Source organism: Amycolatopsis mongoliensis, from assembly GCF_030285665.1.
GTDB lineage: Bacteria > Actinomycetota > Actinomycetes > Mycobacteriales > Pseudonocardiaceae > Amycolatopsis > Amycolatopsis mongoliensis.
Window position 1 is genome coordinate 846,538 of record NZ_CP127295.1, and the last position, 57,671, is coordinate 904,208.

The 57,671-nt window shown below is 72.0% G+C and carries 36 protein-coding genes and 2 pseudogenes (2 of these 38 only partly in view); 14 read left to right on the forward strand and 24 right to left on the reverse strand.

Annotated elements, in window-relative coordinates:
- Together QRX60_RS03935 and QRX60_RS03940 are read left to right on the forward strand one after the other, a co-directional pair.
- A protein-coding gene (locus QRX60_RS03935; protein ID WP_332845823.1) for a thioesterase II family protein crosses the window boundary here: on the forward strand, positions 1-408 show its 3' portion. 360 nt of this gene lie to the left of the window's left edge; only the last 408 of its 768 coding nucleotides appear in the window; its start codon lies beyond the left edge, outside the window; it ends in the stop codon at positions 406-408.
- A 113-nt stretch (positions 409-521) separates the two neighbouring features.
- Positions 522-791 carry a hypothetical protein gene (locus QRX60_RS03940; RefSeq protein ID WP_285999433.1) on the forward strand — a complete coding sequence of 90 codons (270 nt, stop codon included), beginning with the start codon at positions 522-524 and terminating at the stop codon, positions 789-791.
- A gap of 326 nt (positions 792-1,117) precedes the next feature.
- Here the strand turns inward: QRX60_RS03940 and QRX60_RS03945 are convergent, their stop codons facing one another.
- The 8 genes from QRX60_RS03945 to QRX60_RS03980 all read right to left on the reverse strand — a co-directional run bounded on the left by QRX60_RS03945 (position 1,118) and on the right by QRX60_RS03980 (position 29,717).
- Entirely contained in the window at positions 1,118-6,415 is a 5,298-nt protein-coding gene (locus QRX60_RS03945) for a type I polyketide synthase (RefSeq protein ID WP_285999434.1), read from the reverse strand.
- Positions 6,412-22,236, reverse strand: coding sequence for a type I polyketide synthase (locus tag QRX60_RS03950; RefSeq protein WP_285999435.1), 15,825 nt, complete (start codon positions 22,234-22,236; stop codon positions 6,412-6,414). Before QRX60_RS03950 ends, QRX60_RS03945 begins: the two co-directional genes overlap by 4 nt.
- 174 nt (positions 22,237-22,410) lie before the next feature.
- Positions 22,411-23,568 carry a cytochrome P450 gene (locus QRX60_RS03955; protein ID WP_285999436.1) on the reverse strand — a complete coding sequence of 386 codons (1,158 nt, stop codon included), beginning with the start codon at positions 23,566-23,568 and terminating at the stop codon, positions 22,411-22,413.
- A 38-nt stretch (positions 23,569-23,606) separates the two neighbouring features.
- Positions 23,607-24,878, reverse strand: coding sequence for a methylaspartate mutase (locus QRX60_RS03960; RefSeq protein ID WP_285999437.1), 1,272 nt, complete (start codon positions 24,876-24,878; stop codon positions 23,607-23,609).
- Between the two features lie 34 nt (positions 24,879-24,912).
- Positions 24,913-25,389 (reverse strand): cobalamin B12-binding domain-containing protein, encoded by a 477-nt coding sequence (locus QRX60_RS03965; RefSeq protein ID WP_285999438.1) that lies wholly within the window; start codon positions 25,387-25,389, stop codon positions 24,913-24,915.
- On the reverse strand, positions 25,386-26,594 hold the full coding sequence (locus QRX60_RS03970) for a type III PLP-dependent enzyme domain-containing protein (protein WP_285999439.1): 1,209 nt from the start codon (positions 26,592-26,594) through the stop codon (positions 25,386-25,388). The genes QRX60_RS03965 and QRX60_RS03970 overlap by 4 nt, the downstream gene beginning before the upstream one ends.
- Positions 26,591-28,039 (reverse strand): AMP-binding protein, encoded by a 1,449-nt coding sequence (locus tag QRX60_RS03975; protein WP_285999440.1) that lies wholly within the window; start codon positions 28,037-28,039, stop codon positions 26,591-26,593. Before QRX60_RS03975 ends, QRX60_RS03970 begins: the two co-directional genes overlap by 4 nt.
- A 202-nt stretch (positions 28,040-28,241) precedes the next feature.
- Entirely contained in the window at positions 28,242-29,717 is a 1,476-nt protein-coding gene (locus tag QRX60_RS03980; RefSeq protein ID WP_285999441.1) for an AMP-binding protein, read from the reverse strand.
- 129 nt (positions 29,718-29,846) lie between these two features.
- On the opposite strand from QRX60_RS03980, the gene QRX60_RS03985 reads away from it, so the two are divergent.
- On the forward strand, positions 29,847-30,092 hold the full coding sequence (locus QRX60_RS03985; RefSeq protein WP_285999442.1) for a phosphopantetheine-binding protein: 246 nt from the start codon (positions 29,847-29,849) through the stop codon (positions 30,090-30,092).
- Here the strand turns inward: QRX60_RS03985 and QRX60_RS03990 are convergent.
- On the reverse strand, positions 30,085-31,044 hold the full coding sequence (locus QRX60_RS03990; protein WP_285999443.1) for an ACP S-malonyltransferase: 960 nt from the start codon (positions 31,042-31,044) through the stop codon (positions 30,085-30,087). The two genes, QRX60_RS03985 and QRX60_RS03990, sit on opposite strands and share 8 nt — an antisense overlap.
- Positions 31,037-31,987, reverse strand: coding sequence for a proline iminopeptidase-family hydrolase (locus tag QRX60_RS03995; protein ID WP_285999444.1), 951 nt, complete (start codon positions 31,985-31,987; stop codon positions 31,037-31,039). Before QRX60_RS03995 ends, QRX60_RS03990 begins: the two co-directional genes overlap by 8 nt.
- Positions 31,988-32,272: 285 nt before the next feature.
- Between QRX60_RS03995 and QRX60_RS04000 the strand changes: the two genes are divergently transcribed.
- Genes QRX60_RS04000 through QRX60_RS04010 form a run of 3 tightly spaced genes read left to right on the forward strand, consistent with a single transcriptional unit; the run spans position 32,273 to position 35,384 of the window.
- On the forward strand, positions 32,273-33,535 hold the full coding sequence (locus QRX60_RS04000; RefSeq protein WP_285999445.1) for a nucleotide disphospho-sugar-binding domain-containing protein: 1,263 nt from the start codon (positions 32,273-32,275) through the stop codon (positions 33,533-33,535).
- Positions 33,536-33,588: 53 nt separating this feature from the next.
- Positions 33,589-34,713, forward strand: a complete 1,125-nt coding sequence (locus QRX60_RS04005) for a sensor histidine kinase (RefSeq protein WP_285999446.1) — start codon at positions 33,589-33,591, stop codon at positions 34,711-34,713.
- A 17-nt stretch (positions 34,714-34,730) separates the two neighbouring features.
- The gene (locus QRX60_RS04010) at positions 34,731-35,384 is read left to right on the forward strand and encodes a response regulator transcription factor (protein ID WP_285999447.1); all 654 of its coding nucleotides are present in this window, start codon (positions 34,731-34,733) and stop codon (positions 35,382-35,384) included.
- Between the two features lie 56 nt (positions 35,385-35,440).
- Here the strand turns inward: QRX60_RS04010 and QRX60_RS04015 are convergent, their stop codons facing one another.
- The 3 genes from QRX60_RS04015 to QRX60_RS04025 are packed head-to-tail and all read right to left on the reverse strand — an operon-like array spanning position 35,441 to position 37,939.
- Positions 35,441-35,620: an acyl-CoA carboxylase epsilon subunit gene (locus QRX60_RS04015; protein ID WP_285999448.1), complete on the reverse strand. Its 180-nt coding sequence runs from the start codon at positions 35,618-35,620 to the stop codon at positions 35,441-35,443.
- Positions 35,620-37,185, reverse strand: a complete 1,566-nt coding sequence (locus QRX60_RS04020) for an acyl-CoA carboxylase subunit beta (RefSeq protein ID WP_408630203.1) — start codon at positions 37,183-37,185, stop codon at positions 35,620-35,622. The genes QRX60_RS04015 and QRX60_RS04020 overlap by 1 nt, the downstream gene beginning before the upstream one ends.
- Positions 37,178-37,939, reverse strand: coding sequence for a thioesterase II family protein (locus QRX60_RS04025; protein WP_286003495.1), 762 nt, complete (start codon positions 37,937-37,939; stop codon positions 37,178-37,180). The genes QRX60_RS04020 and QRX60_RS04025 overlap by 8 nt, the downstream gene beginning before the upstream one ends.
- A 182-nt stretch (positions 37,940-38,121) precedes the next feature.
- Between QRX60_RS04025 and QRX60_RS04030 the strand changes: the two genes are divergently transcribed.
- Positions 38,122-38,523, forward strand: coding sequence for an ATP-binding protein (locus QRX60_RS04030; protein WP_285999449.1), 402 nt, complete (start codon positions 38,122-38,124; stop codon positions 38,521-38,523).
- A gap of 44 nt (positions 38,524-38,567) precedes the next feature.
- Here QRX60_RS04030 and QRX60_RS04035 read toward each other — a convergent pair whose 3' ends face one another.
- Together QRX60_RS04035 and QRX60_RS04040 are read right to left on the reverse strand one after the other, a co-directional pair.
- Positions 38,568-39,773, reverse strand: a complete 1,206-nt coding sequence (locus QRX60_RS04035) for an IS110 family RNA-guided transposase (protein WP_286003496.1) — start codon at positions 39,771-39,773, stop codon at positions 38,568-38,570.
- A 935-nt stretch (positions 39,774-40,708) separates the two neighbouring features.
- Positions 40,709-40,897 (reverse strand): annotated as a pseudogene (locus tag QRX60_RS04040) (HNH endonuclease); the annotation flags it as partial.
- Positions 40,898-41,124: 227 nt separating this feature from the next.
- Here QRX60_RS04040 and QRX60_RS04045 point away from each other — a divergent pair.
- The gene (locus tag QRX60_RS04045) at positions 41,125-41,880 is read left to right on the forward strand and encodes a class I SAM-dependent methyltransferase (protein ID WP_285995162.1); all 756 of its coding nucleotides are present in this window, start codon (positions 41,125-41,127) and stop codon (positions 41,878-41,880) included.
- A 105-nt stretch (positions 41,881-41,985) separates the two neighbouring features.
- Here the strand turns inward: QRX60_RS04045 and QRX60_RS04050 are convergent, their stop codons facing one another.
- The 3 genes and pseudogenes from QRX60_RS04050 to QRX60_RS04060 all read right to left on the reverse strand — a co-directional run bounded on the left by QRX60_RS04050 (position 41,986) and on the right by QRX60_RS04060 (position 44,752).
- Positions 41,986-43,134, reverse strand: a complete 1,149-nt coding sequence (locus QRX60_RS04050) for an HNH endonuclease signature motif containing protein (protein ID WP_285999450.1) — start codon at positions 43,132-43,134, stop codon at positions 41,986-41,988.
- Between the two features lie 92 nt (positions 43,135-43,226).
- A pseudogene (locus QRX60_RS04055) lies at positions 43,227-44,103 on the reverse strand (IS5 family transposase).
- 319 nt (positions 44,104-44,422) lie between these two features.
- On the reverse strand, positions 44,423-44,752 hold the full coding sequence (locus QRX60_RS04060) for an STAS domain-containing protein (RefSeq protein ID WP_285999451.1): 330 nt from the start codon (positions 44,750-44,752) through the stop codon (positions 44,423-44,425).
- 338 nt (positions 44,753-45,090) lie between these two features.
- Between QRX60_RS04060 and QRX60_RS04065 the strand changes: the two genes are divergently transcribed.
- The 4 genes from QRX60_RS04065 to QRX60_RS04080 all read left to right on the forward strand — a co-directional run bounded on the left by QRX60_RS04065 (position 45,091) and on the right by QRX60_RS04080 (position 49,754).
- Positions 45,091-46,473 carry an FAD-binding oxidoreductase gene (locus QRX60_RS04065; RefSeq protein ID WP_286003497.1) on the forward strand — a complete coding sequence of 461 codons (1,383 nt, stop codon included), beginning with the start codon at positions 45,091-45,093 and terminating at the stop codon, positions 46,471-46,473.
- Complete coding sequence (locus tag QRX60_RS04070) at positions 46,470-47,855, forward strand: carboxylesterase/lipase family protein (protein WP_285999452.1); 1,386 nt, start codon at positions 46,470-46,472, stop codon at positions 47,853-47,855. The genes QRX60_RS04065 and QRX60_RS04070 overlap by 4 nt, the downstream gene beginning before the upstream one ends.
- Positions 47,855-49,423 (forward strand): helix-turn-helix domain-containing protein, encoded by a 1,569-nt coding sequence (locus QRX60_RS04075; protein WP_285999453.1) that lies wholly within the window; start codon positions 47,855-47,857, stop codon positions 49,421-49,423. The genes QRX60_RS04070 and QRX60_RS04075 overlap by 1 nt, the downstream gene beginning before the upstream one ends.
- Before the next feature lie 118 nt (positions 49,424-49,541).
- The gene (locus tag QRX60_RS04080; RefSeq protein ID WP_285999454.1) at positions 49,542-49,754 is read left to right on the forward strand and encodes a DUF5988 family protein; all 213 of its coding nucleotides are present in this window, start codon (positions 49,542-49,544) and stop codon (positions 49,752-49,754) included.
- 61 nt (positions 49,755-49,815) lie between these two features.
- Here QRX60_RS04080 and QRX60_RS04085 read toward each other — a convergent pair whose 3' ends face one another.
- Genes QRX60_RS04085 through QRX60_RS04095 form a run of 3 tightly spaced genes read right to left on the reverse strand, consistent with a single transcriptional unit; the run spans position 49,816 to position 54,823 of the window.
- On the reverse strand, positions 49,816-52,560 hold the full coding sequence (locus QRX60_RS04085; protein WP_285999455.1) for an alkaline phosphatase family protein: 2,745 nt from the start codon (positions 52,558-52,560) through the stop codon (positions 49,816-49,818).
- Between the two features lie 5 nt (positions 52,561-52,565).
- Positions 52,566-53,909: an ABC transporter permease gene (locus QRX60_RS04090; protein WP_285999456.1), complete on the reverse strand. Its 1,344-nt coding sequence runs from the start codon at positions 53,907-53,909 to the stop codon at positions 52,566-52,568.
- Positions 53,906-54,823 (reverse strand): ABC transporter ATP-binding protein, encoded by a 918-nt coding sequence (locus QRX60_RS04095; protein ID WP_285999457.1) that lies wholly within the window; start codon positions 54,821-54,823, stop codon positions 53,906-53,908. The genes QRX60_RS04090 and QRX60_RS04095 overlap by 4 nt, the downstream gene beginning before the upstream one ends.
- Positions 54,824-55,121: 298 nt before the next feature.
- On the opposite strand from QRX60_RS04095, the gene QRX60_RS04100 reads away from it, so the two are divergent.
- Positions 55,122-55,307 carry a hypothetical protein gene (locus QRX60_RS04100; protein WP_285999458.1) on the forward strand — a complete coding sequence of 62 codons (186 nt, stop codon included), beginning with the start codon at positions 55,122-55,124 and terminating at the stop codon, positions 55,305-55,307.
- Positions 55,308-55,342: 35 nt separating this feature from the next.
- Here the strand turns inward: QRX60_RS04100 and QRX60_RS04105 are convergent, their stop codons facing one another.
- Positions 55,343-56,008, reverse strand: coding sequence for a response regulator (locus tag QRX60_RS04105; RefSeq protein ID WP_285999459.1), 666 nt, complete (start codon positions 56,006-56,008; stop codon positions 55,343-55,345).
- 44 nt (positions 56,009-56,052) lie between these two features.
- Here QRX60_RS04105 and QRX60_RS04110 point away from each other — a divergent pair, with 44 nt between their 5' ends.
- The gene (locus QRX60_RS04110; RefSeq protein ID WP_285999460.1) at positions 56,053-56,733 is read left to right on the forward strand and encodes a hypothetical protein; all 681 of its coding nucleotides are present in this window, start codon (positions 56,053-56,055) and stop codon (positions 56,731-56,733) included.
- A gap of 46 nt (positions 56,734-56,779) precedes the next feature.
- Here QRX60_RS04110 and QRX60_RS04115 read toward each other — a convergent pair whose 3' ends face one another.
- Positions 56,780-57,433 (reverse strand): polysaccharide deacetylase family protein, encoded by a 654-nt coding sequence (locus QRX60_RS04115; RefSeq protein ID WP_285999461.1) that lies wholly within the window; start codon positions 57,431-57,433, stop codon positions 56,780-56,782.
- A 3-nt stretch (positions 57,434-57,436) separates the two neighbouring features.
- Positions 57,437-57,671, reverse strand: the final stretch of a protein-coding gene (locus tag QRX60_RS04120) for a glycoside hydrolase family 11 protein (RefSeq protein WP_285999462.1). Its footprint extends 425 nt past the window's final position; only the last 235 of its 660 coding nucleotides appear in the window; the start codon falls outside the window, past its right edge; its stop codon occupies positions 57,437-57,439.

Genomic DNA, 57,671 nt, shown 5'->3' on the forward strand with positions numbered 1-57,671 from the left:
GGCCTGTTCGCGTCCGCCTGCCGGGCGCCGTCCGCCCAGCGGATCGAGTACGTCCACCAGCGCGACGACGACGGCCTGATCGCGGCGATCAGGGAGCTCAGCGGCACCGACAAGGCTGTGCTGGGCGACGACGAGCTGCTGCGCATGGTGCTGCCCGCGATCCGCGGCGACTACACCGCGGTCGAGACGTACCGCCACCGCGCGGGACGCGAGCTGGAGTGCCCGATCCACGTGCTGGTGGGCGACGACGACCCGGTGACGGAGATCGCCGAGGCGGACGCCTGGCGCGCCCACACGACGGGAGAGTGCGTCGTGGAGGTGTTCCCCGGTGGCCACTTCTACCTGAACGCCCAGCTGGAGGGCGTGTTGGCCAGTGTCAAGGCCCGGCTGGGTGACTGGAGCCCTTAGGGGTGGGGTGGGGAAACCCCAGGCGGAGTTCAGGTGCGGACCCCATGGTTCGGCGGGCCCCGGTCCGTGAAACTGGGTACATCGAAGAAAACGACCTGCCCCCGGAGGTAGTCATGATGGCGATCCAGACCGTTCCCGGTGTCACCCAGCGGATGCTCCCCAACGGCCACCTCCGGCTGAGCTGCCGCACCACGAGCCGCCAGATCGAGTGCGAGCCGGTGGCGGCGGCGATGTGGATCGCGCTGAAGCAGCACAACGGCGACATCGACCGTGCGAGCGCGGTTCTGGCGGCGCTGTGGGAGACCGACGTCGAGGACACCCGCTACGACATGATGCTGCTGGCGGGCTCGCTGTGCTCCCTGGGGCTGCTGGCCGAGGTGTGACGGCCCCGCGGCGGACGCCTGGGGGCGTTCGTCCGGGTGTGTTCCCGGCTCGCGTCGAGCGCCCTTGTCCGAGGTGGCGATCCGCGAGCCTGACCCGCGCGGCCGTACTCCATGCCGTGCATTCCTGACTTGCGTCGAGCGCGCCCCGCGCGGCGCTCCGCGAACCCGCACCGCTCCCGGCCTCCCCAGGACCCCGAAAGCCGTGAAGGACTCCTTACCGGCCATAAGAGCCGGTAAGGAGTCCTTCACGGCACACGAAAGGGACCGCCTCCGACGTCGTTGGCGGAAGCGGTCCCTGGCCCGGCCGGGGGAGGTGGCCGGGAGTTTCAGCCCTGTGACTCCAGTTCCTCGTCCAGCATCGCGAACAGCTCGTCCGCGCCCGCCTCTGCCAGCTCCTGGTCGGCCGGGGAGAACGTCGCCACCAGCTCACGCAGGCGGCCCACGACCGATGCCCGCTCGGCTGCGTCCAACGCGCGCAGCTCGGTCTCCAGGTCCGCCAGCCGGACCTCCACCGCGGACGGCGGTTCGGTCAGCCCGGCACCGAGGAACGAAGCCAGCGCGCCCGCCGACGGGTGGTCGAAGATCAGCGTCGCCGGCAGCCGTTGCCCCGTCAGGGATTCCAGGCGGTTGCGCAGCTCGATCGCCGTCAGCGAGTCGAAGCCCAGCTCGATGAAGCCCTTGCGCGGGTCGATCGCGTCACGCCGTTCGTGGCCGAGGACCACTGCCGCCGTGCCGCAGACCACGTCCAGCAGCGCGCGGTCCCGCTCCGCCGCCGGCAGGGCCACCACCCGGGCCCACGAGTCGTCCACGACCTCCGCCCGGCGCCGGGCACCACCGCGGACCAGGCCCCGGAGCATCGCCGGGACACTGTGCGCGTCGGCCCGCACCCCGGACATGTCCAGCCGGACCGGCACCAGCGACGGCTGCGCGGTCCCGAACGTCGCGTCGAACAACGAAAGCCCGTCCGCGAACGACAGGCCCAGCACGCCCGAGCGGGCCATCCGGATCAGGTCGGTGTCCGCCAGCTCGTTCGACATGCCGCCCTCGGACCACAGGCCCCACGCCAGCGACACCGCGTGCCGCCCGGAGGCCGCCCGGTGGTGCGCCAGCGCGTCCAGGAAGACGTTCGCCGCCGAGTAGTTCGCCTGGCCCGCCGCGCCGAGCGTGCCGCCCGCCGACGAATACACCACGAAAGCGATGTCCAGCGAAGCGGTCAGCGAGTGCAGGTTCCACGCCGCGTCGACCTTGGGCCGCAACACCGCGTCCATCCGCTCCGGCGTCAGCGCGAGCAGCACGCCGTCGTCCACGACGCCGGCCGTGTGCACCACCGCCGTCAGCGGGACCCCGTCGAGCAGAGTCGCCACCGCGTCGCGATCGGCGAGGTCACACGCTTCCAACGAGACCGTGGCCCCCAAGGAAGTCAACGACGAAACCAGCTCGGCCGCCCCCGGCGCCGAAGCACCACGACGGCTCGTGAGCAGCAGGTGCTTGACGCCGTGGTCGGTCACCAGGTGCCGCGCGATCAGCTGTCCCAGCACGCCGGTACCGCCGGTGACCAGCACCGTTCCGTCGGGATCCAAGTCGGTCACCGCAGGCGTGGGCACGAACTTCGCCAGCCGGTGCACCAGCACCGCGCCGTCGCGCACCGCGACACCCGGCTCGTCGGCGTACATCGCCCCGAGCACCGCGTCCAGCGGCAACTCGCCACCGTCGACGTCCACGACCATGAACCGGTCGGGATACTCCAGCTGCGCCGTCCGGATCACGCCCCACAGCGCGGCGTGGGTCAGATCGTCGACGCCCTCGTCGGGACGCGTCCCGATCGCGCGCGAAGCGACGACGACCAGCCGGGAGGACGCCAGCGTCTCCTCGGCGACCCACGCCTGGGCCAGCGCCAGCAACCGATGCGTGGCCTCACGGGCCGCGACCGGCGAAGCCGAAGCAGGCGCCACGAACGGCGCGAACACCACATCCGGCGTCACCCCGGCGGAAACCAGCGCCGGAAGGTCCACATAGGACTCCCCCGGCAACCCGAAGCCGGTACCGAGCACCGCCGACGAGACACCCGAAACGGCCCCACCCGTGAACGGCTGCCACTCGACGCGGAAGAGCGAGTCGTCGACCGCCGAGCGCGTGGCGCGGAACGCGTCGGCCGCGATCGGCCGCAGCGAAAGCGATTCGACGCCGAGCACCGGCGCACCGGTGGCGTCCGTCGCGCTCAGCGAGACGGTGTTCTCGACGTCCGACGAGATCAGCACCCGCAGCTCCGACGCCCCGGCCGCGTGCAGCGACACCCCCGACCACGCGAAGGGCAGCACCGGCTTGTCCTCCGTCGGCCCGGCCAGGCCGATCGTGTGCAGGGCGGCGTCGAGCAGAGCCGGGTGCAGGCCGAACGCCGAGGCGTCCGCGTCCTCCGGCAGCGCCACCTCGGCGGCGAGCGTGTCGCCGTCCTGCCACACGCGGCGCAGCCCGGCGAACACCGGCCCGTAGACGAAGCCCTGGGCGGCGAGGTCGTCGTAGCGCGAGGTCACGTCGATCTCGATCGCCCCCGCGGGCGGCCACTCCGGCACCGGCGCCGGGCTCGCCACCGAGGAAGACAACCGGCCGGTGCCGTGCTGCACCCACTCGGAAGAATCCTCGGCCTGTGAATAAATCGACAGAGAGCGCTGCTCCGATTCGAGAGCGCCGACGACGACCTGCAGCCGGACCGCCCCGTCCGGGGGCAGGATCAGCGGCGCGGCCAGGGTCAGCTCGTCGAGCCGCCCGCAGCCGACCTCGTCGCCCGCGCGGATCGCCAGCTCCACGAACGCCGTCCCGGGGAACACCAGCGATCCCTGGACGACGTGGTCGGCGAGCCACGGCTGCGTCTTCGCCGACAGCCGGCCGGTCAGCACCGCACCCCCGGAGTCGGCCGCGACGACGACGGCACCCAGCAGCGGGTGCTCCGCGTCGCGCTGCCCGACCTCGGCGACGCCGCGGACGCGGGCACCGGTCGGGTTCTCCAGCCAGTACCGCTTGCGCTGGAAAGCGTAGGTCGGCAGTTCCACCACCGTGCCCCCGGCGTAGAACGCCGAGAAGTCCACAGTGGACCCGCTGACGAAGAGCGCGGCGACCGCGGCGGCCGCCGACTCGGCTTCGGGCCGGTCCTTGCGCAGCACCGGGACGAACGTGGCGTGGTCGTCCGGGCCCAGGCACGTCTGCCCCATCGCGGTCAGCACCGCGGACGGACCGACCTCGACGAACGTCGTGACGCCCGCGTCGAGCAGCGTGCGGATCCCGTCGGCGAACCGGACGGCGTCGCGGACCTGGCTCACCCAGTACTCCGGCGAGGTCAGGTCGGCAGCCGGCGAAACCGTCGAGACGATCGGGATCTCCGGCGTGCGGTAGGTCAGGTTCCGGGCGATGAAGGCGAAGTCCGCCAGCATCGGTTCCATCAGCGCCGAGTGGAACGCGTGCGAGACCTTCAGCCGCGAAGTCTTTTCGAACTTCGACGCCACGGCGAGCACCGCGTCCTCGTCACCGGAGAGCACCACGGACGCCGGCCCGTTGACGGCCGCGATCGACACGCCGTCGGTCAGCAGCGGCACGACGTCGGCTTCGGCCGCCGCCACGGCGACCATCGCGCCCCCTGCGGGCAGCGCCTGCATCAAGCGCGCCCGGGCCGTCACCAGCGTGCAGGCGTCCTCGAGCGAGAGCACGCCGGCGACGTGCGCCGCGGCCAGCTCGCCGATCGAATGCCCCAGCAGGTAGTCCGGCTGGACGCCCCAGGACTCGAGCAGCCGGAACACCGCGACCTCGACGGCGAACAACGCGGGCTGCGTGTACCCGGTCTCGTCGGAGCCGAGCACGGACTTCAGGGGGACGTCCAGGTGCTTGTCCAGTTCGGCGGCCACCACGTCGAAGACCTCGGAGAACGCCGGGAACGCCGCGGCCAGCTCCAGTCCCATCCCGGCGCGCTGCGCGCCCTGGCCGGTGAACAGGAACGCCGTGCGTCCGTTCCGGGCGACCCCGTCGACGACGCCCGCCGGCCGGCCCGCCGCGTATTCGGTGAGCGCCCGGATCGCGGCCGCGCGGTCGGCGGCCACGACGCCGGCGCGGTGCTCGGCGAGGGTGCGGGTGGTCACCAGCGAGTATCCGACGTCCACAGTGGACGCGTCGCCGGCGGACGTGGCGAGCTTGCCCGCCTGGGCGCGCAGGGCCTCCGGGTCGTTGGCGGACAGCAGCCAGGTCACCGGGCCCTCTTCCGGAGAAGGGGAAACGGCCACCGGGTCGCCCTGCTCGACGATCACGTGCGCGTTGGTGCCGCTGATGCCGAACGACGACACCCCGGCCCGCCGCGGCCGCCCGGTCTCCGGCCACGGCCGTTCCGCGCTGAGCAGCGAGACCGTGTCCGTCCACTCGACGTGCGGCGACGGCTCGTCGGCGTGCAGCGTCTTCGGGAGGACGCCGCGCCGCAGCGCCTCCACCATCTTGATCACGCCGCCGACCCCGGCGGCCGCCTGCGTGTGGCCGACGTTCGACTTGAACGACCCGACGTGCAGCGGCCGCTCCGGCGTCGCCGCCTTGCCGTAGGTCGAGATCAGCGCCTGCGCCTCGATCGGGTCGCCCAGCTTGGTGCCGGTGCCGTGCGCCTCGACGGCGTCCACATCGTACAGTTCGAGGCCGGCGTCGGCCAGCGCCGCGCGGATCACCCGCTGCTGCGCGGGCCCGTTCGGCACGGTGATGCCGCTGGACGCGCCGTCGGAGTTCACCGCGCTGCCGCGCAGCACCGCCAGCACGTGGTGGCCGTTGCGGCGCGCGTCGGAAAGCTTCTCCAGCAGCAGCATGCCGGCACCCTCGGAGCAGCCGACGCCGTCGGCGCCGCTGCCGAACGCCTTGCACCGGCCGTCCGGGGACAGCCCCTGCTGCTCGCTGAAGTAGACGAACATGTCCGGCGTCACCATCACGGTCACGCCGCCGGCCAGCGCGAGCGAACACTCGCCGCGGCGCAGCGCCTGCGCCGCCCAGTGCAGGGCGACCAGCGACGACGAGCACGCGGTGTCCACCGACACCGACGGGCCTTCCAGCCCGAGGGTGTAGGAGATGCGGCCGGAGATCAGGCTGCCGTCGCTGCTGCCGGCACCGTAGTCGTGGTACATCACGCCCGCGAAGACGCCGGTCTTGCTGCCCCGCAACGTCGAGGGCACGATGCCGGCGCGTTCCACGGCCTCCCACGCCGTCTCCAGCACGATCCGCTGCTGCGGGTCGAGCGTGCGGGCCTCGCGCGGGGAGATCCCGAAGAACTCCGGCTCGAAGTCGGCGGCGTCGTAGAGGAAGCCGCCCTCCTTCGAGTACGTCGTCCCGGGCCGGCCGGCGGGGTCGAAGAGCGACGCGGTGTCCCAGCCGCGGTCCTCGGGGAACTCGCCGACGGCGTCGGTGCCGCTCGCGACGAGGTCCCAGAGCTGCACGGGCGTGGTGACCCCGCCGGGGTAGCGGCAGCCCATGCCGATGATCGCGATCGGCTCGCTCATCGCCGCGGTGAGCTTCTGGTTGTCCGCCTTGAGCCGTTCGTTGTCCATCATGGACTGGCGCAGCGCGGCGACGATCTGCTCGGTGGACGGCGCGCTGTTCGATGGGCCGGTCACTGGGAGTCCCCTCGTTCGTCGGTCTGGGTGCCGGCCATCGCGGACCGGACCAGGTCGGCCAGGTCCATCCCGGCGATCGCCGCCACCTCGTCGGTTCCGTTGGCCTCGGCCGCCTCTTCGACCGGCTCGCCGAGCTCGGGCAGCAGCTCCCCGAGCAGGAACCGGGTCAGCGGCAGCGGGCTCGGGTAGTCGAAGATCAGCGTCGCCGGCAGGCGCAGCCCGCAGGCCGCCCCGAGCCGGTTGCGCAGTTCCAGCGCGGCCAGCGAGTCGATGCCCAGGTCGGTGAAGCCCTTCTCGACGCCGACCGCCGAAGCGTCGTCGTAGCCGAGGACGGCCGCCGCGTGCTCGCAGACCAGCTGCAGCAACGCGGTTTCCCGCTCGTCGGCCGACATCCCGGCCAGCTTCTCGGCGAACCCGGCTTCGGGTGCCGCCGTCGCCGGACCGGCCGCCGCGGCGGCCCGCCGCGGGGTGGCCGTGACCAGGCCCCGCAGGAGCGGTGCGAGCCGGTCGGCGTCCCGCAGGTCGGCGAGCTTCACCGGCACCAGCCCCGGTTCGCCGGCCGCCAGCGCGGCGTCGAAGAGCGCGAGCCCGTCGGTGACGGTCAGCTCCGCGACCCCGGACCGGGCGATGTGCGTCAGGTCGACCGCGTCGCCGCTGCCCTCCCACGGACCCCAGGCCAGCGAGGTCGCCGGGAGGCCCAGCGCCGCGCGGTGGGCGGCCAGCGCGTCGAGGAAGACGTTGCCCGCGGCGTAGTTCGCCTGCCCGGCGGCGAGCAGCAGGCCGCCCGCCGAGGAGTAGAGCACGAACGCCTTCAGGTCCAGCGAAGCGGTCAGCTCGTGCAGGTGCCAGGCGGCGTCCACCTTCGGCCGCAGGACGTTCTCGACCTGCGCCGGCGTGAGCGCGCTCAGCACCGCGCTGTCCATCTGCCCGGCGGCGTGCACCACGGCGGTGAGGTCCGGCAGCGACTCGATCAGCGCGGCCAGCTCGTTCCGGTCGGTGACGTCGCAGGCCGCGACGGTCACCTCGGCGTCCAGCGACTCGACCAGTTCACGGGCACCCGGGGCGTCGAGACCGCGACGGCTGGTCAGGACCAGCTTCCGGGCGCCGCGGGCGACCAGGTGCCGGGCCAGGTGGCCGCCGAGCAGGCCGGCGCCGCCGGTGATGAGCACCGTGCCGCCCGTGTCCCACTCGACCGGGTCGCCGAGCGTGGTGACCTTGGCCAGCCGGGGCACGCGGACCTCGCCGACGCGGACGATCGCTTCCGGTTCGCCGGAGGCGACCACCGCGGGCAGGGCTCGCCTGGACTGGGGCAGGTCGTCGACGTCGACGACCTGGATCCGCCCGGGGTTCTCCGCCTGCGCGGCCCGGACGAGGCCCCAGACCGGCGCCTGCGCGAGGTCCGGGTCGTCCGCCACGGCGGTGCGCGTGACGACCAGGAGCTTGCCGTCGGACGGCCCGTCGAGCCAGGTTTGCAGCTGCTTCAGGGTTTCCTGGACGGTCGCGTGGACCCGGGCCGGCACTTCGCCGTCGGCCGAGCCCACCGGCAGGACCAGGACGTCGGCCGCCACCGGCTCTTCGTGCATGGGGACACCCAGGCCGAGGTCGTCGGTGCCGAGCACGGCCCAGCCCTCGAGGGACTTGACCAGGCGGACCCCGGCCGCGGGCTGCCAGTCGATCCGGTAGAGCGAGTCGGGCACCTTCGCGCCCAGCTGGCCCTCCGACACCGGCCGCGTCACCAGCGACTCGATCCAGGCGACCGGGGAACCGGTCGCGTCGGCCAGTGCGAGCGAGGCGTCCTTGCCCTCCTTGCGGACGTGCACCCGCAGGGTGGTGGCGCCGGCGGCGTGCAGCGAGACCTGGTTCCAGGCGAACGGGATCGTCGTCTCGGTCAGCGCCTTCGGGCCGCCGGGCACGAGGAAGTCCGTGGCGCCCAGCGCCGAGTCGAGCAGCCCCGGGTGGAGCCCGAACTCGCCCGCCGCGGCGCCCTCCGGCAGCGCGACCTCGGCGAACACTTCACCATCGCGCAGCCACACCGCGCGCAGGTTCCGGAACACCGGTCCGTAGCCGAAGCCGAGCCCGGCCAGGTCGTCGTAGAGCCCGGTGAGGTCGACGCTTTCGGCGCCCTCCGGGGGCCACACCGAGAGGTCGAACTCCGGCGTCCGGGCCCCGGCGGCCAAGGTGCCGGCCGCGTGCTGGGTCCAGGTGTCTTCGACGCGGGAGTGCACCGACAGCTCCCGGCGTCCACCGGAGGGTGCGCCGACGACGACGCGGATGTCGACGCCGCCCTCGTCCGGCAGCAGCAGCGGGGCCTGCTGGGTCAGCTCCTCCAGGACGTCGCAGCCGACCTGGTCACCGGCGTGCAGGGCCAGCTCGACGTACGCGGTGCCCGGCAGCATCGTCCGGCCCAGCACCACGTGGTCGGCCAGCCAGGTCTGCTTGTCGACCGCGAGCCGGCCGGTGAGCACCGCGCCGCCGTCGGGCAGCTCCACCAGTGCACCCAGCAGCGGGTGCCCGGCGGCCTTGGCGCCCAGCGAGCCGACGTCGCCGGCCCGCTTCGTCGCGTCGAGCCAGTACTCCTTGTTCTGGAAGGCGTACGTCGGCAGGTCCACAGTGGACGCCCCACGGCCGGCGAACACGGCGCTCCAGTCCGGCTTCGCGCCCCGCGAGTAGAGCGTGGCGAGCGCGGTGAACAGCGTCTGCACCTCGTCGCGGCCCCGGCGCAGCGCGGGCACGCCCACGACGCGGTCGGGCCGGTCGGCGAGCGACGTGTCGCACTCACGGGCCATGCCGGTCAGCACCGCGTCCGGGCCCAGCTCGACGAACCGGGTGACCCCGGCCGAGAGCAGCGCGCCGACGCCGTCGGCGAACCGGACGGCTTCCCGCACGTGGTTCACCCAGTACTCCGGCGAGCAGAGCTGCTCGGCGGTGGCGATCCGGCCGGTCACGTTGGAGACGACCGGGATGCCCGGGGCCGAGTACGCCAGCTTCTCCGCCACCACGGCGAACTCGGCCAGCATCGGCTCCATCAGCGAGGAGTGGAAGGCGTGCGAGACGACCAGCTGCTTCACGCGCCGTCCGGCTTCCTTGAAGGCCACCATCGCGGCCTGCACCGCGGCCTCGGGCCCGGAGACGACCACCGAGCGCGGGCCGTTGACCGCGGCGATGTCGACCTCGGCCGGGAGCGCGGCGCGCACCTCGTCCTCGGTGGCCGCGATCGCGGCCATGGCTCCCCCGGCGGGCAGGGCCTGCATGAGGCGGCCACGGGCCGCGACCAGCGCACAGGCGTCGGCCAGGGAAAGCACACCGGCGACGTGCGCCGCGGCCAGCTCGCCGATCGAGTGCCCGGCGACGTAGTCGGGCGTTATCCCCCACGACTCGACCAGGCGGTAGAGCGCCACCTCGATCGCGAACAGCGCGCACTGCGTGTACGCGGTCTTGTTCAGCAGCTCACCGTCGGCGGAACCCTTCTCCGCCCAGATGACCTGCTTCAGCGGGACGTCGGTGTCGAACAGGCCGCACGCTTCGTCGAGGACTCCGGCGAAGACCGGGAAGGCCTCGTAGAGTTCGCGGCCCATGCCCGGCTGCTGCGCGCCCTGGCCGGTGAAGAGGAACGCGGTCAGGTCGGCCGCGCTGGTCGCGCCGGTGACGGTGCCCGCCGGGGTCCCGCCGGTGGCGAGACCGTCGAGGGCCTTCAACGCGGCGTCGCGGCCGGCCGCCAGGACCACCGCGCGGTGGTCGAGCGCGGCCCGCCCGGTGGCGAGCGAGTAACCGACGTCGGTCAGGTCGAGCTCCGGGTTCGCCCGCAGGTGTGCGGCGACCCGGGCCGCCTGGTCGGCGAGCGCGGCGGCCGTGGTGCCGGCGATCGGCAGCGGGACCGATGCCAGCGGCGGGGCCGTCCGACGTGGACGCTCCACAGTGGACGGAGGTGCCTCCTCGATGATGATGTGCGCGTTGGTGCCGCTGATGCCGAAGGACGAGACGCCGGCGCGGCGCGGACGGCCGTTGGGCAGCCAGGGCCGGGCCTCGCTCAGCAGCTCGATGTCGCCGGTGGTCCAGTCGACGACCGGGGACGGCGCGTCGATGTGCAGCGACTTCGGCAGCATGTTGTGCCGCAGGGCCTGGACGACCTTGATCACGCCCGCCGCGCCGCCGGAAGCCTGCGCGTGGCCGATGTTGGACTTCACCGAGCCCAGGTACAGCGGCTGCCCGTCCGGCCGGTCCTGGCCGTAGGTGGCCAGCAGTGCCTGCGCCTCGATCGGGTCACCCAGCTTGGTGCCCGAACCGTGCGCTTCGACGGCGTCCACTTCGGACGGCGTCAGACCTCCCGCGGCCAATGCCGCGTGGATCACGCGTTCCTGCGACGGTCCGTTCGGCGCGGTGAGGCCGTTGGACGCGCCGTCCTGGTTGACGGCGCTGGAGCGGACCACCGCGAGCACTTCGTGGCCGTTGCGCTGCGCGTCGGACAGCCGCTCCAGCAGGAGCAGGCCCGCGCCTTCGGCCCAGCCGACGCCGTCGGACGCCGCGGAGAAGGACTTCGACCGGCCGTTGGGCGAAAGCACGCCCTGCCGGCTCGAGTCGACGAACAGGTCCGGCTGCGAGAGCAGCGTGACACCGCCGGCGAGCGCCAGCCCGCACTCCCCCGCCCGCAGCGCCTGCACCGCGAGGTGCAGCGTGACCAGCGAGGACGAGCACGCGGTGTCGACCGTCATGCACGGGCCTTCCAGCCCCAGCAGGTAGGAGATGCGGCCGGAGACGACCGCGCCCGAGCTGCCGTTGGGGATGTAGGCGGCGACGTCGGCGGGCGCGCCGGGGACGCGGCTGCCGTAGTCGTCGTACATCGCGCCGGTGAAGACGCCGGTCATGCTGCCGCGCAGCGCGGTCGGGTCGATGCCGGCCCGCTCGATGGCCTCCCACGCGGTCTCCAGCAGGAGCCGCTGCTGCGGGTCCATGGCCAGCGCCTCGCGCGGGCCGATGCCGAAGAACGCCGGGTCGAACAAGGTGCCTTCGTGGAGGAAGCCGCCTTCGCGGGCGTAGGTCTTGCCCCGCTTGCCGCGCTCGGGGTCGTAGATGCTGTCGATGTCCCAGCCGCGGTTGGTGGGGAACTCCGACACCGCGTCGACCTCGTCGACGAGCAGTTGCCAGAGGTCTTCCGGCGACCGGACGCCGCCGGGGTACCGGCAGGCCATGCCGACGATCGCGATCGGCTCCTGCATCGACGCGTTCGTCCGGGTCGTGGTGGCCGGGACCTTGGCGACCGCGCCGAGCAGCTTGCCCTTGACGAAGTCCGCCACCGCCTTGGCGGTCGGGTGGTCGAAGATCAGCGTCGCCGGCAGGGTCAGGCCGGTCGCGGTGCCGAGCAGGTTGCGCAGCTCGACCGCGGCCAGGGAGTCGAAGCCGAGCTCCTTGAACGCCCGCGTTCCGTCCACTTCGGACTTGTCCGCGTAACCGAGCACGGTGGCCACCTGCGTGCGGACGATGTCCAGCAGCACGCGGTCGCGCTCGTTGTCGGCCAGCGCGGCCAGCTCGGCGGCCAGTGCGTTGTCGGCCGCCTTCGCCGCCTTGGCGGTCCGGCGGGCCTTCGGCGGGACGAACCCGCGCAGCAGGGCCGGCAGGTCGTCGGTCCGGGCCCGCAGCGCCGCGACGTCCACGCGCAGCGGGGCGATCACGGCGTCCTCGGCGGCGGTCGCCGCGTCGAACAGCGCGAGCCCCTGCTCCGCGGTGACGGCCGGGAGGCCGAGCCGGGCCATCCGGACGAGGTCCGCCTCGGCCAGCTCGCCGCCGAGGCCGGTGTTCTCGGCCCAGAGACCCCACGCCAGCGCCGTCGCTGGCAGGCCCGAGGCCCGCCGGTGCGCGGCGAGGCCGTCGAGGAACGCGTTGGCCGCGGCGTAGTTCGCCTGGCCGGCAGGCAGCACCTGGCCACCAGCAGAAGAAAACAGCACGAACGCGGCGAGGTCCTTCGTCAGCTCGTGCAGGTGCCAGGCGGCGTCGACCTTGGCCCGCAGGACCGAGTCGAGCCGGTCGGCGGTCAGCGAGTCGAAGACGCCGCTGTCGGCCGTGCCCGCCGCGTGCACCACGGCGGTGAGGTCGTCGATCGCCCCGAGCAGGCTCTCGACCTGGGCGCGCTCGGCGACGTCGCACGCGGCGACCCGCACCCGGGCCCCCAGGTCCTTGAGGTCCTCGACCAGCTGCCGGGCGCCCGGCGCGCCGAGCCCGCGACGGCTGGTGAGCACCAGGTCGGTGACGCCGTGCTCGGCCACCAGGTAGCGGGCCAGCAGGCTGCCGAGCCCGCCGGTGCCGCCGGTGATCAGCACTGCCCCCTCGCCCCAGGGTCGTGAGTGAGAAACAGGGTTGGAACCCTGTTTCTCACTCACGACCGTTTTGGCGTAGCGAGGCACGAGCACCGCACCGTCGCGGATCGCGGCCTCCGGCTCGCCGGAGGCGACGACCGCCGCGATCGAGGCGGCCGTCGCGACCTCGTCGGCGTCGACGAGGAACACGCGCCCGGGGTGCTCGGCCTGCGCCCCGCGGGCCAGGCCCCACAGCAGCCCCTGCGTGACGTCCACAGTGGACTCCTCGGCGGGCACCGCGTCCCGCGTCACCACGGCCAGCTTGGTGACCCCGAACCGGGACTCGGCCAGCCAGGCCTGCAGCTCGGCGAGCAGCCACGCGGCGTTCGCCCGTGCGGTCTCCGGGACGTCGCCGGTGCGCTCGGGCACGGTCAGCGTGATCAGGGCCGGCACCGGCTCGCCGCGGTCGATCGCCGCGGTGAGGTCGGCGAACCCGGCGTAGGTGGCAGCCACCCCGACGCGGCCACGGCCGATGGCGACCACTTCGGCGTCGGACTGCGGCACGGAGACCGGCTGCCAGGCGATCTTCAGCAGCGAGCCGTCGATTTCCGCAGGCTGAGACAGTTCCCGGCGCACCGGACGCGAAACGAGCGAGTCGATGGTCGCGACCGGACGGCCTTCGCTGTCGGCCACCTCGATGGCCGACACCTCGTCACCGTTCAGCCGCTCGATCCGCACCCGCAGCACCGACGCGCCGGCGGCGTGCAGCGTCACGCCGTTCCAGACGAACGGCAGCAGGGTCGCGCCGCCCGGGTCGCCGAGGAGGTCGGCGTGCATGGCGATGTCGAGCAACGCCGGATGCAGGCCGTACAGGTTCGCCGTCGACGCCGCCGGTTCCGGCAGCGCGACCTCGGCGAAGACTTCGTTGCCCCGCCGCCAGGCGGCCTTGAGCCCCTGGAAGGACGGGCCGTAGCCGTACCCGCGCTCTTCGAGCAGGTCGTACGCGCCTTCGACCACGACGGGGGTCGCCCCGGCCGGCGGCCACTCGGTGAGCCCGGCGGGTTCGGGTCGCGGCGCCGCGGACAGCGTGCCCTCCGCGTGCTGGGTCCACTCCTCCCCGTCGATCGCGCGGGAGAACACGGTGACCGGGCGGCGGTCGCCGTCGGCGGGACCGACCACGACCTGGAGCGCGACGGCACCGTCCGGCGGCAGGACGAGCGGCGCCTGCAGCGTGAGCTCTTCGACCGTCGAGTGGCCGACCTGGTCGCCGGCCGCGATGGCGAGCTCGACGAACCCGGTGCCGGGCACCAGGATCGCGCCCTTCACGACGTGGTCGGCCAGCCACGGCACCGACCCGGCCGACAGCCGGCCGGTGAGCACCGTGGTGTCCGAACCGGACAGCGGCACGACCGCGCCCAGCATCGGGTGCGGCAGCGGCTGCTGGCCGACCGCCGTCACGTCGCCGGACGGGGTCGCGTCGAGCCAGAAACGCTTGTGCTGGAAGGCATACGTCGGCAGGTCGAGCCGGACGGGGCCGTCACCGAGCACGCGGTCCAGCTTGGCCGCGCCGCGAGTGTGGAGTCGGCCGAGCGCGGCCAGCGCCGTGCGCACCTCGTCCCGGTCGCGGCGGCCGAACGGCACGAACGCGACCGCGTCGGGGTTCGCGACGCTCTGCGGGCCGAGCGCCGACAGCACGCTGTCCGGTCCCAGCTCGAGGAAGGTCTCGACGCCGTCGGCCTCCAGGGCCGCGACCGCGTCCCCGAAGCGCACGGCCTCGCGGACGTGCGTGACCCAGTACTCCGGCGAGGTCAGGTCCGCGCCGGGCGAAACCGTGGAGAAGACCGGGATCGCCGGCGCGTGGAACGTCAGCCCGGCGGCGATCTCGCGGAACTCGTCGAGCATCGGGGCCATCAGCGGCGAGTGGAACGCGTGGCTCACGCGCAGCCGGCGCGTCCGGACGTCGGCGACCGTCGCCGCCCGCTCGATCCGGGCCACGACCTCGGCGACGCCGGAGACGACGACCGACTCCGGGCCGTTGACGGCGGCGATGCTGACCTCGTCCTCGTGCCCGCGCAGCAGTTCCCGCGCGGCTTCTTCGGTCGTGGCGAGCGAAACCATGGCGCCCGGCGGCTCGCTCAGCGAACCCATCAGGCGGCCGCGAGCGGCGACCAGGGCCGCCGCGTCCTCGAGCGAGAGCACCCCGGCGACGTGCGCCGCGGCCAGCTCGCCGATCGAGTGCCCGGCCAGGGCGTCGGGGACGATCCCCCACGACTCGGCGAGCCGGAAGAGCGCGACCTCGACCGCGAACAGCGCGGTCTGCGTGTACTGCGTCTGGTCGAGCAGGCCGCGGTTCGCCAGCGCGGTCGTGCCGAAGACGACGTCGCGCAGCGGGATGTCCAGCAGCGGGTCGATCGCGGCGCAGACCGCGTCGAAGGCGTCGGCGAACACCGGGTAGGTGGCGTGCAGCGCCTGGCCCATGCCGACCCGCTGGGCGCCCTGGCCCGAGAAGAGGAACGCCAGCTTGCCCTCGCCGGCGGTGCCGGTGACGACGTCGGTACCGGGCTCGCCGGTGGCCAGCGCGTCGAGACCTTCGGCCAGCTCGGCCGGGGTCCCGGCAATCACCACGGCCCGCTGTTCCAGGGCCGCGCGGGTCGAGACCAGCGAGCGCGCCAGCTCGGCGACGGTGACGTCTTCGTGGTCGGCGAGGTACGCCCGCAGCCGGGCGGCCTGGCCGCGCACGGCGGCCGGGGTGCGGCCGGAGAGCGCGACGGGGACGACGGCGTCGGGCTGCGGCTCGGCCGGCTGCTCGACCACCGCGTCGGCCGGGGCCTGCTCGATGATCACGTGGGCGTTGGTGCCGCTGATGCCGAACGACGAGACCGCGGCCCGGCGCGGGTGACCGTTGGGCGCCCAGTCGCGCGGCTCGGTGAGCAGCCGGACCGCGCCGGTGTCCCAGTCGACCACGCTGGACGGCCGGTCGACGTGCAGGGTCTGCGGCAGCTGCTCGTTGCGCAGCGCCATGACCATCTTGATGATGCCGGCGACGCCGGCCGCGGCCTGGGTGTGGCCGATGTTGGACTTGATCGACCCGAGCCACAGCGGCTCTTCCCGGTCTTGCCCGTAGGTGGCGAGCAGGGCCTGCGCCTCGATCGGGTCGCCCAGCGTGGTACCGGTGCCGTGCCCCTCGACCGCGTCCACTTCGGACGGTGCGAGACCCGCGTCGGCCAGTGCCTTCGCGATCACGCGCTGCTGCGAGGGGCCGTTCGGGGCGGTGAGGCCGTTGGACGCGCCGTCGTGGTTGACCGCCGAGCCCTTGAGGAGCGCGAGCACCGGGTGGCCGTTGCGGCGGGCGTCGGAGAGCCGCTCGACGAGCAGCATGCCCGCGCCCTCACCCCAGCCGGTGCCGTCGGCCGCGTCGGCGAACGAGCGGCAGCGGCCGTCGGCGGACAGGCCGCGCTGGCGGCTGAAGTCGACGAACGTGTCCGGCGTGGACATCACGGTGACGCCACCGGCCAGCGCCAGCGTGCACTCGCCGCGGCGCAGCGCCTGGACCGCCCAGTGCAGGGCGACCAGCGAGGAGGAGCACGCGGTGTCGACTGTGACCGTCGGGCCTTCCAGTCCGAGGGCGTAGGACACGCGCCCGGAGACGACGCTGGCGAGGCTGCCGTTGCCGAGGTAGCCCGCGATGTCGTCGGACACCGTGCCGAGGCGGGTGCCCCAGTCGTGGTACATGACGCCGGCGAACACGCCGGTCGCGCTGCCGCGCAGCGAGACCGGGTCGATGCCGGCCCGCTCGAACGCCTCCCAGGAGACTTCCAGCAGCAGCCGCTGCTGCGGGTCCATCGCGGCCGCCTCGCGGGGGCTGATCTCGAAGAAGTCGGCGTCGAACTCGGCGGCGTCGTGCAGGAACGCGCCGTGCTTGACGTAGCTGTGGCCGGGCTTGCCGGGCTCGGGGTCGTACAGCGCGTCGACGTTCCAGCCGCGGTCGGCCGGGAACGGCGTGAGCGCCTCTTCGCCACCGGCGACGAGCCGCCACAGGTCCTCCGGCGTCGCGACGCCGCCGGGGTAGCGGCAGGCGATGCCGACGATGGCGATCGGCTCCTCCGGGTCGGCCGTGGTCACCGGCGCGACCGGCGTCGCCGGGGCGAGCCCGGCGACGCGCGTGACCAGGTACTCGGCCAGCGCGCGCGGGGTCGGGTGGTCGAACACCAGCGTCGCGGGCAGCCGCAGGCCGGTGACGGAGTCGAGGATGTTGCGCAGCTCCACCGCGGCGAGGGAGTCGAAGCCGATCTCGCCGAACGGGCGCGACGGGCTGATCGCCGATGGGCCGTCGTGGCCGAGCACGGCCGCGACGTGCGTGCGGACCAGGTCGAGCACCGCGCGGTCGCGGTCGGCCTCCGACAGCGAGGCGAACCGCTCGGCGAACTGCCGCTCCGGGGCCAGCTCGCCCGGGGCCGCCGCGACCCGGAGGCGGGTCGCGGGCACGAGGCCGCGCAGCAGGGCCGGGACGTCCTCGCGGGCGCCCAGCGCGGCGCGATCGACGCGGGTCGGCACGACGGCCGGCGCGCCCGTGGCGAGCGCGGCGTCGAGCGCGGCGAGGCTTTCGGTGGCGGTCAGCGGGGCGAGGCCCAGCCGGCCGATCCGGCTCAGGTCCTTTTCGGACAGTCCGGCGCTCATGCCGAGCGCGGCACCGCCGTCGGTCCACAAGCCCCAGGCCAGCGAGGTCGCGGGCAGACCCTGCTCGCGGCGGTGCTCGGCCAGCGCGTCGAGGAAGGTGTTGCCCGCGGCGTAGTTCGCCTGGCCCGCGCCGTCGACCAGGCCGGCCGAGGAGGAGAACAGGACGAACGCGGCCAGGTCGGAAGTCAGCTCGTGCAGCGCCCAGGCGGCGTCGACCTTGGGTGCGAGGACGGCGTCCAGGCGCTCTTCGGTGAGCGAGCCGATCATCGCGTCGTCGAGCACACCGGCGGTGTGGACGACGGCCGACAGCGGCTGCTCGATCTTCTTCAGCGCGGCCGACAGCGAACGCTTCTTCGTGACGTCACACGCGATGACCTGCGCCGTCGCGCCGCTTTCCGCCAGCTCGGCGACCAGCTCGGCCGCGCCCGGCGCGTCGATCCCACGGCGGCTGAGCAGGGCCAGGTGCCGGACGCCGTGGGTGGTGACGAGGTGGCGCGCGACCTGCGCGCCGAGGCCACCGGTACCGCCGGTGACCAGCACCGTGCCGTCCGCGCGCCACGCCGGTCCGTCGGCGTCGGCGAGCAGCCGGACGAGCCGGGCGGCCCGCACCTGGTCACCGTCGATCCGCAGCTCCGGCTCACCCGAGGCGAGCGCGGTGGCCAGCGTCTCGGGCGTGGTCTCGCCCTCGATCAGCACGACGCGGCCCGGGTGCTCAGCCTGCGCCGAGCGCACCAGCCCGCGCACGACGGAGTCGGCTAGCGTGCCGCGCGTCCGCAGCACCAGCTTGGCCGCGGCGAACCGCTCGTCGGCGAGGAACTCCTGCAGCACGGCAAGGGCACGATGAGCAGCCTGCTTGGCCGCCGCGGGGAGTCGTGAGTGTTCAGGGCGGTTAGAACCGCCCGGAACACTCACGACGACGGCGTCCGGGACCTCGGTCACTTCGGCGAGTTCGGCGACCTCGGCGATCGAGAACCGCGCGTCGGAAGCCGCTACCGGTGTCCATTCGACGGTGTGCAGCAGGTCCTGGGCCCGCGGGCCGAGGTCGGCGCCGCTGACCGGGCGGGAGCGGAACGACTCCACCGACAGCACCGGCGTCCCCGCCGGGTCGGTGACCTCCAGCGAGACACCGCCGGTGGCGGGCGAGGTGATCCGCACCCGCACCTCGGTCGCGCCGGAGGCGTGCAGCCGCACGCCGGTCCACGCGAACGGCAGGCGGATCTCGTCGGCCTCCCGCGCCTCGCCCGGGGCGAAGTCGGTGGCGTGCAGCACGGCGTCGAGCAGCGCGGGGTGGATCCCGAAGTCGTCGTCCCGGGTAGGCAGGGCGACCTCGGCGAACACGACGTCGTCGCGCTTCCACGCGGTGCGCAGCCCCTGGAACAGCGGGCCGTAGCCGTAGCCCTGCGCCGCCAGCTCTTCGTACAGCTCGCCGGTGGCGACGACCTCGGCGCCGGACGGCGGCCACTCGGTCATCGGGGCGGGCTCGGTGGCCGGCGCCTCGGCCAGCACGCCGACGGCGTGCCGGGTCCAGGCGACGTCCTGCTCGGTCCGCGAGTAGAACTCGATGGTGCGGCGGCCGTCCTCGACCGGGCCGACCACGGCCTGCACCTCGACACCCCGGCCCTCCGGCACGGGCAGCGGCGCCTGCAGGGTCAGCTCGTCGACGACGTCGCAGCCCGCACGCTCGGCCGCGTGCAGGGCCATCTCGACGAACGCGGTGCCGGGCAGCAGGGCGGTGCCGGCGATCGTGTGGTCAGCGAGCCACGGGTGTGACCGCAGGCCGATCCGGCCGGTCAGGACCAGGCCGTCGTGGTCGGCCAGGCCGATCTCGGCGGCCAGCAGCGGGTGACCGGAGGCCAGCTGGCCGAAGTCGGCCGCGTCGCCGTGGCCGGGCGCGGTGAGCCAGAAGTGCTTGCGCTGGAAGGCGTACGTCGGCAGGTCGATCGCGTTGGCCGGGCCGAAGAACGCGGTCCAGTCGACCCGCACGCCGCGGGTGTGCAGCCGGCCGAGCGCGCCGGCGAGCGCCGGGACCTCGGCGTGGCCGCGGCGCTGCGCGGGCACGAAGGCGATGTCGCTGCCGTGCGGGCCGGTGGCGGCCATGGCGGCGAGGACGGCGTCCGGGCCCACCTCGATCGCGGTGGTGACCCCGGCCGCGGCGAGCGCGGCGACGCCGTCGGCAAATCGCACAGCCCGCCGCACGTGGTAGAGCCAGTAGCCGGGCGAGCACAGCTCTTCGGTGGTCGCCAGGCGGCCGGTGACGTTCGAGACGACCGGGATCGACGGCGGCGCGAAGTCGACGACCGCCAGGACCTCCCGGAACTCGGCGAGCATCGGCTCCATCAGCGGCGAGTGGAACGCGTGCGACACGCGCAGCTCGCTCGTCTTGCGGCCCTGCAGGCGGAACACCTCGGCGACGGCCTCGACCTCGGCGCGCTCGCCCGAGACCACGACGGACGTGGGTCCGTTGATCGCGGCGATGCTCACGCCGTCGGTCAGCAGCGGGCCGACCTCGTCCTCGGTCGCGGCGATCGCGACCATGGCGCCACCTTCGGGCAGCGCTTGCATGAGACGGCCGCGCGCGGCGACGACGAGACAGGCGTCTTCCAGGGACCAGACGCCGGCGATGTGCGCGGCGGCCAGCTCGCCGATCGAGTGCCCGAGCAGGACGGCCGGCTTGACGCCCCACGACTCCAGCAGCCGCGCCAGCGCGACCTCGATCGCGAACAGCGTGCACTGCGCGTACTGGGTGCCGTTCAGCTCCTCGGCGTCGTCGCCGAAGAGGACGTCGCGCAGCGGGCGGTCCATCTGCACGTCGAGGTGGTCGATGACCTCGTCGAAGACCTCCGCGAAGACCGCGTGGGCCAGGTACAGCTCCTTGCCCATGGCGAGCCGCTGGGAACCCTGGCCGGTGAACAGCATCGCGAGCTTGCCCGGCGTGCGTTCGCCGGTGACGACGGACGCGTCCTGCTCCCCCGCGGCGAGCGCGCGCAGGCCGCGGACGGCGTCCTCGGTGCTCTCGGCGACGACGACGGCGCGGTGGTCGTGCGCGGCCCGCGTGCCGGCCAGCGAGAAACCGACCTCGGTGAGGTCTGCCGATTCCACAGTGGACACGAGCTTTCCGGCCTGCGCCCGCAGAGCTTCCTCGCTGCGGGCCGACACGACGAGCGGCACGACCGGCAACGGCTCGGTGGTGACGGGCTCGTCGATCGTGGCGGGTGCCTGCTCGATGATGACGTGCGCGTTGGTGCCGCTGACGCCGAACGACGAGACACCCGCGCGGCGCGGCCGCTCGACCGCGGGCCACTCGCGGGCCTCCGTCAGCAGCTCGACCTCGCCCGCGCTCCAGTCGACGTGCGGGGTCGGCGCGTCGACGTGCAGGGTCTTCGGCAGGCGGCCGCGGCGGATCGCCTCGACCATCTTGATCACGCCGGCCACGCCGGCCGCGGCCTGCGTGTGGCCGATGTTGGACTTGATCGAGCCGAGCAGCAGCGGCGTCTCGCGGCCTTGGCCGTAGGTGGCGAGCAGGGCCTGCGCCTCGATCGGGTCGCCGAGCCGGGTACCGGTGCCGTGCGCCTCGACGGCGTCCACTTCGGACGCTTCGAGCCGCGCGTCGGCGAGCGCGCGGTGGATCACGCGCTGCTGCGACGGGCCGTTGGGGGCGGTGAGGCCGTTGGACGCGCCGTCGGAGTTGATGGCGGTGCCGCGGACGACGGCGAGCACGGTGTGCCCGTTCGCGACGGCGTCCGAGAGCCGTTCGAGGACCAGGACACCGACGCCTTCGGCGAACCCGGTGCCGTCGGCCGCCGCGGCGAACGCCTTGCAGCGGCCGTCTTCGGCGAGGCCGCGCTGGCGGCTGAACGCGGTGAACGTGCCGGGCCCGCCCATGACGGCGACGCCGCCGGCGAGCGCGAGCGGGGTCTCGCCACGGCGCAGCGCCTGCACGGCGAGGTGCAGCGCGACGAGCGAGCCGGAGCACGCGGTGTCGACGGTCAGCGTCGGGCCTTCGAGGCCGAGCGCGTAGGCGACGCGGCCGGAGACGACGCTGGGCGCGTTGCCGGTGAGCATGTAGCCGTCGAGGCCGTCGGGGGCCTCGTGCAGGCGCGGGCCGTACTCCTGAGCCTCGGCGCCGATGAAGACACCCGCGGGCGTGCCGCGCAGCGTCGTCGGGTCGATCTTGGCACGCTCCAGGGCCTCCCAGGCCGTCTCGAGCACGAGCCGCTGCTGCGGGTCCATCGCGGACGCCTCGCGCGGGGCGATGCCGAAGAAGCCCGCGTCGAACTCGCCGGCGTCGGGCAGGAACCCGCCGGAGGTGACGTAGCTGCTGCCCGGGCGGTCCGGGTCCGGGTCGTAGAGGCCGTCGAGGTCCCAGCCGCGGTCGGTCGGGAACCCGGTGATGGTGTGCACCTCGTCGGCGACGAGCCGCCACAGCTCCTCGGGCGAGGCGGCCCCGCCCGGGTAGCGGCAGCCGATGCCGACGATCGCGACCGGCTCGTCCGTGACACCGGTCGTGATCGGTCCACTGTGGACCTCCTCGGCGCCGAACACCGCCGCGTGCAGGAAGCGCGCGACGGCGACCGGCGTCGGGTGGTCGAAGGCCAGGGTGACCGGCAGGTCGAGCCCGGTGGCCTCGGTGAGCCGCGCGTGCAGCTCCACCGCGGCCAGCGAGTCGAACCCGTGGTCGGAGAACGCCTTTTCCGGGTCGAGCACCGCCGGGACGTCGGGGCGCGCCGCCAGCAGCGCGGCCCGCGTGGCGTCGTGGACGACGTCGGCCAGGAATGCCGCGCGGTCACCGGAGGGCAGTTCGGTCAGCCGCTCCGCGAACCCGGACGCCCGATTCGATTCGGTTTCAAACTCACGCATTCCGCACTCCACCGCTGTAGCGAGCCAGCACTCATGGTCGTCTTTTTCGATCGTAGGTCGGCGCGCAGCGCGGCCGGATCCCCTGAAAACCCTTCTAGGGGCGGCACTCCCGCAGCTGTCGTGAGTGTTTAGGGCGGTTAGAACCGCCCTAAACACTCACGACAACCCGCGCCGTTACCAGGCGATGCGCAGCAGCGAAGGCCCGCGCACGATCACGCCGTACTCCCACTTCACGCCCTCGCGCCCGTCCGCGAGCCGCAGGTCCGGGAACCGCGCCAGGATCGCCTTCAGCGCCTCCTGCAGCTCCAGCCGGGCCAGCTGCGCGCCGATGCAGTGGTGCGGGCCGTGCCCGAACGCCACGTGCGGGTTCGGCTTGCGCGTCAGGTCGATGCGGTCCGGGTCGGCGAACACCTCCGGGTCGCGGTTGGCCGCGTGCAGCGCCGGCAGCACCGGGTCGCCCGCGCGCACCACGACGTCACCGAAGCGGATGTCCTCGGTGGCGTAGCGCGCGAACATCGCGGCGGTGTTGATCGGCACGTACCGCAGCAGCTCTTCGATCGCCGTCGGCATCAGGTCCGGGTCCGCGCGCAGCTGCGCCAGCAGCTCCGGCTGCGTCAGCAACGTGAAGACGAAGCTGGGCAACGCCGTCGAGACCGTCTCCACACCGCCGGTGAGCAGCCCCGCACCGGCGATCGAGATCAGCTCGTTCTCGGTCAGCTTGTCCCCCGCGTCGCGGGCGTAGACCAGAGCACCGAGCAGGTCGTCGGTCGGCTCCTCGCGGCGCTGGGCCACCAGTCCGGCGACGTAGTTGTCGAGCTGGTCGCCGTAGACGTCGAGCACGTCACCCTTCGCCGTGGCGTCGCTGACCAGCGCCTGGGTCCACTCGCGGAAGATCTTGTGGTCCTCCTGCGGCACCCCGAGCAGGTCGCAGATCACGGTGACCGGCAGCGGCCGCGCGAGCTCCTCGACGAGATCGGCGCTGTCACCGTGCGCCTGCATGTCGTCGAGCAGGCGGTTGACCAGGTCCTTCACGCCCTCGCGCATCTGCTCCAGCCGGCGCGCGGTGAAGGCCTTGCTCACCAGGCGGCGCAGCCGGGAGTGGTCCGGCGGGTCCATCCCCATGATGCCGTCGCCCATCTGCTGACGGCGCATCCGCGGCTGGTCGAGGCCCTGCGCGAGCTCCCGGCTGAACCGCGGGTCGGTCGTCACCAGCTTGACGTCGGCGTACTTCGTCGCCAGCCACGCCGGTTCGCCGAAGGGCATCTGCACCCGGCTCATCGGCTCTTCGCGCTGCAGGACGTGGTACTGCTCGGAAACGGAGATCTCGTGCATGTCGAACGGATACGCACGGACTGTCCGGCGTGAACTCGTCACGACTCGCCCCCAATCGCTCTCATCGGTTGTTCCAGCGCCTCGGCGTCGTAGGCGTTCTGGACGTGGGAAAGCGCCGACATCAGCGTCGACGAGGTGATCCGGTCGGCGTGGCGGCTCTCCACCACGCGGTGCAGCGGCAGCGACCCGAGCTCCGACCAGCCGAGCCGGCCCGCCGGGTCGAGGTAGCTTCGCGCCTGCCCCGCGTTGTCCGGGTGCAGGCAGTACGGGACGTCGAGCAGGCCGCGCTTGAACGCGACGACGATCGCGCGGCCGAGGTCGGCGTGGCTGTTCAGCACGGCGTCGACGAGCGCGTACGCCTCGCGGTAGACCTGGTTGTCGGCGTCGACGACGACCCGCTCGGTGACCGACCGCGCCACCGCGCCGGCGTGCTCCAGCGCCGCGACGTTCTCCGCCACGGTCGGGATCCGGTGGGCCTCGGCGGTGGTCTTGACGATCAGCCGTTCCGACCCGGTCGTCACGGCCAGCTCGGCCGCCGTCCCGAGCAGGCCCCGCGCGCCGTCCGACGTCCGCGGGAACAGGCCCATGTAGGCGTAGATCACGACGTGCCAGGTGGCCTCGGGCAGCAGCTCGGCGCACAGCCGGCGCAACGCGGAGACCGCCTCCTGGTCCTGCGTCATGTTCGTCTGCTGGGCGTAGCTCACCGAAATGCTGCGCACGCCCTTGCGGTAGAAGAACAGCGCCTCCAGCACCGAGAGCGCCACCAGCTCGCTCGGCGGGCAGAGCTGGCCCATCATGCAGCCGCCGAACGTCTCCAGGTGCGGCCGTCCGGCCGGGTGCTCGGCGTCCAGCAGCAGGTCGCAGCAGTGCGCCCAGTTGCGCACGGACTCGTCGAGCGGCGTCCGGCTGTAGGGCAGGCAGTAGGACACCGGGCCGCCCTCGGTGGCGTGCAGGCCGGCGGCGATCATCGCGCGGAAGATGTCCGCGGGCCGCGCCGAACCGTGGCGCACCTGCACCGGGAAGTCCGGGCCTTCGAGGCCGTCGAGCATCCCGCGCGTGACCTCGGGCGGGTGGTTGACGATCGGGTAGCCGTTGAGGGCGATCCCGTTGCGCAGCGCGTGCGCCACGGACGCGGTGTCGCAGACGCGGGTGTAGCTGTCGAGCGTCACGGTGCCGACGGTCGCGGCGGCCGCGCCCTTGGTCGCGGCCAGCCCGGCGCGCATGACGGCCGGGTCCGCGAACCCCATGCGGGGCTGCACGACGAGTTCGCCGGCAGCGTGGCGGCGCGCGACGAACTCTTCGAAGCTCATGCCGCCTCCGCGGGAGGGAGAGCGTCGGCGGTGCTCACGCCTCCACCTGGGTCGCACCCGCGGACAGCGTCGCGGCGAACCGGCGGAACGACGCCGCGCCCTGCTGGTCGTCGAACACCGCGTCGAACCCGGCGAGCAGCAGCTGCGCGGTTTCCTCCGCGGTCAGCGCCCCGCCGACGCCGAGCTTGCCGCCGATCACCACCGGCATGGTGCGCAGCTCGGGGAACGCGCGCAGGCGCTGGATCACGCGCAGGCCGTCCTGGTGGCCGTGGCCGTTGACGCTGCTCAGCACGAGCATCGCCGGACGGCGGCTCAGGCACTCCGACTCCAGCAGCTCGTCGGGCACGCACGCGCCGAGGTTCACCACGTCGAAGCCGAGCTCGCCGACGAGCAGCTCGAGGTACACGAGGTTCCAGGTGTGCGAGTCGGAGGCCATGCTGCTGACGATCACCGTCCGCCGGGAGGGCTCGGTGACGACGCCACCGCCGTAGGCCCGCAGTTCTTCCGTCATGGCGACACCTCGTAGACGCGCTGGTAGTCCAGTCGCGACACCGAGACGACCTCGTCGCCGCGCACGACGACCTCCGTCGGCGCGGGCCGGCCGAGGAAGCTGATCAGGCTCGCGGTGACGCCGTAGGCGCCGACGTTGGGCACGGTGACGACGTCGCCGGAAGCCAGCTCGGGCAGCTTCGCGGCCTTGGCGAGCGAGTCACCGGGAGTACACAGTGGACCGACGAGGCTGCCCGTCGCGTCGCCGGCTTCCTCGATGCCCACGGCCGCGGGCAGCAGCCTGCCGATCCCGGACAGGCCGCCGACGACGTTGATCCCGGCGTCGAGCACGACGAACCGGCTGCCGCGGCTCTCCTTGACGTTCACCACGCCGGCGAGCAGCGACCCGCAGCTGCCGGACAGGTAGCGGCCGGACTCGCAGGCCAGCTCGATCCCACCGTCGCGCCACTCGGGCAGGTGCAGGTCGAGCAGCGTCTCCAGGCCCGCGCGCAGCTTCGGGTAGTCGGTGCGCGGGCCGGGGACGGCGTACGGCGAGGAGAACCCGCCGCCGATGTCCAGGACCTCCAGCGGCAGCCCGACCTCGTCGCGCAGGCGCGCGGCCGAGGTGAGCACGAACTCGTACTCGCCGAGCAGGGCGTCCTCGTCCTGGGCGTTGCTCATGGTGAAGAAGTGCGCGCCGACGACACGGGCGCCGGGCACCGCCTTCAGCGCGGGCATGATCTCGGGCAGCGTCTCGGCGTCGATGCCGAACTGCGACGGGCGGCCCATCATCCGGATGCCGGTGCCGCCGCTGCTCGCGGTCGTGTTCACGCGCAGCAGCGCGGACGCCGTGACGCCGTGCTTCTCCGCGGCCGCCCCGACGTGCTGCAGGTCGGTCAGCGACTCGACGGAGAACAGCCGGACCCCGGTCGCGATCGCGTGCTCCAGCTCGGCGTTGGTCTTGCCGGGTCCGGTGTAGAGGATCCCGGCCGGGTCGAACCCCGCCTGCAGCGCGTTGGCCAGCTCGCCGGTGGAGCTGATCTCCGCGCGGCACCCGCCGCGGCGCAGCTCCCGGGCGATTTCGGGATGGGGGTTGGACTTCAGCGCGTAGAACAGCTGGAAGCCTTCGGGCAGCAGGCCGAACAGCTGGTCGCGCGACTCGGCGACGACGTCGAGGTCGTAGACGTAGGTGGGGGTGCCGAACTTCCCGGCGAGGTCGCTGCTCATTTGCGGGCGCCTTCCACGAGCAGGGCGAGTTCCTTCGTGGCGTTCTTGCCGTGCGCCGTGAGCGGGAACTCCTCGACGACGTGGCACAGCGACGGGACCTTCTGCGGCTCCAGGCGCTTGGCCAGCTCGCGCAGCACCGTCGTGGGCGGCAGGTCGGTCTCGACGCAGATGGCGAGGTCCCGCGTGTCGCTCGGCGGGATCGCGCCCGCCGCGCGGACCCCCGGGATGTCCATCGCCGCGGCTTCGATCTCCAAAGTGGACATCCGGATGCCCTTGCGCTTGAACATGTCGTCGCGGCGGCCCTCGAAGTAGAGGTAGCCGTCGGCGTCGAGGCGGCCGTAGTCGCCGGTGTGCAGGCGCAGCTCGCCGGTGGTCTCGTCGCGGCGGAACGCGCGGGCGGAGATCTCGGGGGCCCGCCAGTAGCCGGGCATCACGTGCGGCCCGGCGGCGACGATCTCGCCGATGTCCCCGGCCGGCAGCTCGGTCCCGTCGGCGGCGAGGATCAGCACGGACGTACCCGGCAGCGGCAGCCCGGACGAACCGGGGCGCTCGGTGTCCTCGTCCGGCGGCATGATCGTGATCCGCTTGCACTCGGTCTGGCCGAACTGCCGGACCACCTTCACGCCCGGGAAGGCGGCGCGCAGCTGGGCGATCGTGGCGTCGGGCAGGGCGGCGCCGGTGTTGGTGAACAGGCGCACCGGCGCGGGCGGCTCGGCGTCGCGCTCGGCGAGCGTGGCGATCATGGTGGCCAGCGACGGCACGATCGGCACGACGGTGGCGCCGACCTCACGCATCCGCTGCAGCAGCCGCAGGTCCGACTCGGCGTCGGCGAGGACGATTTCGCTGCGGCCGAGCGTGGCCATCAGCACCTTGTAGAGGCCGTAGTCCCAGGACATCGGGAACCGGCAGAACACGACGTCGTCGCGGCGGTAGCCGAGCACCGCCTGGATCGCGCGGGTGGCGAAGGTGACCTGGCGGTGCGGGCCGATCACGCCCTTCGGCGCGGCGGTGCTGCCGGAGGTGTAGACGAGGACGGCGATGTCGTCTTCGCTCACCTCGACGGCGTCCGCTTTGCCGCCGAGGGCCGCCTCGACCTCGGTCCAGAAAGGACCGAACTCGTCGGGGGTGAGCACGAGGACCGGTTCGGCGTTGGCCACGACGGAGTCGAAGTGGAACCGCTTCATGGCCGGGTTGATCGGCACGAACACCGCGCCGCGGCGCGACGTTCCGTAGAAGAGGGCGACGAGTGCGCGATCGGTGGGCAGCTGCACGACGACGCGGTCGCCGTGGGAAACCCCGCGGCGCGCGAGCACCACGGCGACGGCGTGGCTCCACGCGTCGAGCTCCGCGTAGGTCCACGCACCGACGCGATCGCGGACCGCCGACGCCCCGGCCGCATCGGCCACCGCGGCGTCGAGCAGAGAATGGACCAGAGAATCGTTCACGACTGCCACTCCGTAGGACTCGAAGGATGACCGGACCGGCGTGGAAGACACACCTGGAGACCTTCGAAAAGCTAGCCGCGCCGACCTGCGGATCCACACCCCTAACGGCCCCTAACCCCACCGGGCGGCCCGCGCCGAAACGCCGTGAAGGCCTCCTTACCGGCTCTTATGGCCGGTAAGGAGGCCTTCACGGCTCTCGGTCTCAGGCGGGGGCGGGAGCGAGGAGGTCGGCGGCGCGGGCCGCCAGGGTCTTGCGGTCGATCTTGCGGTTCGAGTTCAGCGGGAACTCCTCGACGTGCCGGTAGTGCCTCGGGATGACCCCCTCGGGCAGCACCGCCCGCAGCGCGCGCACCAGCTCGAGCACCGGACGTTCCCCGCCCGTGTAGAACACGAACAGCTCGGTTCCGGTGTCCCCGGCGACGCCCAGCGCCACCACGTCCTGGACGCCGCAGTCGCGCAGGGCGTGCTCGACCTCCGTCAGCTCGACGCGCCAGCCCAGCACCTGCACCTGGGAGTCCAGCCGCCCGAGGTAGGCCAGCTCCGCACCGCCGAGCCGGCGGACGCGATCGCCCGTGCGGTAGAAGCGCTTGCCGGCACGCTCGAGGAACCGGCCCTGCTCGTCGGCCGGGTCGAGATAGCCGGGGGTCATCTGCGGTCCGGCGATGCACAGCTCGCCTTCGCCGGAGTCTTCGTCCAAGAGCAGGTAGTCGTGCCCCGCGTGCACCTCGCCGATCGGCACGACACCGTTCACCGCGACGCGCGGCGTTTCGACGTCGTCCCAGCGGTACCCCGACACCGTCACGGTCAGCTCGGTGGGCCCGTACAGGTTCTCGACGATCGACGACGACGCCGCGGCGCGCCAGTCGGCCGTGTCGCGGACGGTCAGCGCCTCGCCCGCGAAGAAGCTCCACCGCAGCCCGGGCAGCGCGCCCGGCGTCAGGCCACCGGTGCGGCGGACGAGGTCGATCGCGCTCGGCGTGGAGAACCACACGGTGAGCCCGCGCTCGGCCGCGAACCGCGGCAGGTTGCGGTACGCCCCGCCCGGCAGCACCACCGCCGGCGCGCCGGCACCCCACGCGCAGAACAGGTCGAACATCGCGCAGTCGAAGTTCAGGTCGAACGTCTGCGAGAACACGTCGTCCGGGGTGAAGTCGTACCGCTCGTCGAGCAGGCCGAAGTAGTGGTCGAGCGCCGCGCGCCCGATCCGCACGCCCTTGGGCCGCCCGGTCGAGCCCGAGGTGAACAGCACGTACGCCGTGTCCGAGGAAGGAGCGAGCGGCGCCGACAACGCCTGCGACGCCCGCGGCTCGCCGAGGACCGGGACGCCGTCGGGCGCCACGGTCCGGCCGCGCTCGTCGGCGATGATGACGTCGACGCCGGCGGCTTCGACCATCTGGGCGGTCCGCGCGGCCGGGAAGTCCGGGCGCAGCGGGACGATCGTCGCGCCCGCGTACAGCCCGGCCAGGATTCCCGCGTACGCGGTGACTCCCTTGCCGGAGAGGACCCCTACGGTGCGGGCGCCGGTCTCGGCCAGTGCGCCGCCCCACAGCAGGGCCAGCTCGTGCAGCCGGTCGTAGGTGAGTGCCTGGTCGCCCACGTGGACGGCCACGCCGCCGCCGGAGCGTTCGAGGCCGCGCAGGAACCGCGCCTGCGGCCCGCCGGTAAGACCCGTGTCCATCGTCGTCCTCCATGGGAAATAGGGGTGCCGATGCGTCGATCCGGGACGGCGACGCGCGGTAGAGTCCAAAACCGAACCGGGCGGTCGGTTTCCTCTCGGTAGATCCCAACCTAGCGATCCGGAGTAGCCATGTGGGACAGCACTTTCGACGAGACGCTGCGCTCGTACCTCCCGTTCCTGCCCGCCGAGGAGGCGTTGACCGCCGAGACGCCGCTGCGGGAGTACGGGCTGGACTCGCTCGCCACCGTGGAGCTGCTCTCCGTGCTGGAGCAGAGCTACAACGTGCGGTTCGAGGACGACGCCCTGAACCTGGAGACGTTCGAGAACCCCGGCCGGCTGTGGACCACGCTGTCCGCCCTGCAGCCCGCTAGCTGACGCGCGACGGTCCTGCGCCCCGGCGGCGGGGCTGCAGGGCCAGGCGCGGGTTCACCGTGACCACCTCGAAGCGGCTGGTCGTGACGCGGACGCGCCCGAACAGCGTGTCCGGCCCCGCGATCCAGAGCTTGCCCACCCCGGACCGCTCCAGCGTCCCCACGACGTCCGGCCAGCGCAGTGGTTTCACGATGCTGTCGAGCAGCATCGTGCGCACCTGCTCGCCGCTGCGCAGGATCTCCCCGTCCTGGTCGGCGACGATCGGCAGCAGCGGGTCGTGGAAGTCCAGACCGCCGAGCACCTCGTCTTCCGCCTTGCGGCGCAGCGCGCCGAACGCCCGTGAGTGCAGCGGCGGCCGCATCGTGTAGAGGGAGAGCCCGCCCATGCTCCGGATCGTCTGCTTGAGCCAGTCGAGGTTCCGCTCGCGCACGGAAACCATGTAGAAGTCGTGGTCGATGTAGCACGAGATGTCGAACCACTCGCCCTTCCCCTCCAGCTGGGACAGGGCGTCGGTGAGCTTTTCCTCCGGGGTGCGGACGAACGAGTGCGTCACGACGTCGGTGTACTCGGTCGCGAAGAACTCGGTGAGGCAGCGGGCGAGCTCCGCCGTCATCCACACCGCGTCCGGGAAGGTGAGCGACCCGGCGTACACGCTGGCCGGCTTCTCGCCGAAGCTCGGGCCGGCGCAGTAGTCGGGGCTCATCCCCTGCTCCTCCTCGGCCCACTGAGCGAGGGCGACGCAGGTGAGCATGAACCCGACCTGGGCGTAGGACGAGTAGTCGCCCTCGGTCTCGCGGAAGCGGTCGACCAGCGAGTAGCCGAGCCGGTCGTTCGCCTGCGAGATCAGCCTGCGGGCGAAGGGGTTGATGAGCAGGAACTTGCCGAAGTCGGCGAAGCGACAAGGGCTCATCCCGGGGAAGACGACCGCCGATCCCGGCCGGGTGGCCTCATCCATGGCTGGCGACCTCTCGTTCGGCGACCCGGCTCGCGGGTGCGGTGGGCTGGATGTCCCGCAGGAAACCCAGCAGGACTTCGCGGAACCGTTCGGGCTCCTCGAGGTGCGGGACGTGGCTGGAGTCCTCGAAGATCTCCCAGCGCACGTCGTGGATCCGGTCGAAGTACGGCTGCACCGTGACGGGGGTGGCTTCGTCGTGGCGCCCGGACACGAGCAGCGTCGGCACCTCGATGTCGTCGAGGTACTCGATCACCGAGTAGTCCTTGAGCGTGCCGGTGACGGTGAACTCGCTCGGCCCGTTCATCGTGGCGTAGACGGTGTTGTCGTCGGCCATCTCCATGAACGAGGCCAGGTAGTCGGCCGGCCACGGCAGCACGCGGCAGACGTGCCGGTCGTAGAACGCGCGCATCAGCTCGAAGTACTCCGGGTCGCCGGTGGTGCCGGCGGCCTCGTGCGCCCGCAGCTGGTCGTCGACCCCGGGCGGGAGCTGGGCCCGCAGCACGTCCATCTCCCGGCGCCACAGCGGGTACGAAGCCGGCGAGTCGGCGATCACCAGCCCGCGCAGGCCGTCCGGGCGCTGCGCGGCGTGCCGCGCGACGACCAGCCCGCCCCATGACTGTCCGAAGAGGACGTAGTTGTCCTCGATGCCCAGGTGCTGCACCAGGTTGTCCAGTTCGTCACCGAACAGCTCCGGCGTCCAGAACGCCGGGTCCCGGCCCGGCAGCCGCGTCGAGCCGCCGCTGCCCAGCTGGTCGTAGTGCACGACCGGCCACCCGTGCTCGGCGAGCGAGCAGAGGTTCAGCAGGTAGTCGTGCGTGCTCCCCGGCCCGCCGTGCACCACGACGACGGCGGGCAGCTCGCCCCCGGCGGTCCCGGTGACCCGGTACCAGGTGCGGTATCCGCCGAAGGGAACCCAGCCCTTCGCGATGGGTGCCACGGCCATGCTCATCACCTCGTTCGCTTTCCCTCACCGCCGGCGCACGCGGCCGGACCCACGTTCATGTCTAGCCGCCGCGGCCCCGCCGGAACCAGCCCCTAAGGGGCGTCTAAAGCCGTTCCAAACCTGCTCGAACCTCCCTAGCGCACGGGCGGGCGGCACGGAAGGAATCCGCGCGGGAACAGGGGTTCGCGCCCCCTACCGCCGCGTTGCCGGGTCGGCCCGGCGGCGCGCCGCCACTACCTTTTCCCTTGTAGCGGTGTTTCGCCCCCGAGTTCGGAGAGTGCGTCGATGCGCGTCATGATGATGGTGTTCCCGACGAGGACGCACGTCTACAGCATGGCCCCGGTGGGCTGGGCGCTCGCCGCGGCCGGGCACGAGGTCCGGTTCGTCGGCCAGTGCAACCCGCGCGAGGTGGCGTCGTTCGCCGAAACCGGCCTCGACGCGATGTGGTTCGGCGACGAGCTCGACATCGCCCGCCACCGGCAGCTGCAGATGGACGGCGACAACGCCATGCAGGGTGGCTTCCGCATCTCCGAAAGCCGGCCGGAGCGCTACACCGAGGAGTACGTCCGCACCGTCTACGAGCACTGGGTCGAGGTCTTCCGCTGGACCACCCCGGACTCGCTGCTCGACGAGCTGGTGCGGTTCGCGAAGGGCTGGCGGCCGGACCTGGTCGTGTGGGACCCGATGATCTACGCCGCCCCGATCGTCGCGCACGCCCTCGGCGTCCCGCACCTGCGGATGATGTACGCCGCGGACCAGACGGCGCGGATCGCCGCGCAGTACCGGGACCTCCGGGCGAACCACCCCGAGGACACCACGCCGGACCCGTTCGTCGAGTGGATGTCCGCCGCGGTCGGGCGATTCGGCGCCGAGTACGACGAATCCCTGCGCCACGGCGTCAAGACCCTCGACTGCCACCCGTCCTACCTGCGCTACGACGGCGTCGGCGTCGACTACGTGCCGGCGCGGTTCGTGCCGCAGAACAAGCCGATGGCCATCCCCCGGTGGGTGCTCGAAAAGCCGGAGCGCCGCCGGGTGATGCTGACGCTCGGCATCTCGAACCGGCAGGTGCTCGGCGTCGAGGAGACGTCGGTGGCCGACCTGCTCGACGGCCTCGCGGACCTCGACGTCGAGGTGATCGCGACGCTCAACGCCGCCCAGCTCGCGTCGGTGAAGAAGATCCCGGACAACGTGCGCGCGGTCGACTTCGTGCCGATGAACGAGCTCCTCGCGAGCTGCTCGGCCATCGTCCACCAGGGCGGCGGCGCGACGATCGGCAACGCGGTCGTCAACGGCGTCCCGCAGCTCGTCATCCCCGGCACCACCTGGAGCGAGCGGGTATCCGCCGTCGCGCAAGAAAAGCGCGGCAACGGCCTGGTGCTGGACCTCGAGGACGTCACGCCGGAGTCCGTCCGCAGTGGGCTGAACCGGCTGCTGGAGGAACCGTCCTTCCGGGACTGCGCGCTCGAGGTCCGCGACGAGATGCTGGCCACGCCGACGCTGGACGACCTCGTGCCGGAGCTGGAACGGATCGCGCGATGGCAGTGACATCTGGGGCTCCGCCCCAGGTCAGGGGCTCCGCCACCCGAACCCCCGAAAAGATGGCGGTGACCGGGCGGCCGAAGGTGGTGCGCACCATCGGGTTCCTCATCGGGAGCCTGCCGCTGCGGATCGCCGCCTTCGTGCTCGTGCTGGTCACGATGCTGCTCGGCATCGCCACCACCATGCTGTGGGTCGGCATCCCGATCCTGATCACCGCCACCTCGCTCGTCCAGGGTTTCGCCCGCCTGGAGCGCCGCTGGGTCCACACGATGCTCGGCGTCGACGTCCCGCCGCCGCGGCGGCGCGAGCACGGCCCCGGACTCCTGCAGACGTGGCAGACCCGCCTGGTGGACCAGGTCACCTGGCGCGAGGTGAACTACGTGCTGCTCGCCTTCCCGCTGGGCATCGTGGAGTTCGTCGCCGGGATCGTGTCCGTGGCCGTGCCGCCGTTCGGGATCTTCGTCGCGCCGCGGATCGGCGCCCTGCACGCCGCGCTGACGGCGTCGATGCTGGGGCCGGACCGCACGGCGCAGCTGGAGGCCCGGACCCGGCAGCTGAGCGACTCGCGCGCCCGCGGCGTCGACGCCGTCGAGGCCGAGCGGCGGCGCATCGAACGCGACCTGCACGACGGCGCCCAGCAGCGGCTGGTGTCGGTCGCGATGAGCCTGGGCCGGGCCCAGCTGAAGCTCGACGTTAACGACCCCGCCGATACCGCCGCCGTGCGCGAGCTGATCGGCGCGGCGCACGCGGACGCCAAGCTCGCGGTGTCCGAGCTGCGTGACCTCGCCCGCGGGATCTACCCGCCGGTGCTGCAGGACCGCGGTCTCGACGCGGCGCTGTCCTCGCTCACCGCGCGGATGGCGATCCCGGTCGACGTCGAGGTGAGCGTCGACCCGCGCCCGCCCGCGCCGGTCGAGACCACGACGTACTTCATCGTCAGCGAGACGCTGACCAACATCGCGAAGCACGCCGGCGCCGACCGCGCGTCGGTGCGCGTGACCCGCGACGACGAGACCGTGGTGGTCGAGATCCTCGACAACGGTCACGGCGGCGCGTCCGTCCGTCCCGGTGGTGGCCTGGCCGGGCTCGCCGACCGGGCCGCGACCATCGACGGCGTGCTCACCGTGGTCAGCCCGGTGGGCGGCCCCACCGTGGTGCGCGCCGACCTGCCCGTCCGCTGGTGAACTCCCGGGAGTGCGAAATGCGTGTGGTCATCGCCGAAGACTCGGTCCTGCTGCGGGCCGGCGTGCAGAGCCTGCTCGCCGACGTCGGCATCGAGACCGCGGCCGCCGTGTCCAACGGGGACGACCTGCTCGTCGCCGTCCGCGAACACCAGCCGGACCTCGTCATCGCCGACGTCCGGATGCCCCCGACGTTCACCGACGAGGGCATCCGCGCGGCGATCGCGGCGCGCAAGGAGGTCCCGGGCCTGCCGGTGCTGGTGGTTTCGCAGTACGTGGAGGGCAGCTACGCGGTCGAGCTGATCGCCGAAGGCACCTCCGGCGTCGGCTACCTGCTGAAGGAACGCGTCGCCGACGTGGCCGACTTCCTCGAAGCGGTCCGCCGGGTGGCGAGCGGCGGCTCGGCGATCGACCCCGACGTGGTCGCCCAGATGCTGTCCCGCAACCGCGACCCCCTGGAGGGGCTGACCGCCCGCGAGACGGAGGTCCTCGGGCTGATGGCCCAGGGCCTGTCGAACGCGGCCATCGCGAAGGACCTGGTCGTCACCCAGGGCGCGGTGGAGAACCACATCAGCAACATCTTCGCGAAGCTCGGCCTCGAAGCCAGCCGCGACCAGAACCGCCGCATCCGCGCGGTGCTGACCTACCTGGACAGCACAACCGTCCGCACGTGAAGTCGTGAGTGGTTAGGGCGGTTAGAACCGCCCTAACCACTCACGACGGCTTGCGCTCAGCGGAGGGTGCGCCAGCTCGTGGCCGGCTGGAAACGGGGCCGGCGGCGCGGGCGCGGGACCGGCGGTGGTCCGGGGTCGGGCGGCTGGGCGCCGACCGCGGCCAGGACCGCGACCAGCGCCGCCAGCTCCGTCTCGTCGGGCGCGCCGCGCAGGACCCGCACCACCGGGTCGCCCATCAGACCGGCGGGTTCCCGTGCTTGCGCGCCGGGATGTCGGCGTGCTTGGTGCGGAGCATCGCGAGCGAGCGGATCAGCAGCGCGCGCGTCTCGCCCGGCTCGATCACGTCGTCCACGAGGCCGCGCTCGGCCGCGTAGTACGGGTGCATCAGCTCGGTGCGGTACTCCTTGATCTTCAAGGCGCGCACGGCTTCGGGATCGTCGGCCGCCTTGATCTCGCGGCGGAAGATGACGTTCGCGGCGCCCTCGGCGCCCATCACGGCGATCTCGTTCGTCGGCCACGCCAGCGAGACGTCGGTGCCGATCGACCGCGAGTCCATCACGATGTACGCACCGCCGTAGGCCTTGCGCAGGATCAGCTGCACCCGCGGCACGGTGGCATTGCAGTAGGCGTAGAGCAGCTTCGCGCCGTGCCGGATGATCCCGCCGTGCTCCTGGTCGACCCCGGGCAGGAAGCCGGGGACGTCCACCAGCGTCACGAGCGGGACGTTGAACGCGTCGCAGGTCTGCACGAACCGCGCGGCCTTCTCGCTCGCTTCGATGTCGAGCACCCCGGCGAGGACGGCGGGCTGGTTCGCGACGATGCCCACGACGTGGCCGTCCAGCCTGGCCAGCGCGCACACGACGTTGGTCGCCCAGCCGGCGTGCACCTGCAGGAACTCGCCGTCGTCGACGATCTCCGCGATGACGTCGCAGATGTCGTACGCGCGGGCCGGATCGGTGGGGACGACGTCGAGCAGGCGGTCGGTGCGGCGGTCGGGCGGGTCGGCGGCGGGCGCGTGTGGCGGGGCCTCGTTGTTGTTGGCCGGAAGCAGGGAGAGCAGGTAGCGGACGTCGGCCAGGCAGGTCGCCTCGTCGTCGTAGGCGAACGCGGCGACGCCGGAGGTCTCGGCGTGCACGTCGGCGCCGCCGAGGCCGTTCTGCGTGATCTCCTCGCCCGTCACCGCCTGCACGACGTCGGGTCCGGTGATGAACATCTGCGAGGTCTCGCGGACCATGAACACGAAGTCGGTCAAGGCGGGCGAGTACGCCGCGCCGCCCGCGCACGGGCCGAGCATCACGGAGATCTGCGGGATGACCCCGGAGCAGCGGGTGTTGCGCCGGAAGATGCCGCCGTAGCCGGCGAGCGCGGTGACGCCCTCCTGGATCCGGGCCCCGGCGCCGTCGTTGAGCGACACCAGCGGCGCGCCCGCGGCCTCGGCGAGGTCCATCACCTTGTGGATCTTCTGCGCGTGCGCCTCGCCGAGCGCGCCGCCGAAGATCCGGAAGTCGTGGGCGTAGACGAACACCGTCCGGCCGTCGACGGTGCCCCAGCCGCAGACGACGCCGTCGGAGTGCGGGCGGCGCTGCTCCAGGCCGAACCCGGTGGCCCGGTGCCGGCGCAGGGCCTCGAGCTCGGTGAACGAGCCCGGGTCGAGGAGCAGGTCGATCCGCTCGTGCGCGGTCAGCTTGCCGCGCTCGTGCTGACGCTGCGTGGCGGCGTCGTCGGGTCCGCGGCGCGCGGCGTCCTTGATCTCCCGCAGCTCGTCGAGCCGGTTGGCGAACGCGGCCGGTGCCTCAGACACGGACGCCTCCCAGCTCGTCGGCGAGCCGCCGCAGGATGACGCCCTGGTGGCGGGTGAGGAAGAAGTGCCCGCCGGAGAGTTCGATCAGCTCGAAGCCGCCGGCCGTGTGGTCCGCCCAGGAGGCGACCTCGTCGACGGTGGCCATCGGGTCGTCGCTGCCGGTGAAGGCCACGATCGGCGCGGCCAGGGGGTCGCCCGGGGTGTACCGGTAGGTCTCGACCGCCCGGTAGTCGTTGCGCACCACCGGCAAGATCATGCGGACGACCTCGTCGTCGCCGAGCAGGTCCGCCTCGGTGCCGCTCAGCCGCCGCAGCTCGGCGATGACGCCGTCGTCGGTCCGGGTGTGCACGCTTTCGTCACGGACCCGCGAGGGAGCGCGCCGCCCGGAGACGAACAGCGCGGCGATCTTCACGCCGGCCCGTTCGAGGCGGCGGGCGGTCTCGTAGGCGACCATGGCGCCCATGCTGTGCCCGAACAGTGCGAGCGGCCGGCCGGTGTTCTTCCGGAGCAGGTCGCCGACCCGGTCGGCCATGGCGTCGATGCTGGTCAGGAAGGGCTCGTGCCGCCGGTCCTGCCGCCCCGGGTACTGGACGGCGAGGACCTCGACGTCCGGGGCGAGTGCCTTGGCCACCGGGAAGTAGAAGGGGGCCGAGCCACCGGCGTGCGGCAGGCAGACGAGCCGCGCCTTCGCCTCGGGTGCAGCCGCGAACCGGCGCAACCAGTTCTCCTCGGCGTTGTCCCCGTGGGCGACCATGTCGTCCACCGCCCTTCCGTCTCGGAGGCTCCTCCCGGCCAAGCTAGCCAGCGGGAGCGCGGGCCAACGACCCCTAAAGCCCCCTAACGGTGCGGGCCACGGGTAAACGCGGCCAGGCCGGGTATGCCGTATCCGGAGAAACCGCGCTCGTGGGGAAGCGCAGGAGGAGTCGCACAGTGCGCGTGAGCTGGAACGGAGCCGACCAGACCGGCTGGCAGGTGCTGGACGTGGCGGGCATCGACCGGCCGGGGCTGACGGCCGCCCGCAAGTGGGTCGAGGCCAAGCTGGGCACGCTGCGCGAGACGGACCTGATCGACACCCTGATCGTCGTCGGCGAGCTGCTGGAGAACGCGTACGTCCACGGCGGCGGGCCCCGCGAGCTCCGGATCCACCAGGCCCACGACCCGTGCGAGGTGACGGTGGCGGTGGCCGACGTGGGCAGCGGGGAACCGAAGCTGCGAGCCCCCGACCACGGCGGTGGGCGGGGGTTGCTGCTGGTCGATCAGCTTTGCCGTGCCTGGGGCGTGAGTCATCACGACGAGGGGAAGCTGGTCTGGGCTCGAGTGGAGTGCGTGGAGGAATAGGTCGGGTAGGTGGCTTCGCTCTGGGGGGTGTCCCTATGTGGTTGTCAAGCCGCGGCGGGAGTGGGAGCTGGTTCGGGGTGGCGGTAGTGGGTGCCGTTGCGGAGCATGGCGTAGAGGACGTCGCAGCGGCGGCGGGCCAGGCAGATCAGGGCGGCGTTGTGCTTCTTGCCCTCGGCTCGTTTGCGGTCGTAGTAGGCCCTGCTGGTCGGATCGTGCAAGGCCGCGAACGCGGCCAGGAAGAACGCCCGTTTCAGCTTCCGGTTGCCGGTCCGGGCCGGGTGCTCGCCCTTGATGCTGGTGCCGGAGCTGCGGGTGACCGGAGCGATGCCGGAGTAGGCGGCCAGGTGCCCGGAGCTGGCGAAGTTCGAGGCGTCGCCGACCTCGAGCAGGATGCGGGCTGCGGTCCTGACGCCGATGCCGGGCATCGACGTCAGGACCCCGGCAAGAGGGTGCGCATCAAATATCCCCTCAACCTGCTCAGCGACGGCTTTGCGTTGCTGCAGAACGGATTTGAGACTATCCGCCAGCCGCGGCAGGACTGTGTCGGCGGCTGCGGTGCCCGGGACCGTGACGGTCTGCTCGCCGAGGGCCGTCATGATCGCCTCGACCAGCTTGTCGCCCATGCGGGGCGCGTGGACCTTCGCGATCGCGGTCAGTTTGCGTCGGCCGGCCTGGGCGATCCCGGCCGGTCCGCCGCAGCGGGAGAGGATCTCCAGCACCGCCGGATGGCTGTTCCGCGGACCGATGGCGCGTTCGAGGGCGGGGTGGATGCCGGTGAGCAGACCGCGGATCCGGTTGGCAATGCGGGTGGCCTCGCCGGCCAGGTCGTCATCGAACCCGACCAGCACCTCCAGCTCGGCCAACGCCTCGTCGCCCACGTCGACCGGCCGCAGCGTGTGCGGCAGCGAGCGGGCGGCGTCGGCGATGACGAACGCGTCCCGGGCGTCGGTCTTGGCCCGGCCGGGGTAGAGGTCGGCGATGCGGCGCATCGCCAGTCCGGGCAGGTAGGCGACCTGATGCCCGGCTGCGCGGGCGACCGTGACGGGCAGCGCTCCGATCGTGGCGGGTTGGTCGACTACGACCAGCAGTGGTCTGTGGTGGGAGAGTTTGTCGAACAGCGCCCGCAGTTTCGGTTCGGTGTTGGGCAGCGGCCCGTCATGCAGACGCTTGCCCGCCGGGTCCAGGCCGACCGCGTGATGGGCTTCCTTGCCGACATCCAGGCCGAGGAACACCCCAAAACTGCTGCTCATCCACCAGCCGTTCGTTCGTCGCGTCGTGGTCACCGGGTTGGGCATCGATGGCCGGCACCCACGTTACGACGAGACCTACCAAGCGCTGGTGGCCGTGTCCCTATCAGCGGTCCCTCGATGCCACCAGACCCGGTGACACCACCCCCCGGATCATGGGTTCGACTGGGGGCGTTAGTCATGCCGGGCCTGGTGACCACAACTCCCTGGTCGGGAGCCACGAAAAAGGTAACGGGGCAGTGCGCGTCTGGGCGTGGGTGTGTCGTACGGGGGCAGCGACTGCTGGGTGCCGGTGCCGTGGGGTTTGAGTGCGCCGGTGCTTCAGCGGAACGCGCAGTGCTGCACGCGCCCCGGAGGGAGGTGGTTGCGGGCCACTCGGCTGACTTGTCCGGCCAGTGGTCGAGAGGTACGGATGCTCTGAGCGGAGTTCAGCGGCCGGCTCTGTGGCTTCCGGGGCGTGGGTGCGGGTTCGGTAGCGTCGGCTGTGAACCGTCCGGCCCCGTCTCGGCCGGGCATTGCCGGGCACGGATGACGTTGACCGGCGAATCGGCAACCGCCGATCGAACACGGCATTGTCCGGTCAGAGGTTGGTCGAGTACGGATGTGGTTGAGAGTGGGTCGGCTGCCGCCCCCGCAGCTTTCCGGGACGTGGGTGCAAGTCGGTATCGACGGCTGCCCGGGGCTGCGCTGCCCGGCCGGTGGTTGAGGGGTGCGGATGCCCTCTGCGGTTACCTCGGCGGAGTTCAGCGGCCAAGCCTGCGGCCTCCCGGGGCATGGGTGTAGGTGCGGTAGCGACGCTTGCCAGGCCAGTCATCGTCGTATGCGGATGCCGCTGAAAGTGGCTCGGTTGTCGCTGCTTCGGTGGGGTGCTTGGGGTTTCCAGGACGTGGGGGTAGGCCCGTAGCCGGTGACTGCGGGCCTTTCCCCTCTTCGGTTGATCAGGCGGCGAACGGTAACGGCTCGTGGAGGTTGTTGCGCCTGGGTTTTCGGCGTTTGTCCAGGAACACCGGTGGCAGGAACTCGGGGAGGCCGTCGGCGGCGATGCGGACTTGCCAGCCGGAGCGGTGCAGCAACCGGTGATGGTGGCCGCACATCAGCACCAGGTTGCCCAACTCGGTCGGCCTGTCGCCTGCCAGCGTTATGGGACCACCACGTTGCCAGTCGTGGGGCCACCGACGGCAGCGCAGAAGTGGAACAGGTTACCGCGCTGACGATTGGCGAACGCTGCGTTCCCGTACGACCGAAATGCGGCATGCGCGGACGCGTTGCCCTTGCGAAAACCATTGGTGACCGACTTGCTCCGCTGATGTACTGATGGCCACCGTGAGTCTGCTGCGTGACGGAGGTAGTAGGTGTGAGCAGCTATAACGTGCTTGCCGAGGTATACGAGTGGCTCATCTCCGATGCGAAGCTGGCTCCGGCCGAGTTCGCTGCGTCGTTCGATGATGTCCTCAGTCTTCTGCCGTCGAACGCTCACGTCCTCGATTGTTCGTGCGGGGCCGGACAGTTGGCGGTTGGCCTCGCCGGTCTTGGCATGCACGTTGTCGCAACTGACGCCAGCGAAGCGATGGTTCGTCGGACTGCGGAGTTGTCTGAGGAGTTCGGGGCATCTGTTCGGACAGTGCGGGCGGACTGGGAAGAGTTGCCTGACCATTTCGATGACGCCACCTTCGACATGGTGTTCTGCGTTGGCAACTCGCTGCACCATGCCGAGGGCGCGCGAGGCAGGGTTGCTGCTCTGGAGTCGATGTCACGGCTTCTGCGCCGTGGCGGGCGCTTGGTGCTCACCTCCCGCACGTGGGAACTCGTGAGGGCCAGAGGTTCCCGACTGGACATCAGTGACCGACTCGTTCGCCGGAACGGTCGCGATGCCGTCGTGGTCTACCGCTGGGACATTGCGCCGAACTGGGAGGACGAGCACCACATCGAGATTGCGATCGCGCAAGTGGATCCGGCTGGGTCGGTTCTTGCCCGCTCGGAACTGCTTTCGAGCTGGCCCTACCGATACGACCAACTCGAAGCCGAGTTGCACCGGGTCGGACTCCAGACGGAAATGAGCACGTTCAACCTTGAGGCCGAGAACTACATGGTGGTGGCGAGCAAGGTATAGACAACGGGCTCTCAGTCCGTGGCCGGACCGCGCGGTTGCAACCAGGAGGCTTGCGTCCTCTCGTTGGCATTTCCGGACGTTTGGGTTGCCGTCGCCGTGACCTGGCTAACGCAGATCTGGAACCTGTTCTCTCAGTGGATCACCTGCAGTCGGTGGTCCACTGACTGGCAACGTGGTGGTCCCACGACGGTGGCAAACGACAGTCGGCCCGCCATCAGCCCAATGCCGGATGTGGTGGCCCTGGCAATGCCGAGGCGGCCGATGACAACCCGGGAAGGCACAGCCGCGGTCGCGCAGGTACAACGCGCGGCGGAGGCCGGGTGAGACCAACCGCCGGAGACGACCGAGGTCGAGGGGTTCACCCTTGCCACCCAGCACCGCGGGGATGATCTGGCAGTCGCAGGCATGGATCCGGGCTTCGGCCGCGGAAATCGTGCCAAGGTCGCCGAGGGTCGCCTGGCCGACACCGGACTTCAAGTCTTCCAGGGAGACTGCGACCATGACGTGGGCTCGTTCGCCCGCCTGCATCGGCAGGTCCGGGGAATTCAGGGCGAGGTCGATCGCGTCGGAGAACGCGTCGCCGTAACGTTCCTGCGGGGAACGGAAGTCGGGGCCGTCGTCGGCTCTGCGGCGTTCGGCCAGGGAATCCAGCAGGGCACTGGCGCGGGCGCCGGTCTCGTCATCGAAACGACCGGTCAGTTCCCAGACCCCAGTTCTTTTGCGGCGCAAGGAGAGTTCACGGCTGGGCGTGGCCGGTTCGGCGGCATCGGGTTCGGCGCCATCGGGATCGAGGTGCGCCACGATCCGCGCACCCAGCGCCGCGACCTGCTTGTGCCCGGCGTCTTCGGCGAAGGACAGCAGATCCTGCTCGACGCGATCACGATGCTCGTGAGGAACCTGCTGCAGGACACCGACAATGGAGTCGATCATCGGGGTGCTCAACCGCCCACCCGAAGCAGCAGTACCGGTGGCGGGAGCAACCGCGGGGACAGGGCTACCGTCCAAAAGCCGGCCGGAGTTCAGAGCCCGGGCCCGTTTCACCACGGTCTCGGCAGCAGCCTTCGGAACATCGGCGAGATGCTCGAACAACCGGCCAACCGACCGATACCCGAACAACTCCATGACACCCCGCGACTCGATTTCCCCAAGCAGGGCACCGATCTCAGCCTCGGCAGACCGAACAACAGTGAGCAGCGCGGAGATACGGTCGGCCAAGGCCACCGCATCCGCTCGCCACACCGCATCACTGTCCACACACCAAGATTACCGACACTCGAACGCACGTTCATCACACGAAAAGGTGATCATCACCAAGCCGCACGACCTAGTGCCTGTATCGAAGTCGATCAGAGGCATTCGTTGATGGCGGCGATGTGGACGGTGGCTTCGTAACGGACGCCGAGCTTGTCGTATCGGGTAGCCACCCCACGGTGGCGTTTGAGCCGGTTGATGCCGCATTCCACCGCGTGGCGCTGTTTGTAGATCTCGGGGTCGAAGGCCGGTGGCCGACCGCCCTTGGACCCCTTGGCCTTGCGGTGCGCGTCCTGATCCGCCTTGCTCGGGATGGTCGCCTTGATCCCCCGACCGCGCAGGTGAGCCCGGTTGGCTTTCGAGGTGTAGGCCTTGTCCGCCAGCACCCGATCAGGACGCGTCCGCGGCCGGCCACCGCCCGAACGGGGCACCCGAATCCCGGCCAGAACCGGGATGAACTGCGGGCTGTCACCACGCTGGCCCGCGGTCAGCACGATCGACAACGGCTTCTGCCCCTGCTCACACCCCAGATGCAGCTTCGTGGTCAACCCGCCCCGCGACCGGCCCAACGCGTGATCTTCCGGCTCGGCAGTGATCCCGCCTGGCGGCTCGGCCTGCAGATCCCCCTTTTCCGCGCCCCCGCCACATGCTGATGCGCCCGCGCAATCGTGGAATCCACACTGACATCCCACATGATCCGCCCTTCAACTTCGGCCAGAGCCTGCAACGCGGTCAAAATCCGCTGCCAGACACCAGCGCGTTGCCAACGCGGACCAACCCGTACACCGCTGCCCAGGACCCATATGCCCCGGGCATGTCCCGCCACGGCGCACCGGTGCGCACCCGCCACCGGATCCCGTCGATCAGCTGCCGTCTGCTCCACGACGACGGCCGGCCCGGTCGCGGCGGCGCGGGCAGCAACGGCTCCAGGGCTGCCCGCTGCTCGTCGGTCAGGTCGAACCGCCTCGTCACCGCTAAGGTGTCCACGAGGTCTCCGGTGGTGTTCAGGTTCTTCTTGGTCGACGAACCAACTACCGGAGACCTCACCCATTCCTGGTCACCAACACGCTGAACAGCACCAACTCCAGCTCAACCAGCTCGAGACGACTTCGATACAGGCCCTAGTGCCGGGCGTGGCAAATTCCTTGACAGACGGGCCGTCTCACGACGATTGACCCGGCCCCGTCACCTGCCGTGGGCGCGAGTCGTGAGTGAGGAACAGGGTTAGAACCCTGTTCCTCACTCACGACGAGCCGCGGTAGACCACCCGTCAACCATCAGACACGCGCCCCTAGGTCAACTGCCGCGCCAGCTTCAACCAAGCCACCGCCTCCGCGGCATTCCAGTGCACCGGCAGCAAAAGATCCAAGCCCAGCGCTGTGATCGGCCGCAGCAGGGGACGGCACCGGCCGGCGACCGCGAACGGCACGCTGTCCGCCGCGGTCTCCAGCAGGATCGTCAGGACGCGGGCGCTGCAGAACGTCACCGCCGACGCGTCGAACACCAGCGCCGGTGGGGCCAGCCGGACTTCGCGGCGCAGCAGGGTGGCGAGCTGGGCGGTGACGGCGAGGTCGAGGTCGCCGGCCGCGGTGACCACGCTCGCTTCGGCTGTCGTCGTCACTTCGAAGGTTGCGGGCGGGCGGATTCGCGGGGCAGGGATGAGCATCGCTGGAGGCCTCCTCGGCAAAGCACTGGGAAGCCGGACGAGGGTCCGGCCCCACGGCAGCCCGGGAGGGGGCTGCCGGATCGAGGCACAACGGCTGCAGGCTGAACCGCTACCTCACCCACCCTACAACCGATGCGTAAGCGTTGCAGTGTCGATTGCGGAACGACCGAAGCGGGCACCGTCGGCACTGTGCGATGAGCACACCCCCGGGCACGTCAAGTGTGGACTCTCCCCATGGCCAGACCGGCGCGGCCGCCCTAGCGTGGGCACCGGTGACGAGGAGGTTCCCGCGGATGCTGATCGACGACCTGGCCGCCGGGCTGCCGGCGGACCGGCTGGTCCGTGACCCCGACGTCGTGGGGAGCTTCGCCCACGACGAAGCCGAGTGGGCGCCCTACGCGCTACCTGCCGTGGTCGTCCGGCCACACACCGCCGAAGAGGTGCAGGCCGTGGTCAGGGCCTGCCTGGAGCACCGCACCCCGCTCGTCACACGCGGGGCCGGCACCGGCCTCTCCGGCGGGGCGAACGCCGTCGACGGCTGCGTCGTGCTCGTCACCGACCGGCTCACCGCGATCAAGGAGATCGACGAGCGGGAGCGGTACGCCGTCGTCGAGCCCGGCGTGGTCAACGGCGACCTGCGGGCCGCCTGCGCCGGCCGCGGGCTCTGGTACCCGCCCGACCCGGCCAGCTCGCCGTGGTCGACGATCGGCGGCAACGTCGCCACCAACGCCGGCGGCGTCTGCTGCGTCAAGTACGGCGTCACCCGCGACTACGTCCTCGGCCTGCAGGTCGTCACCGGCACCGGCGAGCTCGTCCGGCTCGGGCGCCGCACCGCGAAGGGCGTCGCCGGCTACGACCTGACCGGGCTGATGGTCGGGTCGGAAGGCACGCTCGGCGTGATCACCGAAATCACCGTCCGCCTGCGGCCCGCCCGCGCCGCCGAGCGCACGGTCGCCGGCTACTTCGACACCACCGTCGCCGCCGGGCAGGCCGCCGCGGCGGTCGCGGCCCGGGGCGTGCTGCCGTCGGCGCTGGAGCTGGTCGACCGGCATTGCCTCGCCGCGGTCGACCAGTGGAAGAACATGGGCCTGAGCGCCGACGCGAACGTCGTTCTGCTCGCCCGCACCGACTCCCCCGGCGCCCTCGGCGAGCACGAAGCCGCGGAGATCCTGGACTGCTTCGAGCAGGCCGGGGCGACCTGGGCCGCCCAGTCGACCGACCAGGCCGAGGCCGACGCGCTGTTCGCCGCCCGCCGCCTCGCCTACCCCGCCCTGGAACGGCTCGGGCCGCTGCTCACCGAAGACGTCTGCGTCCCGACGCAGGCCGTGCCCGAGATGCTCGCCCGCATCGACGCGGCGGGACGGCGTCACGGCGTCCACATCGCCAACGTCGCGCACATCGGCGACGGCAACCTGCACCCGCTGCTGGTCACCCCGGCCGGCGACGAGTCCGCCCGGAAGAACGCCCAGGCCGCCTTCGAGGACATCATCTCCGACGCCCTCGACCTCGGCGGCACCGTCACCGGCGAACACGGCGTCGGCCTGCTCAAGCAACCCGGCCTCGCGCGCGAGCTCGGCGACGGCGTCCTCGCCATGCACCGCGCGGTCAAGCACGCCCTCGACCCGCACCACATCCTCAACCCCGGCAAGGTCTTCCCCGAAGGGACACCCGCATGATCGTCCGCACCACCTCCGGCGACGTCCGCGGCGAACCGATCGCCACCGGCGTCCGGTTCCGCGGCGTCCCCTACGCCGCCGCGCCCGAAGGCGAGCTGCGGTTCGCCGCGCCGGTCCCGGCCCCGCCGTGGGACGGCGTGCGCGACGCCCGCGAGGCCGGACCCACCGCGCCGCAACGGCACCGGACGATCCCCGGCCTCGACCTGTCCGCGGTGGTCGGCGACGGCTGGCGGACCGGAGCCGAATACCTGACGGTCGACGTCTGGACCCCGGACCCGGGCGCGGAAAGCCTGCCGGTGCTGGTGTTCGTGCACGGCGGCGCCTTCATCGGCGGCACCGGCTCGGCTCCGGTCTACGACGGCACCGCGTTCACCCGCGGCGGCGCGGTGCTGGTGACCGTGCAGTACCGGCTCGGCGTCGACGGCTTCGTCCCCTTGGACGGCGGCGAGACCAACCTCGGCCTGCGCGACCAGCTCGCCGCGCTGCGCTGGGTCCAGGAGAACATCACGGCGTTCGGCGGCGACCCCGGCAACGTGACGCTCTTCGGCGAATCGGCGGGCGCGATCAGCGTCGCGTGCCTGCTCGGGTCGCCGCTGTCGACCGGCCTCTTCCGCCGCGCGATCGTCCAAAGTGGACACGCGAACATGGTGCGCGGGCGCGCGGAACTCGAGCGGCTCGCCCGGGTGACCGCCGACGGCCTCGGCGTCGAACCCGCCGCCGAGGCGTTCCGGAAGCTGTCGACCGAGCAGCTGCTCGACGCGCAGGACGCCGTCCTCGAACCCGGCGGCGGCCCAGACCTGCGCGGCGAAGACGGCCTGGACCGCAGCTACGGCCTCAGCCCGTTCCTCCCCATGGTCGGCGACGACGTCCTGCCCCGGCACCCCGGCGAGGCGATCCGCGCCGGTGCGGGCGCCGACGTCGACCTCATCGCCGGCACCTGCCGCGAGGAGATGCTGCTGTACTTCGGCCCGACCGGCCTGCTCGACGTGCTCACCGACGAGCAGGCCGTGGCCATGCTGTCGGCGTCGCACCCGGACGCGGCGGGCGTCCTTCGCGGGTACGGCCTGGGCGAGGACCGGAAGGCGGGCGAGGTGTTCGTCGAGGCCATGACCGACCTCGTCTTCCGCGACGGCGTCAAGGAACTCGTCGAGAGCCACCAGGGCCGCTCGTTCCGGTACGAGTTCGAGTGGCGGGCCCCGAAGCTCGGCGCGTGCCACGGCATGGAGCTGCCGTTCGTGTTCGACTCCCTGGCCGTGTCCGCCGCCATCGTCGGCGACCGGCCGCCGGCCGAGCTGGCCCGCGAGGTCAACGCCGCATGGACGCGGTTCGCCGCCACCGGCGACCCCGGCTGGGCCGCGACCGAGACGACGCACCTGGGCTGATGGACGCCCACGGCCTGCGCGAGCTGTACGACCTCGTCCTGCGCCTGTCGGCGGTCCACGACCTCGGCGCGCTGGTGCAGGAGGTGGTCGACCAGGCGCGGCGGCTGCTCGGCGTCGACGTCGCCTACCTCGCGCTGGCCGAACCGGACGGTTCGCTCGTCATCCGGGTCACCGACGGCTCGCTCGGCCCGCGGCTCCGTGGCGTCGTGCTGCCGCCGCACAGCGGGCTGGCCGGGCAGGTGGCCGGCACGGGCGAGCCGGTGCAGAGCGCCGACTACCTCGGCGACGCCGCCCTGACCCACTTGGGCGAGGTCGACCGCGTCGCCGAAGCCGAGGGCCTGCGCACGATTCTCGGCGTGCCCCTGCGGTTGCGCGGCAAGGTGGCCGGGGTGCTGATGGTGGCGCAGCGGGCCGTGCGCCGGTTCACCGCTGCGGAGTCGTCGCTGCTGACGTCGCTCGGTTCGTTCGCCGCGATCGCCATCGAGAACGCGAAGCTGGTCACCGCGCTGGCGGAGGCGAACGACCGGCTGGAGCGGGCCGTCCGGCTGCACGACCGGCTCGGCGCGGTGGCGCTGCACGGCGGCGCGGCCGAAGACGTCGTCGTGCCGCTGTCGGAGCTGGTCGGCGGCCTGGTGCTGGTCGCCGACCAGCACGACGAGGTCCGCGCGGCCGCCCGCGCCGGCTCGCTCGTGGACGCGCGGCTCGAAGGCAAACCGTCGGCGTTGTTCGCCGCACCGGACGCGCGACGGACCCGGGTGGCGGAGCGGGTGGTGACCGTGCCGGTCGCGTCGGCGAACGCGTATTTCGGTGCGTTGCAAGTGGTTCCCGACGCACCGCTCGCCGAGGCGGACGTCCGGTTGCTGGAGCGTTCGGCGACGACCGTCGCGCTGGTCGCGTCGGTCGAGCGCGCCGAACGCCGGACGGCCGAGGAGCTGGTGGAGCACCTGGTGACCCGGCGCGTCCGCGAGATTCCGGCGTACGCCCGTGATCTGCGGCGCCCGCACCTGGTCGTGGTGAGCGAGGACCCGCGGCTGCGGAACCTCGCGACGCCTTCGTCCACTGTGGATGGTCACTTGGTCGCCCTGGTCCGTGCCGACGAGGCGACGGTCCGCTCGTGGTCACTGGGCACGACCGGCCTGGCGGGACCGGCGACCGGGCCGGCCGCGCTGGCCGACGCTTACGACGACGCGGTCGCGTGTGTCCGGGTCTTGAATGCGTTGGGAAGCGGGGGTTCCACGGCTTCACCGGCCGACCTGGGTCCGTACCGCTACCTGCTGAGCCAGGCCGGGCGCGAGGAGGCGGGGACGTTCATCGCCCGCACGTTGGCCCCGCTGCTGGCCCACGACGAGGAGCGCGGCACGGACCTGGTCCACACGGCGGAGGTCTTCCTGCGCAACGGCCGCCGCAAGACCCCGGCGGCCGAGGAGCTGACGATCCACCCGAACACGCTCTACCAGCGCCTGGACCGCATCACGGCGTTGCTGGGCGAAGGCTGGCAAGACGGCGACCGGGCGCTCGACGTCCACCTGGCCCTGCGCATCCACCGCCTGGCCGCCGACCTCACGTGACACCCCTGCCGTCAACCCCTGTTCCCGCCGATTGACACAGCGAGCGCACGTCAGGGATCGTCGAGAGACGAACAACACATTTCTTTCCTCCGCGCAGATGAACCCACGGAGATGACTCATGACGAATATCAAGGTAACGCTTTCCGGCGGTCCGGCGGAACTGGTCGAACGGCACCGGGAATGGACGGTCGGTGGCCTCGGCGAAGTCGCGAAGGTCAGCTTCGGCGCCGGCTACGAGCACTTCTCCCACGCGGGCGAGTTCACGACGACCAGCGGCGGCGACCAGGTCCCGGTGTTCGCCTGGTGCGGCCGCACCAGACTCGCCGAGTAACCCACAGCCCGTCGTGAGTGTTTAGGGCGGTTAGAACCGCCCTAAACACTCACGACATCTTTCAGCCGTCCGACTCCGCGGACGGGAGGTAGGCCCCCGGGACCTGCTCCGGGGCGTACACCTGGTCCTCACCGGGGTAGGGCAGCTGCCAGCCGTGCGTCTGGTACCACGTGAAGTGGTTCATCTGCGCGGGGTTGGCGTAGTCCGCGACGGCGTTCGGACCGGTCAGCCGCTGGTGCGTCGTCCACTCCTGCCACTGCGCCGCGACCTGCTTCTTGTCCGCGGGCACCGCCGACGACGGCACCGGCGCCGCCGCCGGGTCCGGCGGGGCCGGGGTGTCGGGGCCGCAGGACGGCTGGGTCGCCAGCCCGCCCGTCAGCGACGTGCGGTTGGGCAACGCGGTGAACGGCGTGAAGTCCGGCTTCTTGGTGAAGGCCGCACTCATCGGCGTCGCCGCGCTGTCCTTCTGGTTCATCGGCTTGACCCCGAGGATCTGCTCGATCGTCCGGATCATCGTGATCTGCGAGTAGTAGTGGCTGTCGACGACGCCGTGCTGGGCGTACGGGCTGATGATCTGCACCGGGGCCCGGTGGCCGTCGACGTGGTCGAGCCCGGCCTGGGAGTCGTCCTCGACGACGAAGATCGCCGAGTCCTTCCAGTACTGGCTGTGCGAGATCTCGTCGACGATCTTGCCGACGGCGAGGTCGTTGTCGGCGACCTGGGCGGCCGCGTTCGGCGGGCCGCCGGTGTGGTCGCTCGACAGCCAGAACATGTTCAGGTTCGCCGGCCCGTTCTTCTCGAAGTCGTCCTTCCAGATCTGGTAGCGGTACTGGTCCGGCACCGCGGTGTCGAACTTCGGGAACGCCGGCACCGAAACGTCGTTCAGCGACGGGATCGGCGAGGACGACACCAGCGGGTAGGCGCTCGGTTCACCGGTGGCGGCCATGTTCTTGGCGTCGCAGTACAGGTTCTGCCAGCTCGCCCCGGCGGGCTTGGTCAGGAACTGCTGGAACTCGCCGAAGTCCCGCACCGACTTCCCGGCCGCCTGCGCGCCGGTCCAGAGGAACCCGGAGCTCTGGTGGCCGAGGGCGTCGTCCTCGGTGTCGTAGCTGCGCAGGTACTCCCCCGCCGACGACTCGGTGTACTCCGGGTTGTCGGCCTGCATCAGCCAGTTGTGGCCTTCGGCGGAGTTCGTGCCGATGTCGTAGGTGTTGTCGTACAACCCGAACTGCCGGGCCAGCGCGTGCTGGTTCGGCGTCACGTTCTCGCCGAACTGCGTGACCGACGGGTCGCCGTTGCCGCGCGGGTCGTCGCCGAGGACCTGGTCGTAAGTCCGGTTTTCCTTGACCAGGAGGAAGACGTGCTTGATCGTCGACGGGTCGCCGAGCCGTGCGGGCACCGGCACGGGGCTGCGGTGGCCGTTGTCGGTGGCGAGCTGGACCGAGTTGTCCGTCCAGCCGTTCTGCTTGAAGACCTGCGCGGTGTACCCGCGGATCGCGCGGTCGTCCGGCAGCCGGAACTTCTGCACGCTCGACGTCGTGTCGTGCGTGCCGTGCCCGGCCGCCGTGGTCGGGCGGAGGGCGTCGATGCCGCGGGTGTTGGAGACGACGACGTCCTTGCCGACCGTGGTGATCGCGGTCGGGAAGTAGTCGGTCGGCAGCAGGCCGACGTAGCTCACCGGCTCCTGCGCCCGCTGGAAGCGGTAGACGGCGACCGCGTTCGCGCGGCCGAGCGTCACCAGCAGGTGCCCGTCGTCGGTCAGCGTGACGCCGTCCGGCTCGTACCCGACCGAGGCCTGCGGCCACGGCTGGGTCGCGATGGTCTGCACCACCTGGTCGCGGCCGGTGTCGATGACCGAGACGGTGTTGCTCGCGGTGTTCGTGACGAACAGCGCGCCCTTGGCGAAGTACACGGCAGTCGGGTGCAGGCCGACGTCGATGCTCTTCGGCGCGGCGGCGGCGTTGGCCAAGTCGATGACGCTGACCGTACCGCTGGTGGTGGCGCCGGTGAACTGGCTGGCCGGCACCTGGGTGTTGTACGAGTTCAGCGTCGGCTCGCCGGGCTTGGCCGGGTGGCCGCCTTCGTTGCCGACGTACAGTTTGTTGCCGACGCGGACCAGGTCACGCGGCGCGTTGCCGACGGCCCAGCTCTGCTTGATCGCGCCGGTCGCCGCGTCGAGGGCGACGACGCGGTTCTGGCCGTTGACCGCCGAGTACACAGTGGACCCGTCGGGTGAGAACACCGCCTGCGCGACCAGCGCGTGCTTGGCGCCGTCCGCCGGGATCTTGACCGAGACCGGCGCGGCCACGGTGCCGTCGGGGTTCACCGTGAACTTCGTGTAGCCGTCGGTCTGGGCCAGCCACAACGACTTCCCGTCCGGCGAGTACGTCGGGCCTTCCTGGCCGACGTCGTTGCCGGCGATGCGCAGGTTCGCCGTCGCGGAGTTGCCGACGAGCTGCTGCACCTTCCAGTTCTTCAGGTCGACGACGGTGAGCGCGATCCCGCCGTCGGTGGTCAACGCGGCCAGGTGCGAGCCGTCCGGGCTGACCGAGGACGCCATGATCTTGCCGTTGTTCACGACCAGGCGGTCGCCGATCGGCTTGATGTACTGGTCGGCGGAGACGACCTGGCCGTTCTCCGTGACCTGGCCGACGTGCTCCTCGCCGAACTGCTGCGTCGACGCGACGCCGACGCCGGTGCCCGTGGCGACGAGCACGAGCGTGGCGGAACCGGCCGTGGCGTAGCGCAGCCGATGGCCGCCGCTCCGGCTCTTCCCGGCACGCCGTCTGCGGCGTGTTACCTGCATCGAGGTCATCCCTTCGTGGTGGTGAGCAGCTCGACGTTCCCGTCGAACTGCCAGAGCGGGTTGGGTTGGTCCCCTACCGGGGTCCGCACCTGGAAGTAGCCGTTCACTTCCTTCGGTCCGTCGCCGTCGGCGACGTACCGCCCGTCCGAGGTGATGTCCAGCTGGTAGATCGCCGAGCCCGTCGCCGCGACGTCCGGCAGGTGCCAGGAGACGACGCACCGCCAGTCGTTGCCGGGGCCCTCCGGCTCGACCAGGCCGTCGCCCTTGGTGCACGCCGCCGTGGCGGCCAGCTGCTCCTCGGTGACGTCGGGCCGGTTGAGCTGCCCGGCCTGCAGCCGGTAGAGGTGGGCGAAGGCGGTGGCGACCGACCGCTGGACCTTGTCCAGGTCGATCCCGGACCCGGTGGCCGGCGTGGCCACCGCGACGATCCCCGCCGTGACGGCGAGCAGCGCGACCAGCGGCAGCACGCCGAGGGTGAGCGCGCGACGCCCTCCGCCGTCGTGGGCGGGGTTGGTGAAGTCGCGACGCACGAAGAGCAGGTAGGCCAGCGCGGTCGCGACGACGGCCCACGCGAGGCTGACGCCGACCGCGATCAGCAGCGGCCCGAGCTGGGCGGGTGCGGTGAACAGGCCGTTCCACGCGATGAAGGCGTAGCTGGGCAAGGCGAGCCGGACGGCGACCGGCAGCGGCAGCAGCTGGGCCAGCGCCAGCACGAGCGCGACGACGGCGGGCAGCAGCAGCCCCATCGGCGACCGGCCCCAGAGGACCGACCCGAGCAGCCCGATCGCGCCGAGGGCCAGCGTCGGGGCGAGCACGCAGACCCACGCGAGCAGGACCTGCCCGGCGGCGTCGCCCGGGGCCAGCGAGTGGCCGTCGAGGCCGACCAGCGGCCGGCTCCCGGCGGCGAGAATCCCGCCCACCGCGCTGGAAACGGCCATCCCGGCCACGAGCACGAGGATCACGGTCAGGCTGGCAAGCGCTTTCGCGACGAAGATCCGGCGGGGCGACCGGACCGCGACCAGCAGGTGGCGCCAGGTGCCGAGCCGGTCTTCGGACGCGAAGATGTCCCCGGCGACGACCGACGTCAGCAGCGGAAGCGCGTACGTGCCCGCGAAACCGAGCATCACCAGCGGTCCCGCCCAGCCGGTGGCGTTCATCCACCGGCCGAAGAGCGTGTCGACGGGCAGCGAACTCTGCGTGCTCACCACGGCGACGAACACCGCGGGAGCGAGCCAGCAGGCCAGTACCAGCAGGCGGATCCGCCAGGCGGAGAACCGCTTGACGAGCTCGAAGCGGTAGCCGCGGGCGACAGGGACGGGCCGCGCCGCTTCGGTGACGGTCGCGGTCATCGGCCGGCCTCCGGCTGTTCGGTGAGGGCGAGGAAAGCGGCTTCGAGCGGGGACACGACGGGCGCGAGTTCGCGCACCGCGATGCCCTCCTTCGCCAGCCGCAGCACCAGTTCGTCGAGCGCGGAGGTCAGCGCGCGCACCACGAAGACGTCGGCGTCGGGGTCGGCGAGGCGGATCCCGGGCGCGCCGGCGACCAGAGCGCGGGCTTTGCCGGGGTCGGAAGTGCGCAGGCGGTAGTCGAGTTCGCCGTTCTCGGCGGAGAGCTTGCCGAGCGGGCCGGTGAAGACGACGCGGCCGGTGGCGAGGATCGTGACTTCGGAGCAGAGCGCTTCGAGGTCGTCCATCCGGTGGCTGGAGAGCACGACGGTCGTGCCCTCGGCGGCCAGCCGGCCGAGGACGCCGTGGACGTGCTTCTTGCCGGCCGGGTCGAGGCCGTTGGCCGGCTCGTCGAGTACCAGGAGCCGGGGTTCGGCGAGCAGGGCCGCGGCCAGACCGAGGCGCTGGCGCATGCCGAGGGAGAAGCCGCGCACGCGGTCGTCGGCGACGTCGGTGAGCCCGACCTCGCCGAGGACGTCGTCGATCTTCGCGGTCCGCCGGTCACCGCCGCGGAGGGCGGCGAGCGCGGCGAGGTTCTGCCGGGCGGTGAGCGAGGGGTAGAGCCCAGGGCCGTCGACGAACCCGGCGACCCCGCCGAGGGTCTTCCCGACCGGTGCGCCCAGGATCTCGAGGCTGCCCTCGTCGGCGACGGCCAGGCTGAGCAGCAAGCCGAGCAGCGTCGTCTTGCCCGCGCCGTTGGGGCCGACCAGGCCGTGGATCTGCCCCGGCGCCACGTCGAAGTCGATGCCGTCGAGGGCGACGACGTCGCCGAAGCACTTGGTGATCCCGCGCGCTCGCACTGCCAGAGGTGCGTCCATCGGTCCCTTCACCTTCGTTTCCGCGGCTTGCGCCAGAAACTTAGGCACCGCAAATTACGGCGGCGGGCAAGCGAGGTGAACGCGGGCCGAACGGCAGCCGGACGGCGATCGCCGGGGTGGTGAAATGTCTGAGTTAAGGCGGAGCCTTACGCCGGGTTAACCAGCAGCTTGCCTTGCCGCCGTCCGTCCACACCGGACTCGACGGGATCTCCACCCGGATCTCCACCCGGCGGAGGTCCTGCTCCACCCCGGTCGCGCCCTAGCGTTCCCCCGGTCGGAACAAGGGAGGGAACAAGCCATGGGTGAAGTCGTCCAGTTCATGCTGCTCCGGTTCGCCATCATCGGCGGCGGGATCCTGCTGCTGGTGATCGTGGTCGGGATCATCGCGGTCGCGCTGAAGAAGGCGGGCCGGTACGACCAGGCGAAGCGGATCGTGGAGCCGATGGTGCGCGAGCAGCTGGAGAAGCGCCGGAAGCGGGGCTGACGGGGCACGGCGCTGCCGAGGGGGCAGCGCCGCGGTCACCGCTTCGGTTCCCGCGCGAGCCCGTGCCGCTCGGCGTAGCGCAGCGCCTCGACGCGGTTGCCCACCCCGATCTTGGCGAACGCGTTGTTGATGTGCGTTTTGACCGTCGTCTCGCCGATGACCAGCTCGGCCGCGATCTCGCCGTTGCTCAGCCCGGCGGCGATCAGCCCGAGCACCTCGGCCTCGCGCGCGGTGAGCCCGTCCGGCAGGCTTTCCTTGCGCGGCGCGGGTTTCACCGCCCCGGACAGCGCGCCGGCGACCTGCCGCGAGACGTCCGCCCCGAAGGTCAGCTGGCCGGCGACGACGGCCCGCAGCGCGGCGCCGATCTCGTGCCGCCCCGCGTCCTTCGTCAGGTAGCCACGGGCACCGGCGGCGAGCGCACCGGCGATCGACGCGTCGTCCGAGTAGGTCGTGAGGACCAGGACGGCGACGTCCGGGTGCTCCCGCGTGAGGTGTCCGGTGGCCTCGGCGCCGCTCATGACGGGCATGTTGAGGTCCATCAGCACGACGTCGAGGGGGTCGAGCCGCCCGGCCAGTGCGAGCGCCTCGGCGCCGTTCGCCGCCGAGCCGGCCACCTCGACGTCGTCGAGCAGTCCCAGCAGCGCGACCAGGCCTTCGCGCACGACCTGCTGGTCGTCCACCACCATCACCGCGATCGTCATGATCGGCAGTCTGCCGCATTCCGGGTGTTCGGCAGAATGGCCGGGTGCCGATCCCCGAGAGTTTCAGGACCCACTGGTGGCGCGTCGCTCTCGTGGTGGCGGCAGTGGTCGTGGCCTGCTTCTCGACGAGCCCGTTCGCCGGGCTGTTCGGCCTGGTCCCGATCCTGGTCTGGTGCTCGCTGGCGCCCTCGCGCCGGACCGGGCTGATCGTCGGAATGGTGCTGCTGGCGCTGCTGGCGTGGTTCGTCCTGCCGGGCGCACTGGACTTCGCCGGGCGGTGGGTACCCGCGCCGATCGAGGTCTACTGGCTGCACACGACGCTCGCGGCGGTGGTCTGCGCGATCGGGGCCCGGCGCGGGTTCCTCCGGCTGTTCCTGCTGGTCGTCGCCGGGTTCGTCGTCACCGGCGGCGCCCTCTTCGCCGCGTACGAGTCCCCTCCGGCCGGCGAAGGGGTCGCACCCGGGCCCGCGCAGCTGCGGATCACCCGGGACTTCGAGTGCGGCTCCCACAACTGCTGGGGTGTCCTGGAGGCCACCGGCGACGGCGCCCCCGAGGTGCTGCGTGAATACCTCGCGGAGAAGAACTTCACGCCCGCGCCGCCGAGCGAGATCAGCCGGGGCTCCCGGTTCTGCCGGAGCACCGGGCTCCTCGTGGACCACGAGGTCTGCGCGGAGGTCCGGCCGCGCGGGACGGACGCGGCGCAGGTGGAGTGGCACGTGAACTGACGAAGGTGGCGCGGCGGGTTCGGGGCCGCCGCGCCACCGGCAGGCCTCAGCCCGGGGCCACCGCCCGGCCCGTCTGAGGCGAGATCATCCCCGCGCACAGCCCGCGGCTCGCCAGGGTCTGCGCGATCCGCGGGATCGCGGACAGGGTGTTGGCCGGCCATTCGTGCATCAGGATGACCTGGCCGTTGCCGAGCCGGGCGTTGGCCGCGACGATCGCGTCCACGCTCGCGTTGTTCCAGTCCTGCGAATCGACGTCCCAGATGATCTGCCGGAGACCGTACTTCGCTTCGACGGCCTGCAGCGTCCCGTTCGTTTCGCCGTACGGCGGCCGGAACAGTTTCGGCGTGCCGCCACCGGCCGCCGAAATCGCCTGTTGCGTCCGGGAGATCTCCGAGTCCATCTGGGACTGGCTCTGCTGGGTGAGGTGCGGGTGGGTGTAGCTGTGGTTGCCGACCCACATGCCCGCGCTCACCTCGGCCCGCACCTGGGCCGGATAAGCGGCGGCGAACTGGCCCTCGTTGAACATCGTGGCGCGCAAGCCGTTCTGCCGCAACGCGTTCAGCAGGGCAGGGGTGTGCGCGTTCGAGGGCCCGTCATCGAAGGTGAGGCCGACGTAACCGTTACAGGCGGCCGCCTGCGCGGGAACCGGGCTGACAGCGCTGGTCACCGCGAGAGCGGCGGCGAGGATCCACGTCCGCATCGGTCAGCCCACCGAGATGTTCGAGTTGCCGCTGCTCTGGTAGCCCTCGGTGGCGAGGATCATGTAGTAGTTGAAGCTGCCGAGCCGCATGCCGTAGCGCGCCCACGCGTCGAAGTGGTTGCCGGTGGTGATGGTGCCACCGGTCTTCTTCTGCTGCCGCACGGACCAGTACTGGTTGAAGGTCTTGGTCCCTTCGACGGACGGCGCGTTGTACCGCGTGGTCTGGTAGATGTCGTAG

What these genes read in the sequence shown, in the direction of transcription:
- QRX60_RS03990 (WP_285999443.1), bottom strand. Translation starts at nt 31,044, where the DNA reads ATGGATGAGGCCACCCGGCCGGGATCGGCGGTCGTCTTCCCCGGGATG.
- QRX60_RS03960 (WP_285999437.1), bottom strand. Translation starts at nt 24,878, where the DNA reads ATGAGCTTCGAAGAGTTCGTCGCGCGCCGCCACGCTGCCGGCGAACTC.
- QRX60_RS03985 (WP_285999442.1), top strand. Translation starts at nt 29,847, where the DNA reads ATGTGGGACAGCACTTTCGACGAGACGCTGCGCTCGTACCTCCCGTTC.
- QRX60_RS04095 (WP_285999457.1), bottom strand. Translation starts at nt 54,823, where the DNA reads ATGGACGCACCTCTGGCAGTGCGAGCGCGCGGGATCACCAAGTGCTTC.
- QRX60_RS04035 (WP_286003496.1), bottom strand. Translation starts at nt 39,773, where the DNA reads ATGAGCAGCAGTTTTGGGGTGTTCCTCGGCCTGGATGTCGGCAAGGAA.
- QRX60_RS04080 (WP_285999454.1), top strand. Translation starts at nt 49,542, where the DNA reads ATGACGAATATCAAGGTAACGCTTTCCGGCGGTCCGGCGGAACTGGTC.
- QRX60_RS04090 (WP_285999456.1), bottom strand. Translation starts at nt 53,909, where the DNA reads ATGACCGCGACCGTCACCGAAGCGGCGCGGCCCGTCCCTGTCGCCCGC.
- QRX60_RS04105 (WP_285999459.1), bottom strand. Translation starts at nt 56,008, where the DNA reads ATGACGATCGCGGTGATGGTGGTGGACGACCAGCAGGTCGTGCGCGAA.
- QRX60_RS04005 (WP_285999446.1), top strand. Translation starts at nt 33,589, where the DNA reads ATGGCGGTGACCGGGCGGCCGAAGGTGGTGCGCACCATCGGGTTCCTC.
- QRX60_RS03980 (WP_285999441.1), bottom strand. Translation starts at nt 29,717, where the DNA reads ATGGACACGGGTCTTACCGGCGGGCCGCAGGCGCGGTTCCTGCGCGGC.
- QRX60_RS03950 (WP_285999435.1), bottom strand. Translation starts at nt 22,236, where the DNA reads ATGCGTGAGTTTGAAACCGAATCGAATCGGGCGTCCGGGTTCGCGGAG.
- QRX60_RS04085 (WP_285999455.1), bottom strand. Translation starts at nt 52,560, where the DNA reads ATGCAGGTAACACGCCGCAGACGGCGTGCCGGGAAGAGCCGGAGCGGC.
- QRX60_RS03965 (WP_285999438.1), bottom strand. Translation starts at nt 25,389, where the DNA reads ATGACGGAAGAACTGCGGGCCTACGGCGGTGGCGTCGTCACCGAGCCC.
- QRX60_RS03970 (WP_285999439.1), bottom strand. Translation starts at nt 26,594, where the DNA reads ATGAGCAGCGACCTCGCCGGGAAGTTCGGCACCCCCACCTACGTCTAC.
- QRX60_RS04015 (WP_285999448.1), bottom strand. Translation starts at nt 35,620, where the DNA reads ATGGGCGACCCGGTGGTGCGGGTCCTGCGCGGCGCGCCCGACGAGACG.
- QRX60_RS04025 (WP_286003495.1), bottom strand. Translation starts at nt 37,939, where the DNA reads ATGGTCGCCCACGGGGACAACGCCGAGGAGAACTGGTTGCGCCGGTTC.
- QRX60_RS03940 (WP_285999433.1), top strand. Translation starts at nt 522, where the DNA reads ATGATGGCGATCCAGACCGTTCCCGGTGTCACCCAGCGGATGCTCCCC.
- QRX60_RS04070 (WP_285999452.1), top strand. Translation starts at nt 46,470, where the DNA reads ATGATCGTCCGCACCACCTCCGGCGACGTCCGCGGCGAACCGATCGCC.
- QRX60_RS04010 (WP_285999447.1), top strand. Translation starts at nt 34,731, where the DNA reads ATGCGTGTGGTCATCGCCGAAGACTCGGTCCTGCTGCGGGCCGGCGTG.
- QRX60_RS03995 (WP_285999444.1), bottom strand. Translation starts at nt 31,987, where the DNA reads ATGGCCGTGGCACCCATCGCGAAGGGCTGGGTTCCCTTCGGCGGATAC.
- QRX60_RS04115 (WP_285999461.1), bottom strand. Translation starts at nt 57,433, where the DNA reads ATGCGGACGTGGATCCTCGCCGCCGCTCTCGCGGTGACCAGCGCTGTC.
- QRX60_RS04000 (WP_285999445.1), top strand. Translation starts at nt 32,273, where the DNA reads ATGCGCGTCATGATGATGGTGTTCCCGACGAGGACGCACGTCTACAGC.
- QRX60_RS04065 (WP_286003497.1), top strand. Translation starts at nt 45,091, where the DNA reads ATGCTGATCGACGACCTGGCCGCCGGGCTGCCGGCGGACCGGCTGGTC.
- QRX60_RS04100 (WP_285999458.1), top strand. Translation starts at nt 55,122, where the DNA reads ATGGGTGAAGTCGTCCAGTTCATGCTGCTCCGGTTCGCCATCATCGGC.
- QRX60_RS04075 (WP_285999453.1), top strand. Translation starts at nt 47,855, where the DNA reads ATGGACGCCCACGGCCTGCGCGAGCTGTACGACCTCGTCCTGCGCCTG.
- QRX60_RS03955 (WP_285999436.1), bottom strand. Translation starts at nt 23,568, where the DNA reads ATGCACGAGATCTCCGTTTCCGAGCAGTACCACGTCCTGCAGCGCGAA.